The following is a 54691-nucleotide window of genomic DNA, read 5'->3' as shown; positions in this document are numbered from 1 at the left end:
ACGAAGAATCCAGAAGACCCGCCGCTCGACCCGGCCCTGCTGCCGATCGGCGATCCGGCCGGGGCGGCGTGACTCACGAGACGAATGAGGGCGGAGAGATTGGTGCGGGTTTTTGCCCCTCACCCTAACCCTCTCCCCGCTCGCGGGGAGAAGGTGTCGGCAGGCGGATGAGGGGCTCATCTCCACGCTTGACGCCACCACCCGAATGGCATTTCCTCAGTGCGATCATGCCAAGGAATAAATCGATGCGCATCCCCCTTCTCGTCGCCCTTCTCGCCACGATCGTCGGTCTCTCTGCCTGCCAGACGATGACGCCGGAAGAGCGGCGGGCGGCGGATGAGCGCCAGTGCCTCAGCTACGGCTTCCGCCGCGGCACGGATGGTTTTGCCAACTGCCTGCAGCGCATCGATCTCGACAGGCGGGCCGAATCGCGGGCGCAGAGCGCCGAGTTGATGCAGAGCATGGCCTGGGATCTGAACGGGCCGTATATCTACGGCGATCACTGGCGGCATCATCATTGACGGCCCGGGCGCCCGCCGTATCTCAGCGGTTTTCTGAAATGACCGCCTGTGCGGCCGCGAGCCTAGCGATCGGCACACGGAACGGCGAGCACGAGACGTAGTCGAGGCCGATCGTCTCGCAGAAGCGGATCGAGGCGGGGTCGCCGCCATGTTCACCGCAGATGCCGAGCTTCATGTCGTTGCGGGTGCGCCTGCCGCGTTCGGCGGCGATGCTGATCAGTTCCCCTACCCCGTCGAAATCCAGCGAGATGAACGGATCGTGCTCGATGATGCCCTTGCGCTGATAGGTGGGGATGAAGGCCGAGGCGTCGTCACGTGAGATGCCGAAAGTGGTCTGCGTCAGGTCGTTGGTGCCGAAGGAGAAGAATTCGGCGGCTTCGGCGATCACATGGGCGCGCAACGCCGCACGCGGCAGCTCGATCATCGTGCCGACGAGATAGTCGATCTTCATGCCGGCCTCGCTCATGACATTGCCGGCAACGGCATCGATGCGCGCCTTGACGTAATCGAGCTCTGAGCGCAGGCCGACGAGAGGAACCATGATCTCCGGCACGACGGCCGCCCCGGTTTCGTGCGCTGCGGCAACCGCCGCCTCGAAGATGGCGCGCGCCTGCATCTCGACGATCTCGGGATAGGAGATCGCCAGCCGACAGCCGCGGTGGCCGAGCATCGGGTTGAACTCGTGCAGCGCATCGACGCGCTGGCGCAGCGCGAGCGCCTCCATGCCCATGGCGAAGGCGACCTCCGCAACCTCGTCGTCGGTCTTCGGCAGGAATTCGTGCAACGGCGGGTCGAGCAGGCGGATCGTCACCGGCAGGCCGTGCATGACGGTGAAGAGGCCGGTAAAATCGGAGCGCTGCATCGGCAGAAGCTTGTCGAGCGCCAGCCGCCTGCCCTTCTCGTCCTCGGCCAGGATCATCTCGCGCATGACATGGATGCGCTCACCCTCGAAGAACATGTGCTCGGTGCGGCAAAGGCCGATGCCCTCGGCACCGAAGGAGCGGGCGGCGCGCGCATCGGCCGGCGTATCGGCATTGGTGCGCACTGTCATGCGCCTGGCGCGGTCGGCCCAACCCATGATCCGGCCGAAATCACCCGACAATTCCGGCTGGATCATCGGCACTTCGCCCTTCAGCACCTGGCCGGCCGAACCATCGATAGTGATGATATCGCCCTTCTTGAGCGTCACGCCGATGCCGAGCAGCCGCTCATTGCGTTGATCGATACGCATGGTGCCGGCACCGACGACGCAGGGGATGCCCATGCCGCGGGCGACGACCGCCGCATGGCTGGTCATTCCGCCACGGGTGGTGAGGATGCCTTCGGCGGCATGCATGCCGTGAATATCCTCCGGACTGGTCTCGACGCGAAGCAGGATGACCTTGCGGCCCTCCGCCTCAGCCTCGACGGCCTCCTCGGCGGTGAAGACGATGGCGCCGGTTGCAGCCCCCGGCGAAGCAGGAAGCCCGGTGCCGATCACCTGGCGGTTGACGCGCGGATCGATCGTCGGGTGCAAGAGCTGATCGAGGCTTGATGGTTCGATGCGCAGCACCGCCTCCTCCTCGGTGATCACGCCCTCATCGACCATATCGACGGCGATCTTCATCGCCGCGCGGGTCGAGCGTTTGCCGGAGCGGGTCTGCAGCATCCAGAGCTTGCCTCGCTCGATGGTGAATTCGATGTCCTGCATGTCGCGGTAATGGATTTCGAGCTCGCTGCAGATGCGGCAAAGCTCATGGAAAGCCTCCGGCATCAGCTTTTCCATCGAGGGTTTGTCGGAGCCAGAGGAAAGCCGCCCCTCCTCGGTGATGCTCTGCGGCGTGCGGATGCCGGCAACGACATCCTCTCCCTGGGCATTGACGAGGAATTCTCCGTAGAGCGCCTTCTCGCCGGTCGAGGGGTTGCGGGTGAAGGCGACGCCAGTGGCCGAGCTGTTGCCGAGATTGCCGAAAACCATGGCCTGGATGTTGACCGCCGTTCCCCAAGCTTCCGGAATATTGTGAAGCTGGCGGTAGGTGAGCGCACGCGCGCTCATCCAGCTGGAAAAGACTGCTCCGACCGCGCCCCAGAGCTGGACTTCGGGATCTTGCGGGAATTCCTGGCCCAGCTCCTCCTCGATCAGCCTTTTGTAGAGGAAGACGATATGCTGCCACTCGGCGGCGCTGAGTTCGGTATCGAATTCATGGCCGAGCTTGGCCTTCTCGTCTTCCAGTATTTCCTCGAAAGCATCGTTGCCAAGGCCCATGACGACATCGGCATACATCTGGATGAAACGGCGGTAGCTGTCCCAGGCAAAACGCGCGTCGCCGGCATCGTGGCCGAGCGCCTGCACCGTCTCGTCGTTGAGGCCGAGATTGAGCACCGTGTCCATCATGCCGGGCATGGAAACACGAGCGCCGGAGCGAACGGAGAGCAGCAACGGCTGGCTGACGGAACCGAAGTGGCGGCCGGTGATCGCCTCGATCGCCGAAATGCCGGCGCGCACCTGCGTCTTCAGCGCGTCGTCAATATGGCGGCCGTTCTTGTAATAGGTGTGGCAGGCATCGCTGACGATCGTCAGCCCCGGAGGCACCGGAAGCCCGAGGCTGCACATTTCAGCGAGATTGGCGCCCTTGCCGCCCAGAATCTCCTGATCGCGCGCCCGGCCTTCAGCCTGCCCGTCGCCGAACGTATAGACCCACTTGGTCATCTTCCCCCCAACACCAAACCTCAGATGGCCGACAATGCTTGCCAACTCCCTTTCGGCATGCCCGGGCTTGTGCCCCAAACATCCGCTACCGGTTCTACGCCGATAGAGAGCCAACATTGTCAGCAGTCTGAGCGATTAGCTTAATGCCTTGGTGTTGAAATGAAAATCGACAAATGCGGCAAAATGTTGCGTCGCACAATAAATCTTGCGAGCAACCGAGGGCGAAACGACTAAAACATCGTCTGGCGGGAAGAAGGCATAAAAAAAGCTTTGCGGGACTGCAACAATGTCCCGCAAAGCCTTGTTTCCGTCCGGCCAGGAAAACCGGACGGGGGGTCCCTCAACACTTCAGCATTCCAGCACTTGCCCTCTGCTGGGAATACCGCATCGCGAATTTCAATCCGCAACGATGACTGCCGCTTTTCAGCAAAGATATCAGGTTGCGTTGAAACAACTTCTAATGCAAGTCAGTGAAAAGAGCATCACCCAAATGGGGTACGGGCGGCTTGGGAGCCGACCTTTTTTGGTGTTTAACGCCAGTCTTTTGATTTTCCGCAATTTCCGGACGCAAGACCGGCCGCCAGCCCTGCTGGAATTGTGTCGGCAGTTGATTTTGCGTGATGCCCGGAAGGCCGCCGTGACCTTGTACTTTTTTCCAAGCGCAACCATAAGGCGCGGCTGTACGATATGCTCCCGCTGATACTTTATGCAATTTCGCGCAGGCGCTCGGCCGTCTGCAGGTCGACGGAGACGAGGGTGGAGACGCCCTGCTCGGCCATGGTGACTCCGAAGAGGCGGTTCATCCGGGCCATGGTGATGGGATTGTGGGTGATGATGACGAAGCGGGTTTCGGTGGAAGCCGCCATCTCGTCCATCAAATTGCAGTAGCGCTCGACATTGTGGTCGTCGAGCGGTGCGTCCACTTCGTCGAGCACGCAGATCGGCGCCGGATTGGTGAGGAAGACGGCGAAGATCAGCGCCATGGCCGTCAGCGCCTGCTCGCCACCCGAAAGCAGCGTCATGGTCTGCGGCTTCTTGCCGGGCGGGCGGGCGAGAATTTCAAGGCCGGCTTCCAGCGGATCGTCGGATTCGATCAGTTGCAGCTCGGCTGTGCCGCCGCCGAAGAGGTGAGTGAACAGACGCTGGAACTGGGCGTTGACGATATCAAAGGCCGCGACCAGGCGCTCGCGGCCCTCGCGGTTGAGGCTCTGGATCGCGCCGCGCAGTTTGCGGATCGCATCGATGACGTCGTCGCGCTCCTTGATCAGCGCTTCGAGCTTTTCGCTCAGTTCCTTCTGCTCCTCGTCGGCGCGCAGGTTCACGGCGCCGAGCCGCTCGCGCTCGATCCTCAGGCGTTCCAGCTCGCGCTCGACCTCGCGCGGATCGGGAAGAGCCTGCATGGTCGGGCGCCCGGTCAGTTGCAGCGCGTCATGCGGGGCGACGTTCAGGACTTCACGGATACGGCTTTCGCTTTCCTGCCGCTTCTCGCGGGCGGAGACCAGGCGCTCCTCGGCACGGCCGCGGCGTTCGCGGCATTCGGCAAGTTCGGAAAGCGCTGTCGCCGCGCTATGGTCGGCCTCGCGCTGGATTCGCTCGGCTTCGGCCAGAAGATCTCCTGCCTGGCGCCGCGCCTCCTCCGCCTTCTGTAATTCACTCAGCAGAGCGCGGCGCTTATCGTCGAATTCATCCGGCGCCATTTCCAGCTCGGCCGCCTCTTCGCGCGCTTCTTCTTCGCGCTCGCGCAGCGTCACGACATGATCTTCGCCGCTCGCCGCCCGCTGACGCCAGGTTTCGCGCTCCTGCCCGATCGCGACGATACGGCGCTGCCGGGCTTCGTTTTCTCTGGCAAGGCTCTCATGGCGGGCGCGGCTCTCGGCCAGCGCGCCGCGATCGGTTGCAACTTCCACCTGCTGGAAACGCAGCCGTTCGTCGATCTCGGTCAGATCGGGCGCGTCCTCCAGCTCGATGCGGGCATTTTCTTCCTGGACAGCGATTTCCTCCAGTTGCGCGCGTAGCTGGCTGGCCGCTTCGCTCACGACATCGCGGCGGCGGATCAGGTCACCGGAGGCGCGTTCGGCAGCGACAAGCGCCTCGCGCGCTTCAGCGAGATGACGCGCAGAGAGGCGGCTCATCTCGCGCGCCTCGGCAAGCCGGCGCTCTTGCTCGCGGATTGCCTCGGCGGCCGTCGCCTGCCGCTCCTCCGCTTCAACGAGAACGTCACGGGCAAGGACCGCTTCGCCTTCGAGTTCGGCCAGGCGGTTCTTCTGGGCAAGACGCAGTGCCGCAGCACTCGGGGCGTCGACGCCGGTGACATGGCCGTCCCAGCGATAAACGGCGCCCTCTTTCGTCACCAGCCGCTGGCCGGGCTTCAGCGCCGCCATCAAAGATTGCGCTTCCCCTTCCGCGACCAGGCCGATCTGGCGCAGGCGGCGGGTCAGCGCCGCAGGGGCGCGAACACAGTCGAGCAGCGGCGTTACGCCCGAAGGAAGCGCCGGGTCGCCGGCGCCGTCGCCATTGTCCGACCAATGAGCCGGCGCCTCGGCGTCGAGCGGCGATTCCAGATCGTCGCCGAGCGCGGCGCCAAGAGCGATTTCGAAGCCGCGATCGACCTTCAGCTCTTCGGCAACAGGCGGAAATTTTCCGGCCGCGGCACCGGCGGCGAGCATGCGGGAAATGGTCCGGGCTTCGGTCTCCAGCGCATTCAGCGCGGAACGCGCCTGATCGACTGGAGCGCGAGACAGTGCCTCGGTCTGGCGTGCTGTGGCCAGTGCCTGCTCGACCGCCTGGACCGCAGCCTCGGCGTCGGCGAGCGCGATCTCGCCGGCCTCGACATTCGCACGCTTCTCATCGGGATCGGCCAGACCGGCGATCTTCCCGCCAATCGCTGATAATTCCTGGTTTGCCTCATCCATCTGGCGCTCGAGGCGCATCCGGCGGTCGGCGAGATCGCGGATGGCGCGTTCCAGCTGGTTGCGGCCGGCTGCCGCCTCGGCACGCTCGGCGGTCAAGGCGGTGAAGATGCGCTCGCTGTCGGCAAGTTTGGCCGCCGCTCCATCGAAAGCCTCACGGGTCTCCTCGGCATGACGACCGGAATCGGCGAGGATTTCTGCGATCTCCGCCTCTTCGGCATCGAGCCTCGCCAGGATGACCGCGTTGTCGGCCACCAACCTCTCTTCACGGCGGATATCCTCGGCGAGCTGGGCGAGACGGCGCGTCAGCTCGTCGCGGCGGCGCAGGATGCGGCCGGCATCCTCTTCCAGTTGGCTTCTTGCGATCTGCAGGCGCTGCAGGGCGGCCGCCGCACGGGCCTCGCCTTCGCGCAGTTCCGGCAGCTTCAAGCTGGCGATACCTTGGTTCCTGGCTGCCTCCATCTGCAGCTGCGCCTTTTCGGCGACGATTGATGTCGCCTGGTTGAGCGCGCTGTCGGCTTCGGCTTCAGCCTCCTTGGCCTGCACCCAGCGGATATGCAGGAGCATCGCTTCGCGGGCGCGGATATCGGCAGACAGTGTCTTGAAGCGGTTTGCCTGCCGAGCCTGGCGTTTCAGGCTCTCGATCTGACTTTCGAGCTGCGAGGTGACGTCGTCGAGGCGCTCGAGATTGGTTTCGGCGGCGCGCAGGCGCAGTTCAGCCTCGTGGCGGCGCGAATGCAGGCCTGAAATGCCGGCCGCCTCTTCCAGCAGCTGGCGGCGGGCCTGCGGCTTGGCCTGGATCAGCTCACCGATGCGGCCCTGGCCAACCATCGAGGGCGAACGCGCGCCGGTGGAGGCGTCGGCAAAGAGCAGCTGCACATCCTTGGCGCGGCTTTCCTTGCCATTGATGCGATAGAGCGAGCCCTGCTCACGCTCGATGCGACGGGTGACCTGGATCTCGTCGCTGTCGTTGAAGGCGGCAGGCGCGGTGCGTTCGCCATTGTCGAGATAGAGCGCCACTTCGGCGGTGTTGCGCGCCGGGCGGTTTCCCGAACCGGAAAAGATCACGTCGTCCATGCCGGAGGCGCGCATGTTCTTGTAGGAATTCTCGCCCATCACCCAGCGCAGCGCCTCGACGAGGTTCGACTTGCCGCAGCCATTCGGCCCGACGACGCCGGTCAACCCCCGCTCGATGATGAATTCCGTCGGCTCGACGAAGGATTTGAAGCCGACCAGACGCAGCTTGTTGAACTTCATGCAGAAATATCCACGGCAGGAAGCCCCGTCATCCGCCTGCGCTTAAAACGAAAAACGGGCGCACGGCTTTCGCCGTCGCCCGTCATTTCGAAACGGTCCGGTTCAGAGCAGGCTGTCGATGAGCGCCGACATGGTTTCAACCGGCATGTCTCCAGAATAGCGCTTGCCATTGATGAGGAAAGTTGGCGTGGCGTTGACGCCGAAATCCTTGGAACCTCTTTCCCGTGTGGCGTTCACTTCATCCAGAAGCTTCTGGTTCGTCAAGCATTTCGTGAAACTATCCTCAGTAAATCCGGCAAGCTTCGACATCTGCAGCAGTGCGCTGCGGCCATCGTCGGCGGCGGCCCAGACCTGCTGCTGCTTGAAGAGCATGGAAACCATCGGGAAATACTGTTCCGGGGTGCTCAGCTGCTCCGGATTGGAGGCATTGCAGCGGGCGAGCATGAAGGCGGCGGCGGCACGCGGGTCGAAGGGGAACTCGCGGATGATGAACTGCACCTTGCCGCTGTCGACGTATTTCTGCTTGATGGCGTCGAATGTCGTATTGTGGAAATGGGCGCAATGCGGGCAGGTCATCGACATGTATTCGACGATCTTGACCGGTGCGTCAGCCTTCCCCAGCGCCATTTCCGGCAGCGCACCAGGGGTCAGCACCTGCGCCATGTCGACATCGCCGTCCGACTTCGGGATTTCGGTCGAAGACGTCGCTGCCGTCTGGATGGTGTCGACATCAGTGCCATCAGCCATGGTCTTGCCGGAGGACGAAGCATCGGCAGCGTCCTTGCTGTCGTTGCAGGCGACGAGCGCTGCGGCGGCTGCGGCGATGGCGATGCCACCCAAGAGGCGGCGTTTCGTCAGTTGCATTTCGGACATCTGCATGGATTCCCCATAAGTAATGAGAGTGACGGCATGACTGTGCGATATAACGGCTGGCGGCCGCTCACAAGGCACGGTTCACCAACTTCCTTCAAAGAATTGTGACCGTGATGGGACCGAAGCAGACGTTGCGTCCGAAATCAATGATTCTGCACGACAACCGAAAAGTCCGGCGCACTCGTCGCGCCGGACTTCGACGTTTATCACTTCACTTGCATTCAGGGTCGTCGCCGAACCCCTTGCAGAAGAACTCGGCGGCATTTTCCTTGGTGATCATTTTCGATGCGATCTCGATTTCCATCGAGCCGTCGTCTTTCTTCGTCAAGGTTCCGAGCTTTTCAAGCGCCGCCGTGTCGTTGGTGGCGAGCGCGTGCGCGGCGATAATGCCTTCAGGCGCGACGGTGGAATAGGTGAAGGTCGCGGTCAGGTCGCCCTTGGCGACGGCACGGATGGCGGCATTCTCGCCGTCGATGCCGATGATGAGGATGCCTTCCTTGTCACGGCCGGCGGCCTGGATGGCCCGCAGTGCACCAAACGCCATGTTATCGTTGTGGGCGTAAACGGCCTGGATTTGTCCGGCCGGGAAACGCTGGAGCGTATCTTCCATGAACTTCAGCGCTTTTTCCTGGTCCCAGTCGGCATGCGTTTCGGCAATCACCTTGATATCGGTGCCGGCAATGGCTTCGGCAAAGCCTTCATGGCGCTCAACCGCGGGAGCGACAGCCGGGTCACCCTTGATCTCCACGACATTGCCCTTACCCTTCAGCGCTTCAGCTATGTATTTGCCCGCAAGCGTACCGATGGGTTTGTTGTGCGGGCCGACGTGCAGCGTCACAGGAATATCGAGGCTGCGCTCGAGCGTGATGACCGGAATGCCGGCGGCCAGCACCTGCTTGACGGTCGGAGCGATCGCGGCGCCATCCTGAGCCGAGATCATCAGAACCTTCATGCCTTGCACCATCAGGCTTTCGACATCCGAAATCTGCTTTGCGGATTTGCCTTCCGCGTTGGTGACGATCAGATCAACGTCCTTGAAGTGCTCCGCGGCGTAGGCTTGGTTGCGTTTGGTCATCGTGTTGCGATGGGCCGAGTTCGAACTCGCCTGCGAGAAGCCGATGACGATCTTGTCGGCGCTGAAAGCGGGGGCGGCCGCCAGCACAGTGGCGAGCCCGGCGGAGATGATGAGCATGCGTCTGGTGATGTTAAGCATTTCAAGTCCTCCCTCTGTTGAACACGCTACCTGCGTGCCTTTCTTCCGGCTTCGAGCAGCACGGCAAGAACGATGATCGCACCCTTCACCACCTGTTGAGAGAATGGTGAAACGCCTGCGAGATTGAGAATGTTTGCGATAATGGCCAGAACCATGGCGCCGCCCATCGTGCCGAGAACCGTGCCTTCGCCGCCGAACAGCGAGGTGCCGCCGATCACCGCGATCGTGATCGCTTCCAATTCGAGGCCGAGGCCGGAATTCGGGTCGCCGACGGAAAGGCGGGACAGGAAAATCAGGCCGGAAAGCGCTGCCAGCACGCCACAGATGATGTAGACGCTGAAGATGACGAGCGGCACATTGATGCCGGAGAGCCTTGCCGCCTCTTCATTGCTGCCGACCGCATAGATGGCGCGGCCGAACGGCGTGAGGCTGAGCACGACGGCGGCGATGATACAGACAATCGCAAAGACGTAGATCGGTGTCGGCACGCCCAGAATGTAGCCCCCGCCGAGCACGAAAAAGCTGTCGGCGAGTTTGCCCGGATTGACGGTACCCCCGTCGGCGATCATCAGCGCGAAGCCGCGCACCATGACCATGCAGCCGAGGGTCATGATGAAGGCCGGAATGCGAAAAAAGGAAATGCCGAAGCCGTTGACGCAGCCGACAAGGGCACCGATGGCGATGCAGATCAGCACCATCAGGGGGATGGGCATGCCCTGCTCCATCAGGACCGCGCCGGTGACGCCGACCAGCGCGACGATCGAGCCAACCGAAAGATCGATCCCCTTGGTCAGGATCACGAATGTCATGCCGATGCCGAGGATGCCATAGAGCGCGACCTGCCTCAGGACATTCAGGATATTGATAGGATTGAGAAAATGAGGGGAGATCAGCGAGGCGGCTATGATCAGTACGATCAGTGCGCCGGCAAGCCCCGTTCCCCGCGGAAGTTTTTTCTTCATGGTAGACCCCTCATTAATGTAGCGCCGCGAAGTGCATGACGTCTTCTTCGGTTGCAGTGCGCGCGTCGAGTTCGGCCGTCACCTCGCCCTCTCTCAAAACGTAGAGCCGGTCGCATAGACCAAGGATTTCCGGCAGTTCGGAAGAAGCCATGACGATCGCCAGCCCGCGGGATTCCGCGAGTTCGACCAGCAGGTCGTAGATCTCGCGCTTGGCCCCGACATCGACACCGCGTGTGGGCTCGTCGGCCAGCAGGATTTCGCATCCGGCGCTGACGAGCCTCGCCAACACGCATTTCTGCTGATTGCCGCCGGAAAGGTTCTGCGTCGCCGCCGCGGCGTTCGGCGTCCTGATCCGCAGCCGATCGATGAGACCGCTGACTATTTTGCGCTCGCGGCCAAGGGACAGGAGTCCGAAACGGACGATCTGCGCGAGACTGGCCGACATGATGTTGAAGCCCACGCTCTGTATTAGGAACAGCCCCTCTGTCTTGCGGTCTTCCGGCACGAGGCCGAGCCCCTTGGTAATGCCGGCGCGCGGCGAACCGATGCTTGCCATCGCGCCGTTGATACTGACCTCGCCGGCATCACGCGGGTCAGCGCCGTAGATGGCGCGCAGAAGCTCCGTGCGACCGGCGCCCGCCAGGCCGAAGAGACCGACGATCTCGCCCTTTCGAACATGGATGCTGACGTTTTTGAGCAGCGCTGGCGTCGAAATACCCTTGGCGGACAGGGCTTCCCCGCCAATCCGGGGTGCGCGCTTGGGAAAGACGTCACCCACGTCCCGGCCCACCATGCTGCGAATAAGGTCGTTCGTCGTCAGGCCATTGGAGGGTCCGTTGTGAATGACGGTGCCGTCGCGCAGAACGGTGACCGTATCGCTCAGTTCGAAAACTTCGCGCAGGCGATGCGAGATATAAACGAAAGCAACCCCACTCTCGCGCGCCAGCTGCCGGACGACCCGGAACAGCTGATCGATCTCTGCCTGCGCCAGCACGGCCGACGGCTCGTCGAGAACAATGATTTTCGCATCGCGCGCCAGCGCCTTGGCAATCTCCACCATCTGGCGCTTGGCAACGGAGAGCGTTCCGATCCGAGCGGTCGGATCGACATCGAAACCGAGCCGGTCGACGACCTCGATGGTCCGGCGCTTTGCTTCGCCCCAGTCGATCAGGGCGCCCCTGCGCGGCAACCGCCCCATTAGAACGTTTTCGGCGACGGTCAGGTGCGGCGCCTGAGCCAGTTCCTGATAGATAACCGCAACACCGCGCGCGATCATTCCCGCCGGTGTCGGATCGAGGACCTCTTCGCCGAAAAGCTCGATGCGCCCCTCGTCGGCCGAATAAGCGCCGGAGAGGATCTTCATCAGCGTCGATTTTCCGGCTCCGTTCTCCCCCACCAACGCCCTGATTTCTCCGGGCTGCAGAGAAAACGACACGCCCTTCAGGGCGCGCACGCCCGGAAAGGATTTGGTGATCCCAGCAAGAGCCAGCGCCGACGTCATTTCAATGTCCTCCGCAGCCGCAGGAGCGGCGAATTGTCAGTTTTGCCGGCAGACGGACCTGTCGTACGCTTTCCGTGCTCGACTTGATCCGCCTGGCCAGCATTTCCGCCGCCTGCATGCCGATCATCTCGCTCGGCTGCGCCATGACAGTCAGCCGCGGCTCGAAACAGTCGGCCCAGTCGAAATCGTCGAAACCGATCAGCGCCAGATCCTCGGAGATGCGCAACCCGAGGTCGCGCACCGCGCGCATGATGCCGATCGTGGCAAGGTTGTTGCCCGAGGCGATCGCCGTCGGCCGGTGCGCCCTGCTCAAGATCTCAAGCGCCGATTGGCGGGCATCCGCGCTGTTCGCGTTGCCTTCGCTCATCAAACTGCTATCGATCTCGAGCCCGTGCTTACGCATGGCGCCGACATATCCGCGCACGCGCTCGACCGTGGAACGTAGCCCCGGCTCACCGGCGATGAGGCCGATGCGGCGATGGCCGTGACCCACCAGATGGTCGATCAGCGTTTCCATCGCTGCCTCGTTGTCCAGGCAAACCCCGTCCGCATCCTCAACCGTCAGACGATCGACAAGGACGAAGGGCATGTGAGCCGATCTGAGATAGTCGATGGCGCGGTTTTCCGGATCACTTGATGGAGCCAGGATCACCCCATCCACTCGCCGCTGGACCAGTTCGCGGACCAGCTTCAGCTCGGTCGCCGGATCGTTCTGCGTGTCGCAGAGAAAAACGAGCTGCCCGATGGCGGCGCAGGCCCGTTCGATAGAGGAGACGATGTCGTTGAAATAGTAGTTGGTGCTGATCGAAATCGCGATGCCCACGGCATCGGTCGAAGATCGCACCAGCGACCGGGCCACAGCGTTCGGCACGAATCCGAGGTTTTTTATCGCCTCTTTGACGAGCGCCGCCGTCGCCTCATTCACATGCCGCGTGCCGTTGATGACGTGCGAAACGGTAGAGACCGACACGCCGGCGGCGCGCGCGACGTCAGTGATTGTCGCCATGATTGCAGACCTCCCCCATCACGCCTGACGCAGCTCCAAACCGTCGCCGCGGCGTCCTCTCCCCAATAAATCGGAACATTCAACCGATGCCAAACAAGCAGCAGCCCGTGGGTCGCTTGCTGGCCGTTTCATCCTCCAATGAAACAGTGACAGTCAGCGTAGGATCATCGAAACGTTTGCGCAAGCGTTTTCTTCGTTGATTTATGATGCTATACGGATCCAAAGGGAGGAACGAACATGGCACTGAAAAACATTCCCGGGATTCTCTTGCCCAGATCTTTTGTGGATATTGAGCGCGATGGGCCACGGCGACGAGATCGCCATCGTCGACAAGAATTTCTCGGCCTGCCGCGTGTCGAAAAAGACCGTCAGCGGCAAACTCGTATCGATGAACGCGGCCAGCGCCACAGATGCCATAGAGGCGATCCTGGCGGTCATGCCGCTCGATCACTTCGTCGAGCAGCCGCTCATGCATATGGAGGATCCGGATCAGGCCGGGATATTACTGCCGGTTCACGCGGACGTGGAATTGCTCTGCTCCACAGCCGAACAGCGCGGCATCAGGAGCAAGCCCATCGAGCGCTTCGCCTACTATCCAATCGCAGAAGCCTGTTTCGCGGTGGTACAGACGGGCGAAATACGGCCCTATGGAAACTTCATCCTGAAGAAGGGCGTGATTTAGGGGCGACCTAAAACTCCTCTCCAGCGTCGAAGCAAGCGACAGCCGACAGAGTTTGATCTTGGGCGATCGTTTCCCAATCGCGGAAGCGCTCGAAGGCGCATCTATGTGCGATTGGCCCGCCTCGGATTTATTGTCAGCTAACCGCGCTGCCGGTCAAGCCGGGCGCTTGTCCATCGACATTCATCGCCCCCGCTTTCCCATCACTGCGGTCCCAAGGCGCTGGATCGCCTGGCGTAGCTTGTCGCCCTCGATACCCTCCATCATGCCCTCCAGCTTGCGGGCGGCCTCGCCCTTCAGCGGCGTTGGCGCGCGGGAGCGGCGCACGGCTTGGGAGACCGGCTTCTGGACGATACGGATCTGGTGGACGGCGGCGAAACCGAAGAAGCTGTTGATGCGCTGGATGAGTTCGCCCTGCGCATGGGTGAGGAACAGCGCACGCGCGCCTTCGCAGGCGATCGTCAACACACCGGGACGGAAGCCGCCGGCCTCATTGCCGCCGCGCGCCCAGGCGATCTTTTCCGGCCGGGTGCAATCGGCGAAATCCTCGCCGGCGATTTCGCTCCATGAGCCGAGCAGCGCCGTGTTGATGCCGGCGCGCCGCGCAAGGACGGGATCGATCAGCCCGTTCGCCAACTCGGAAATCTGTTTCACATCTTTGCGTGGATAACTCATCGAAACCTTTAAGCGCCGCCGCGAATTGGCGGGGCCGACTTGATCGCGCGGCATTGCTTCGCCAAGTATAGGGCCTTCCCCGCATCGCGGCAAATCATGACAATCACGACATTCGACAAGCCCTCGGCAAAGCCCCTCCTCGACTGGTACGACCGCCACCACCGCGACCTGCCCTGGCGTGTGTCACCCGGCATGGCGGCGCGCGGCGTCAAACCCGATCCCTATCACGTCTGGCTTTCCGAGGTGATGCTGCAGCAGACGACGGTGCAGGCGGTCAAACCTTATTTCGCAAAGTTTCTTGAGCGCTGGCCTGACGTCACCGATCTTGCGGCTGCTGATAGTGACGCTGTCATGGCCGCCTGGGCGGGGCTCGGCTATTATGCGCGGGCTCGCAACCTGAAGAAATGCGCCGAGGCAGTGGCGAGAGAGCATGGTGGCGTCTTTCCCGATACCGAAGAGGGACTGAAATCCCTGCCCGGCATCGGCGACTATACGGCCGCCGCCGTCGCCGCCATCGCCTTTGACCGGCAGGCGGCTGTCATGGACGGCAATGTCGAGCGGGTAATCTCCAGGCTTTATGCGATAACGACCCCGCTTCCGGCCGCCAAGCCGCTGATGAAGGAAAAGGTGGCGCTGATGACGCCCGCCGCGCGGCCCGGCGATTTCGCGCAGGCGATGATGGATCTCGGCGCGACGATCTGCACGCCGAAGCGGCCGGCCTGTTCGCTCTGTCCGTTCCGCGGATCGTGTGAGGCGCTGAGGCTTTCAGACCCCGAGCTCTTTCCCGTCAAGGCGGCGAAGAAGGAAAAGCCGGTACGATACGGCGCGGCCTTCATTGCGGTAACCGGCGATGGCGAGATACTCTTGCGACGGCGCGTCGCCAGCGGCCTGCTCGGCGGCATGACCGAGGTACCGACAACGGCGTGGACGGCGCGCATCGACGGCGAGACCTCGGCAGCGGCTGCGCCCTTCGCTGCGGCATGGCAGGCCTGCGGCACCGTCATCCACGTCTTTACCCATTTCGAGCTCAGGCTTTCGATCTGGCGTGCGGCGGTCAACGCTAAGACCAGCACGAATGACGGATGGTGGGAGCCGGTTACAAATCTTGAAGCCCAGGCCTTGCCGACCGTCATGAAAAAAGCGATCGCAGCAGCTATCCCACTCGCGTTCAAAACATCCAAAGGATGACCATGACCACCGGCATAAAGCATATCGTTTTCGACATCGGCAAAGTTCTCGTTCATTACGATCCGCATCTTCCCTTCAGCCGCCTCATTCCCGACGAGACGGAGCGCAACTGGTTTTTCGCCAATATCTGCACGCACGACTGGAACATCGAGCAGGACCGCGGCCGCACCTGGGCGGAGGCCGAAGCGCTGCTGATTGCGCAGCACCCAGCCCGCGAAGAGCATATCCGCGCCTTCCGCAAATACTGGCACGAGATGGTGCCGCACGCCTATGAAGACAGCGTCGCCATCATGGAAGGGCTGATCGCTGAAGGCCGCGACGTGACGATGCTGACCAACTTCGCCTCCGACACCTTCCGCGAGGCGCAGCAGCGCTTTCCCTTCCTAACGAAGCCGCGGGGCGTTACCGTTTCCGGCGATGTCGGCCTGATCAAACCGGATGTCGCTATCTACGAGACGCATACGAAAACGTTCGGCCTCGATCCCGCGGCAACGATCTTCATCGACGACGCCCCGGTCAATGTCGAAGGCGCCAGAGCCTTTGGCTGGAATGCGGTGCTGTTTACCGGTGCGGAGAAGCTGCGCAGCGATCTCGCCGCCTACGGCGTGAAGGTCTGAGACCATGGCTTTCGACCCGGCAGAGGAAATCGAACGCTTTCACGCCGCCATCAACGCGCTGGATTTTCCCACCATCGAGGGCTATTTCGCCGAGAATGCGGCCTATGTCTCAAACGGTGTCGGCAGCCTTGCCGGGCGACCCGAGATCATGGCCGCCTTCCGGCGCTATTTCGAGGATTATCCCGATCAGACGGCGGAAAATTCGCTTGTCGAAACGCTGACGCCGCTGTCCGGCCGGGCGATCTGGTCGCTCCGCGCCACCCACAGCCAGACCGGCAAGCCACTGGTCCGCGAAGGCGAGGAGACGATCACCTTCAATGAAGAAGGTCGTATTATCCGCGTCGACGTTACCGACTACAAGGAATTCTAAAATAGAAGACGCCCGAGGCTCGAACCCCGGGCGCCTTGGCCTTCTCCCGCAACTGGAGGGAAACCGGAAGAAGGTATTTCGATCCCGCGAAGGCGTTGCTCACTCCACCTTGGCCAGATCACTGCGGATGACGGACCTGAGATCGTCGATCGGGCGCAGGGACTGCCCGTCTTCGAAGTGCCAGAAGGTCCATCCGTTGCATGCATCGAGACCCTGCACCTTGGCGCCGAGACGATGAATAGAGCCGGCCTCGCCGCCTGATGCGACGGTGCCGTCGGCGCGCACGATCGCGCTGTAGCGGCGTTTGGCGTCGGTCAGCACCTGGCCGGGCTTGATCAGGCCGCTTTCAACAAGCACGTTGAAGGCGACGCGGACTTCGGCCTTCTTGCCGGTCATGACGGTGAGCTCCGCCTTGCCGAGCGGCTCGACGGCGGCGATGCGGGCCGAGGCGGCATCGATATAATCCTGTTCGCGCTCGATGCCGACGAAGTGGCGGCCGAGGCGCTTGGCCACCGCACCCGTCGTTCCCGAGCCGAAGAACGGATCGAGCACGATATCGCCGGGCTTGGTCGAGGCCATGATGACGCGGGCGAGCAATGCTTCCGGCTTCTGCGTCGGATGCACCTTCTTGCCGTCCTCGCCCTTCAGCCGCTCGCCGCCATTGCAGATCGGGAACAGCCAGTCGGAGCGCATCTGCACGTCGTCATTAGCGGCCTTCATCGCATCGTAATTGAAGGTATAGCCCTTGGCCTTGGCGTTCGGGCTTGCCCAAATCATCGTCTCATGGGCGTTCTGGAAGCGGCGGCCCTTGAAGTTCGGCATCGGATTGGTCTTGCGCCAGATGATGTCGTTGAGGATCCAGAAGTTCAGATCCTGCAGCGTCGCGCCGACGCGGAAGATATTGTGATAGGAGCCGATCACCCAGATCGAGCCGGTCGGCTTCAGCACTCGCCGGCAGGCCAACAGCCAGGCGCGGGTGAACGCGTCATAAGCTTCGAAGGAAGCGAACTGATCCCATTCGTCATCGACCGCATCGACCAGCGACTGGTCGGGACGGTGCAGCGTTCCGCCGAGCTGGAGATTGTACGGCGGATCGGCGAAGATCACATCGACGGAGTGGTTGGGCAACGCTTCAAGGGCGCTGACGCAGTCGCCCTTGATGATCGTGTCAACCCAAGATTCCGGCCGGGAATCCGACTTGACGGAAGCCTTGAGGTCGGCAAGCGGAAAAACTGATGCCATTCTGATACTCACTCATACGCTCTACGCTTAACTGTCCGTTATGGTTACGCAACTTAGTTACCAAAGCCTGAAGCGGTGGCCGATTTCGGGAATTTATTCAGTCGCCGCTGCCGGAAAATATCAGGCGGCGTCGTGAACGCTCCGGCTATCGGCCGGGGCTTCCTCGCGCTCGAACATGCCGTAATCGCGCAGCACGTGGGCGATCCGCAGGCGATAATCGGCAAAGATGCCGCCGCGACCGGCTTGCTGGGCGGCCCGATGAGCTTGCCGGTTGCGCCATTCCACTACGGCCTCCTCATCGCGGAAGAAGGAGAGCGACAGAAGCTTGCCGCGGTTCGTCAGGCTTTCGAAACGCTCGATCGAGATGAAGCCGTCGATCTTTTCGAGTTCAGCGCGCAACTCGCCCGCAAGATCCAGATATTTATGGCGTTCGCCCATAGAGGGCACGACTTCGAAGATGACGGCGATCATGGCAGCACCAACTTTGCGTGGGGGGCGGAGACGTTTTTGAGGAAGATGCGGTCCTCTTTGCGAATGAAGCCTTCGCGCCTGGCGAATTCGTAATTGTCGCGACCGAGCGGATCGGCGGTGAGCCTGGCGCGATAGGCTTCATAGGCGGCGAGGCTTTCGATGTTGTAAACGCCGTAGGCGGTCGTCGCCGATCCCTCGTGCGGGCCGAAATAGCCGATCAGGTCGGCGCCGCTGCGAGGGATTGCCTGGCCCCAGTTGCGGGCATACTCGGTGAAGGCCTCCTTCTTGAAGGGATCGATCTCATATCGGATGAAGCAGGTGATCATGGTTTTCTCCTTTGGTCTTCCCCGTTTTCGCACATTGCCCGACGGCGATGCTTCGGTTACGATCGAACTATGAAGGAAGGACCAGACATTGCCCAGATCGGCGCGCTGATCGGCGATCCCGCGCGCGCCAACATGCTGGCGGCGCTGACTGGCGGGCGGGCGCTAACGGCGACCGAGCTTGCCGGTATTGGCGGCATCACCGTGCAGACGGCAAGCACGCATCTCTCCAAGCTTGAAGCCGGCGGGCTGCTTGCCCAGCGCAAGCAGGGACGCCACCGCTATTTCACGCTGGCCGACGAAGCCGTCGCCCGGCTGATCGAAAGCATGATGGGCTTTGCCGCCGGGCGCGGGCATCTGCGCCACCGGCCGGGACCGAAGGAACCGGCGCTGCGTAAGGCGCGTATCTGCTACGATCATCTTGCCGGCGATTACGGCGTGCGCATGCTCGACAGTCTGATTGCGTCCGGATCGATCGACGCCGTCGGAGAAGGCCTGGCGTTGACCGAAAAGGGCGAAAGCGAGCTCAGATGCATCGGCATTGATGTCGGCGCGCTCAAATCGTCGCGCCGGCCGCTCTGCCGCTCCTGCCTCGACTGGAGCGAAAGGCGGGCGCATCTTGCCGGTAGCCTTGGCAAGGCCCTGCTGTCGAACTTCCTCGACAAAGGCTGGGCGCGGCGAACCGCCGAAAGCCGCTCCATCCTCTTCTCGCCGGAAGGCGACCGGCAGTTTTTGAGGCTTTTTCCGATCGACGCGTAGCTTATTGCGGGGATGTCGCGTCGTCGTGGGACGAAGGCGCATTTCTCCGTCTCGGCAACAGGCTCGCCTGCTTCCAGACCACGTTCTATCTGCGCTCGCGAGCTATCGGCGGCTTACATCTAGCAGCCTTTCTTCCTCATCTTCCTTTCGATCTTGGCTCTCTTGTCGGGTCCATTCCCGGCATGCTTTCCGCCGGTCAGCCCATGATCCATCATTGCCTGCAGCTGCGCACAGCTTCGGTGGTTGCCCTTGGCGATGACGTCGGTGGATGTGAAGGCAAACAACAGCACCACGGCTGCCGCCGGTCGGACAAAAGCTGAAAGCCCCATGGTCCCTCTCCTTGTGCACATGAATGCTACGCCCGAGACCGTGAAGCAGCAATTGGCCTCGACGACGCGCCGGCACTCGTCGCGCAAGTCGATCATTCTATCGGCATCGATGTCAGGGACTAAATCGTCGCACCGGCATCCGCGCGAGCCACAAAGAATTCAACCTTTAATCGAAAACGAAACATCCACTGCAACCTTTTGTCTTTGCACCACTAAGCGACATGGCACTGAGAAATAATTAAGCATGTTTCGATACTCTCAAGTTCTAAATTAACGCGAGAGTCCCGCTATGGCGTCGATCCAGCATAAAATCATCCTTGCAAGCATCGCGATTTTCGGCTTGGCCGGCGGCGCCACGGGCGTCGGTATCTGGTCCGCGTCCGCGCTCTCTGCAAATAGCGCCGATGTCGCCCAGTCGGCGCAAATTCTGCGCAACCACATGCAGGCAGACATGATGCATGACGCGCTGCGCGCCGACGTGCTCGCTTCAATGCTGTCGTCCAATCCGGCGGCAGGTATAGAAGCTGCAACGGTGAGGGCGGATCTGGTGGAGCATGAGGCGTCATTCCGGGAGATGATTGACGCCAACAAAGCCCTGGCCACCGACGAAAAGACCAAAGCGATCCTTGCCAATGTCGAACGTCCGCTCATTGTCTACATTGAAAGCGCCACGAAGATCGTCGATCTCGCCAGCAAGGACCCATCGGCGGCCTTGAAGGCGTTGCCCGAATTCATGCAGCAGTTCTCCGTCTTGGAAACGGCAATGGAAGAGGCCGGCGATCAGATCACGGCCGCGTCGGACGATATTTCCAAACACAGCGCTGAAATCAAAGCTTCGGTCGATATCACCCTGAAAGCACTTCTGGCCTTGGCCGCGATCTTCGCCATCGGCCTTTATTTCCTGACCCGCAAGACGGTGACCAAGCCAATTCTCGTGCTTTCCAACGACATGCAACGGCTTGCCGGCGGTGACACAGCGATTGCCTGCACCGGTATTGGCCGCATCGATGAAATCGGAACGATGGCATCGGCTGTCGAAGTCTTTCGCCAGGCGGCGATTGCCAACAAACAGCTTGAGCAGGACGCCGAAGCAGCCCGGTTGCAGGGCGAAACCGAGCGCGTCACGGCCCGCAAGCAGGCTGACGACGATGCCGCCGAACGGTTGCGAGTGGCGACATCAGGCCTCGCGGCAGGCCTGAAGCGGCTTGCATCAGGCGATCTCGCGTTCCAGATCGAAGAACCCTTCGCGCCCGATTTCGAGGGCCTCCGACATGATTTCAATATGTCGATCAGGCAGCTCGATCAGACGCTCGGCGCCATTGCCACCGCCATTACCGCAATCGACGAAGGCACCAGGGAAATCGTATCCGGGGCCGGCGATCTGTCGAAACGAACCGAACAGCAGGCAGCATCCCTCGAAGAAACCGCTGCAGCGCTCGATCAGATCACCGCCAATGTCTCGAACTCGAGCAAGCGCGCCGACGAGGCGCGCACTGAAGCGACCGATGCAAACCGCAATGCCGCAAAGTCTTCGGAGGTCGTGTCGCATGCAGAAGAAGCCATGCGCCGCATCGAGGCTTCGTCGCAGCAGATCACCAGCATCATCGGTGTAATCGACGAGATCGCCTTCCAGACCAATCTGCTGGCGCTGAACGCCGGCGTCGAAGCTGCGCGCGCCGGAGAGGCGGGCAAGGGCTTTGCGGTGGTCGCCCAGGAAGTCCGCGAGTTGGCCCAGAGATCGGCTCAGGCGGCAAAGGAAATCAAGGGCCACATCCAGAAATCGTCGTTGGAAGTGGAAAGCGGCGTCAAACTCGTTCTCGACACAAGCCAGGTTCTGAATGCGATCAGCGAACAGATTGCCCGCATCAACCAGCACATGGATGCCATCGCCGTCTCGGCGAGGGAGCAGTCGACCGGCCTTGCCGAAGTCAACACCGCCGTCAATTCCATGGATCAGGTGACCCAGCAGAACGCGGCGATGGTGGAACAATCGACCGCCGCATCCGGTCAGCTTGCGCAGGAAGCTGCCAAGCTGCGTGAACTCGTTTCCCGGTTCAAGCTTCGCGCGACAGGCTCGACGCACTCCGCAACCGGACGCCGGAGTGGGCAGCTGGCGGCTTGAGCGCTTCTATCAACTCGCCGTGCGATGCAAGCCCGGCGCATGCCGCATCGCAGCCATGCTTGAGATCAGGTTGAGCTTTGGGCGGCCATCGTGTAAAGCCGCAGCACTCCCGGACAAGGCCCAGACTCCCAGCAAGGCTTGAACATATGAACGGCTTCGACCTCATCATCTTCGACTGCGACGGCGTTCTCGTCGATTCCGAAATCATCGCCGCGGAAGTCGAGTCGACGCTTCTGACGGAAGCCGGATATCCGATTGGCGTCGAAGAAATGGGCGAGCGTTTTGCCGGCATGACATGGCAGAACATCCTGCTCCAGATCGAGCGCGAGGCCAGCATCCCGCTTTCGGCCTCGCTGCTGGAGAAGTCGGAAACGCTGCTCGACGCCAGGCTGGCAAGCGACGTCAAAGCCATACCAGGTGTCGAATTCGCAGTCTCCCGATTGCCGATGAAGCGCTGCATCTGCTCGAATTCGAGCACGAAGCGGCTGGACATGATGCTGAGCAAGGTGGCCCTGAAGCCGCTGTTTGCGCCCAACATCTTCTCCGCCAAGGATCTCGGCGCCGACCGCGCCAAGCCGAAACCCGACATCTTCCTGCATGGCGCAAGCCAGATGGGTGTGGCGCCCGGCAAGACTGTTGTGGTCGAGGATTCCGTACATGGCGTACATGCGGCGCGCGCCGCCGGCATGCGCGTGATCGGCTTCACCGGCGCGTCGCACAGCTACCCCGCCCATGCCGACAAACTGACGGATGCGGGCGCCGAAACAGTGATCTCCCGTATGAACGACCTTCCGCGTGTCGTTGCCGCGCTTGCGGAATGGGAAGGCGTTCTCTGACGAGCGCTGAGCCTGCCGTCGTCACTGCCGCAAATTACGAACATTAGGCCATCGAGGCCTTAACCCCGTAGTTTACACGCTTGGTCCGCGGAACGCAGCCTCACTCATCACCAGCACTTCCCCGTCGGCGGGTATCAGCAACCTGGAAGCGGGAATGCCGCGCGCCTTCGCCGCGCGACGCAACTCCTCACGGCCAATCGTTGCATGATCGAGCGCCTCCATGTGTGTGGCAATCACGAGGCTGGACGGAGCGATTTCGCAAACCGCAATCGTGTCCTCGGCATCCATGACGTTGAGGTCGCCGTTCCACAACGCAGCGCAGGAATGGGTAATGATGATATCAGGACTCGTCGCGCGGATGACATCGGCGACGGGCGGATAGAGCACGGTGTCGCCGGCCCAGTAGATCGAAGGTTCGCCCATTGCCTCGAGGCTGAAACCCATGACCGAGCCCATCTCCTCAAGAACCGGGCCAAGTCCGTGGCTGCCCTCGCGGCGTGTAAACGTAAGACCTTCCCAAGTCATTATATCCGTCAACGGCGAGACCGCTGTGAACCCCGTTTTGCGAATTTCCGCTTCGTCGCCAGGCTGACAGATAATCGGCACGTGCTTCGGCACGAACTCCATCGCTACCTCGTCGAAATGGTCCTCGTGCAGGTGCGATACGATCACCAGTTCGACGCCGGCGAGGATCTTATCGATGGCGAGAGGAAGCTCGACCAACGGGTTCTGCGAGCGACCGGCAAAAGAAGGCTGGCTGTGCTTCGAAGCGAAATAAGGATCGATCAGCACCGTGCGACCGGCATAGTCGAGTTTCAAGGTCGCATTTCGGATCAACTGGAGCTTCATCGTCACATTCTCCTACGGCAACTGTCCTGGAAGATCGTGGACGGGATCACGTCATCCAATTGCCCGGTCAAGAATCTGCCCGGTGCGATCGAATGTTTCGACTATCCGAAGCCGCGTTGCTCTAGCTGCTTTTCTTGGATTTTGCCGGCTGAGTGTCGAAGCCGATATTGACACGCACCAATGAGCCGGAGCCGACGGGCATCTTGATGCCGTCCTTGCGGAAGATGACCTGCGTGCCCGGCGCACCCGGCGGGATCTCGGTCGGGAACTTGGTGACCTCGGAATAAAGCACGGTGTCGCCGTCGACGACGGAGATGCGGATCGGCAGGGTCACAGAACCTGGCGCCCCGGCCGGGCCGGCGACGAGGCGCAGTTGGGCAACGACGGTCATCGTCAGGTTCGTGTCATTCAGCGTGCACTGACGGGTGTAATCGCCGAAGGAGGCCTGGAAGACGATCTGCTGGGGATCGTCCTTCTTGCCCTTGGCGTAGGTGCGGAAGATCGCATCCTGGTCGCGCATGAAGATTTGCGGGCAAGCGCCCTGGACGACCGGGGCGACGGTGCCCTGCGCGGTCTTGGCCGTGCCGATCGAAGGATTGTTCGAGGACGGGTTGGCGGGTGCGAGCGGCATGATCTGGGCCGTGCCGTTCGGCTGCGTCGGCGCCGCCGACTTGCTGTCGCCGCCGATACCGAGCGAATTGCAACTAGAGAGCAGGGCAAGAAAAGATGCGGAGACGATGAGACGCGAGACCTTGCCGAGCACCATATTCCATCCCTTGTACAAGCGTTTCTTGGAGGCCCCATGTCTTTTTCGCAGGGCCTTTCATGACGGTTTGCGATGGTCTATATCAGCGGCGCAAAGAAAAATCGATTGGGTAAGCACCGTTTTGATGCACTTTTCGAAGCCGGACGCAGGCAACTTCAACAGGATACCTGCGATGCTCGCCTCCAAGACGGCACCTTCCCGATTTCCGGCGGACCGCGGCTGCGCTCACGCCGCCCCGAATTTCCTCCAGCGATAGATCAAGGATGACGAACGTGGACTATATCTCGACCCGCGGCGAGGCCCCTTCCCTCGGCTTTTGCGACGCCCTGCTGACGGGGCTTGCGCGCGACGGCGGGCTCTACGTTCCGAGAAAATGGCCGAGTTTTTCCAAGAAGGAAATCCGCAGCCTGCGGGGCAAGACCTATCAGGAGATCGCCTTCACCATCCTGTCGCCCTTTACAAACGGCGAAATCCCCGACGACACCTTCCGGGCGATGATCGACGAAGCCTATGGCACTTTCCGCCATCCGGCGATCGCGCCGCTCGTCCAGACCGGGCCGAACAGCTTCGTCATGGAGCTCTTCCACGGCACGACGCTCGCCTTCAAGGACGTGGCGATGCAGCTGCTCGCACGGCTGATGGATTATGCTCTGGAAAAGCGCGGCGAGCGGGCGACGATCGTCGGAGCAACCTCGGGCGACACCGGGGGCGCAGCCATCGACGCATTCGCCGGCCGCGAGCGCACCGACATCTTCATCCTCTTCCCGCACGGCAAGGTTTCGCCGGTGCAGCAGCGGCAGATGACGACCTCGACCGCGTCGAATGTGCATGCGCTTGCCGTCGAGGGCAATTTCGACGATTGCCAGAACTTGGTGAAGGCGATGTTCAATGACGTGGCCTTTCGCGACAAGGTTCGTCTATCCGGCGTCAACTCGATCAACTGGGCGCGCATCATGGCCCAGATCGTCTACTATTTCACGGCGTCGATCGCGCTCGGCGGACCGGACCGGAAGGTCTCGTTCACGGTGCCCACCGGCAATTTCGGCGACATCTTCGCCGGCTACTGCGCCAAGCGCATGGGCCTGCCGATCGACCGGCTTGTCATCGCCACCAACGAGAACGACATCCTGACGCGGACGCTGAAGACCGGCCGCTACGACATGAAGGCAGTCAAGGCGACGAGTTCGCCTTCGATGGACATCCAGATCTCGTCGAACTTCGAACGCCTGCTTTTCGAAGCCTATGACCGTGACGCCTCCAAGGTGCGCGCGGCGATGGACAGCCTCAAGCAATCGGGCGGTTTCGAGATCGCTCCTGAAGCGCTGAAGACGATCCGCCGCGACTTCCGTGCCGGGCGCGCCAGCGAAAAGCAGGTCTCCGAAACGATCCGAAAGACCCATGCCGAGACCGGCTATCTCCTCGATCCGCATTCTGCGATCGGCGTCTTCGTCGCAGCCAAGAAGGAGAAGCCGAATACGCCGATGGTGACGCTTTCGACCGCACATCCGGCGAAATTCCCCGCCGCCGTAAAATCCGCCTCCGGTATTGACCCGGCGCTTCCGACGTGGCTTGCTGATCTCATGCACAGGGAGGAGCGCTTCCAGATCATCAAACCGGAGCTCAAGGCCGTAGAAACCTTTATCGGCAAGCACGCCCGCGGCGAAACGACGGCAGGCGCAGAAAGATAGCCAATGACAGTTGAGTGCACCCGGCTCAAATCCGGGCTGACAGTAGTCACCGAGACCATGCCGCACCTTGAAAGCGTCGCGCTCGGAGTCTGGATCAAATCAGGATCGCGTAACGAAACGGAAGACGAGCACGGCATCGCGCACCTGCTCGAACACATGGCCTTCAAGGGTACGGCGCGCCGCTCGGCCCGCCAGATCGCCGAGGAGATCGAGGATGTCGGCGGCGAAGTCAATGCCGCGACCTCGACCGAGACGACGTCCTATTACGCCCGCGTGCTCAAGGACCACGTTCCCCTTGCTGTCGACATTCTCGCCGACATCCTGACGGAATCCGCCTTCGAGGAGGAGGAGCTGGAGCGCGAGAAGCAGGTGATCCTGCAGGAGATCAACGCCGCCAACGATACGCCCGACGACGTGGTGTTCGACCGGTTCTCGGAGGCTGCCTATCGCGACCAGACGCTCGGACGGCCGATCCTCGGCACGCCGGAAACCGTCGTCTCCTTCACGCCGCAGCAGATCCGCACCTATCTCGGCCGCAACTACACGACCGACCGCATGTTCGTGGTCGCGACCGGCGCCGTCGAGCACGAGGGATTCGTGCGCATGGTCGAGGATCGCTTCGCGAGCCTGCCAACCCAGCCTTCTGCCCCGCCGGTCATGGAAGCGGCGCGTTACATCGGCGGAAGTGTGCGCGAACCGCGCGACCTGATGGATGCGCAGATCCTGCTCGGTTTCGAGGGGAAGCCTTACCATGCCCGCGATTTCTACTGCTCGCAGATTCTCGCCAATATCCTCGGCGGCGGCATGTCCTCCCGGCTCTTCCAGGAAGTGCGCGAGTTCCGCGGCCTCTGTTATTCCGTCTATGCCTTCCATTGGGGTTTTTCCGACACCGGCATCTTCGGCATTCATGCCGCGACCGGCGGCGAGAACCTGCCGGAGCTGGTGCCTGTCATCATCGACGAGCTGCACAAATCCGCCGATCAGATCCATCAGAAGGAAATCGAGCGCGCCCGCGCCCAGATCCGCGCCCAGCTGCTGATGGGCCAGGAGAGTCCCGCCGCCCGGGCTGGGCAGATCGCCCGGCAGATGATGCTCTACGGCCGGCCGATCTCCAATCCTGAAATGATGGAACGGCTGGAAGGCATTACCATCGAACGGCTGACCGACCTTGCCGGCCGGCTGTTCTACGACACGGTGCCGACGCTTTCGGCGATCGGGCCGCTGGAGCAGCTCGCGCCGATGGAAGACATCAAGGCCTCGCTTTCGGTCCCGGCACCGAAGACGATGCAGGCAAGCCTCTGAGCCGCCGTCCGTCCTGCCGGGAGTGATCGATGCCAAAATCGGTTTTTCGCTTCCTGTCGCGGCAGCCGGAAGCGGTGGAGCTGGAGAATGACCGGTATCTGCTGCGCCTGCCGCGCTACCAGGATTTCAATCAGTGGCACCGGCTGCGCGCCGAAAGCCGCAAATTCCTCGAACCCTGGGAGCCGACCTGGCGGCGAGACGAGTTGACGGAAGGTGCCTATCGCGCCCGCGTCATCCGTGGAAAGCAGGAATATGCATCGGGCCAGGCGATTCCGCTGTTCATCTTCCTCAAGGACAATATGACGCTCGTCGGCGGCGTCACCATCGGCTACATCAGGCGTGGCGCGGCGCAAAGCTGCATGATCGGCTACTGGATGGGCGAACGCCATGCCGGCCAGGGGCATATGTTCGCCGCCCTGCAAATGGTTATTCCTTACATCTTCTCCGGGCTTGAGTTGCACCGTATCGAAGCAGCCTGTATTCCAGATAACGCGCGCAGCATCCGCCTGCTTGAAAAGGCCGGGTTTCAGCGGGAAGGCTATTTGCGCGGATATTTGAAGATCAACGGTCAGTGGCACGATCATGTGATGTTTTCACGTCTTGTCACCGATACGGATAAAGGCAGGAAAACCGACAGCCGATGACCAGAGACCGCATGCTGCCCAAGTCACCGTCCGGACGAGTGATCGCGGTGATCGCAGCCTTTTTCCTGGCAGCTTTCACCTTTATGGCGAGCGTTGCCCAAGCGGCCGAACCGGTGAAGATTTCCCGTGACGACACCGCACTCGATCTGACCGCGACAACCGAAATCTATGCCAACCAGGGCGAGGCCTTCCAGGTTTCGACAGCCGCTGGCGCCGACGGCATCCGCCGCCGCATCGAGGTTCGGGCAAGCTCGGAGAACCATCAGGGCGATTGGGCAGTCTTTGCGCTCGCCAACGTTTCGGAAGAACAGCTCGAGCGCGTGATCGTCGCGCCGCATTTCCGCCTCGTCAATTCCAAGCTTTTCTGGCCGGATCTCGGCTCGCAGCGCATCATCGCGATCACACCGAGCGAAGGCTTCGCGCTGGATCGGCAGCCGAGTGACGAAGCCGACGTCTTCCGCATCACGCTGAACCCCGGCGCGGTCATCACCTTTGTTGCCGAACTGTCGACGCCGGAGCTGCCGCAGATCTATCTCTGGGAACCCGACGCCTACAAGGACACGATCAACGCCTTCACGCTCTATCGCGGCATCGTGCTCGGTATCGCCGGCCTGCTTGCGGTGTTCCTGACCATCCTCTTCGTCGTCAAGGGCACCTCGATGCTGCCGGCGACTGCAGCGCTTGCCTGGGCGGTGCTCGGCTATATCTGCGTCGACTTCGGATTTCTCGGCAAGCTCATCAGCGTCGCCTCGGCGGACCAGCGAATTTGGCGCGCCTGCGCGGAGGTAGCGCTGGCGTCGAGTTTCGTCATCTTCCTCTTCACCTATCTGAACCTCAACCGCTGGCATGCGCATCTCGGCTACGCCACGCTCGCCTGGGTGCTCGGCCTTGCCCTGCTCTTCGGCGTGGCGATCTACGATCCGTCGATCGCGGCCGGCATCGCCAGGCTTTCCTTCGCGCTGACAGCGGCGACCGGCCTGCTGCTCATCATCTATCTCGGCTTCAATCGCTATGACCGCGCCATTCTGCTTGTGCCCGCATGGGCGCTGACGCTCGTCTGGCTGTTCGGCGCGTGGCTGACGGTCACCGGCCGGCTCGACAACGACATCATCCAGCCGGCCCTTGGCGGCGGCCTCGTGCTGATCGTGCTTTTGATCGGCTTCACCGTCATGCAGCACGCCTTTGCCGGCGGCGCCTTCCAGCAGGGACTGTTTTCCGATCTCGAACGGCAGTCGCTGGCGCTCACCGGCTCCGGCGACATGGTCTGGGACTGGGACGTGGCGCGCGACCGCGTCGTCACCATTCCCGACGTCTCGATCAAGCTCGGCCTATCGCCTGGCACTATGCATGGCGCGGCGCGCAACTGGCTGCCGCGACTGCACCCCGACGATCGCGACCGGTTCCGGGCCACACTCGACGTGCTGCTTGAGCATCGCCGCGGGCGGCTGAACCATGAGTTCCGCATCCGCGCCGAGGACGGGCATTTCCACTGGCTGCTGATCCGCGCCCGGCCGGTGCTCGGCTCGAACGGCGAGATCATCCGCTGCGTCGGCACGATCGTCGACGTGACCGAGCAGAAGAATTCCGTCGAGCGGTTGTTACACGATGCGTTGCATGACAACCTGACGGGTCTTCCGAACCGGCAGGTCTTCCTCGACCGCCTGCAGGCGGTGCTGGCGCTGGCGCCGGGCGGGGAAACGCTGCGGCCGACCGTGATGGTGATCGATATCGATCGCTACAAGCTGGTCAACGATGCGCTCGGCGTGGCGGCTGGCGACAACATCCTGATTGCGCTGACGCGGCGCCTGCGTCGGCTGCTGAAACCGCAGGACACGCTGGCGCGCCTTGCCGGCGACCAGTTCGGCCTCATCCTCGTTTCCGAGCACAATCCGACCAAGGTCGCGGATTTCGCCGATGCGATCAGCAAGGCGATCATGGTGCCGATCAATTTCTCCAATCGTGAGATCATCCTGACGGCCTCGATCGGGCTCGCCTCCTGGGTGGACCGGCAAGAGAGCGCCAGCGGCCTGCTCAGCGATGCCGAGCTTGCGATGTACCGGGCAAAACGGGCCGGCGGCAACCGCGTCGAGCCGTTCCAGCCGGCCTTCCGCGATTTCGGCACCGACCGCCTGCAGCTCGAAACGGATCTGCGGCGCGCCATCGAGCGGAGGGAATTGTCGATGGTCTACCAGCCGATCGCGCGGCTGGAGGATGTCGAGATCGCCGGTTTCGAGGCACTGATGCGCTGGGAGCATCCCAAGCGAGGGAATATCCCGCCGTCCGAATTCATTCCGATCGCGGAGGCTTCCGATATCATCGGTCCGCTCGGCATGTTCGCACTGGAACAGGCGACCAACGATCTGATGAGCTGGCAGAGCCAGACAGGCGAACTGCCGATCTTCGTTTCGATCAACCTGTCCAGCGTGCAGTTGCTCAACAACGAACTCTACGACGACGTGCGCTCGGTCCTCGCCAAGACGCATTGCGAGCCCTCGCGCCTCAAGCTCGAGCTGACGGAATCCATGGTGATGGAAAATCCGGAACAGGCCCGCCTGGTGCTGCAGAAACTGAAAGAAGCCGGCATTGGGCTGGCGCTCGACGATTTCGGCACCGGTTATTCGTCGCTTGCCTATCTCACGCGCTTCCCCTTCGACACCATCAAACTCGACAAGGCGCTAGTGCGCGGCAGCAGCGACAAGAAGGCGACCGTCCTCAAATCCGTAATATCGATGGCGCGCGAGTTGGAGATGAAGGTGGTGGCGGAGGGAATCGAATCCAACGAGGATGCGATCGAACTCGCCAAGATGGGCTGCAACTACGGGCAGAGCTATCATTTCGGACCGCCGATGCCTTCCGAATCGATCCTGCGCCTGCTTCGGGATCGGTTTCCGCTGACCAAACGCGCCTGAGGAACTCGGCCGGTCCCATCGGCTTCCAGCGCGCCGCGGCGGCGCGCCCCTTCCCTTTTGTCGAAGGCCATTGACCGATGGCCCGCGATGTGCGCCTCTTCTCCCTTGATAAGGAGAATTTAATGCTCAAGTTTCTGCTCGCCCTTGCGATCGGCATTTTCTGCGTCTCGCCGCTTCAGGCCGGTGACGTCGCTTCCGTCACCAAAAGCTGCCCATCGGGGGAAAAACAGGCGACCTGCGAGCGTTGGGTCAAGGATTTCAAGACTGCCGTCGAGCTGGCGTATAAAGGCAATCACGGCGCGCAGGCGACCGTCGCATTCTGCCTATCGACAGGTTGCCATGGCGCTGTGATCAAAGACCGGGTCGCATCATGCAGCTGGCATCTCGTCATCGCCAATTCCGGTTCTACGACGGTGCTCGACCGCTCCAACACCAGGAACACCTGCCGGCCAATGACGGCAAGCCAGAAGGACGAAGCACGCGCGCTGGCGAGCGATCTCGTTCAGAAGATCTACAAGCGCCCGCTCGCCAAGACCGACCAGATGTAATCCGGCCGATCCAGGCCCGCTCCCGGCGACGCAACATTTGCGCGAAATAAACTCATTGCCCTTGCAGCTTTCGCCGCTATTCTGCCCGCAAAGACATCGGGAGGACCATGATGATCCTGCATTGCGTATTCCTGCGACTGAAGACGGCAATGACAAGCGATGACAAGCAATCGCTGTTCGACGCGATCGTCGCCTTGAAACAGGTCATTCCCGGCATATTGGACATCAAATACGGGCCGAACGTCTCACCCGAAGGGCTGCATGCGGGCTTCGTCGACGGTTTTGCTGTGACCTTTGAAAGCCCCGAGGTGCGGGATGCCTATCTGATCCATCCCCAGCATGTATCCGTCGGCGAGCGCATCGTCTCGTCGACGGATGGAGGCCTTGCGGGCATCCTGGTCTTCGACCTCAATATTTAATCCCCGATCGTCAGCTTGATTTCGCCATAGCGGCGGCGAGCTGGTCGACATTGTGTCGGAACATCTTTTCATAGGTCGGCGCCGGACCCTTGGCGTCGGACAGGGATTCGACATAGAGTTCGCCGCCGGGCTCCGCACCGGTTGCCTTTGCGACCTGCTTGACGAGGCGTGGATCGTTGGAATTCTCGAAGAAATAGGCTTTCACGCGCTCGCTCTTGATCTGTTCAATCAGCTTGGCGACATCGGCTGCCGATGCTTCGCTTTCGGTCGACAGACCAAGGGGCGCGAGAAAGCTGACATTGTATTCGCGGCCGAAATAACCGAAGGCATCGTGGCTCGTCAGCACCTTGCGGCGGTCGTCCGCTATCTTGTCGAATTTCGAATGGGCATAGGCGTTCAGTTCATCCAGCGTCTTCGTGTACTTCTCAGCATTGGCCTTGAAGGCGGCGGCATCGGCCGGGTCGGCAGCTGACAGCGCCTTTTCGATGTTGGCGACCCAGACCTTGACGTTGACGGGGCTGTTCCAGACATGCGGGTCGGTGATCGTCTCGCCGTCCTCTTCCATGGTGCGGGTGTCGATGCCTTCGGAGACGGTGACCGGCGTGCCCTTATAGCCCGAGGCGGCAATCAGCCTGTCCATCCAGCCTTCCAGCCCTTCGCCGCTGACGAAAGTAAGCTGCGCCGCGTTCAAATTCTTCGCATCGGCTGGCGACGGCTCGAATTCGTGGGGATCGCCGTTCGGGCCGACGAGGCTCGTCACCCTTACATGCTCGCCGCCGACCTGTTTGACGACATCGGCGAGCACGGTGAACGAAGCGACCACCTTCACCGTTTCGGCAGAGGCAGGCACGGCCGACATAGCCATCAAAACGGGAATTGCTGCGGAGAAAAACAGTCTGTGTGGGTTCATCGAAGTCTCCTTGGGATCAGCCCTTCAGATGCGGGCGGGGAAAGAAACGCCTGGCAAGGCCGGAGGGCGCGAAAAGAATAGAAAAGGCGTAAATCACAGCCGCGGTCATGATGATCGTCGGGCCAGAGGCGAGTTCGAAATGGTAGGAGGCGATCAGGCCGAGATAGCCGGATGCGGCGGCGCTGACGGCCGCAATTGCCATCATGACGGCCAGTCTGCGCGACCAGAGCTGAGCGACGGCCGCCGGCAGCATCATCAGGCCGACCGCCATCAGCGTGCCGAGCGCCTGGAAGCTGGCGACAAGGTTCAGCACCACGAGCAGCAGGAAGAGCACATGATAGACGGGTCCGCGCCCGCCGACGGCGCGAAGAAACCCCGGATCAAAGCATTCCGCCACCAGTGGCCGATAGATGAAGGCAAGGATGACGAGCGTCAGTGAGGTGATTGCGCCGATCAGATAAAGGGCTGGTGCATCGATCGCCAGGATGGTGCCGAAGAGCACATGCAGCAGGTCGATATTCGAGCCGCGCAGTGAGACGATCAGCACCCCGAGCGCCAGCGACGCCAGATAGAAGCTGGCAAAGCTTGCATCTTCCTGCAGCACGGTCATCCGGCTGACGGCGCCGGAAAGCAGCGCCACCGACAGGCCGGCGACAAGGCCTCCGAGGCCCATTGCCGTCAGCGACAGCGAGCCGGCGACGAGGTAACCGATCGCAGCGCCCGGCAGCACGGCGTGGCTCATGGCATCTCCCATCAGGCTCATGCGCCTCAGCATCAGGAAGACGCCGATCGGTCCTGAACCGAGTCCGAGGCAAAGGCAGGCGACGAGCGCGCGGCGCATGAAGCCGAAATCGGAAAATGGTGCGAGGAAGAGATCATAAGCCGTCATGCCGCCGGCGCCTCTTCAGGTCGGCAGGTCGCGGCATCCTCGTCCCAGCGCTCGGCCATGGCGCGCGCCCTCCCGAGATTGGCCGCCGACATGACGTCGGCGGTCGGACCCCAGCCGACAAGTTCACGGGCAAGCAGCAGGGTTTGCGGAAAATGCGCGCGAACCAGCTCGAAATCATGCAGAACGGCGATAACCGTGCGGCCCTCGCCGTGCCAGCGGATGACGATATCGAGCAAATCCTTCGTCGTGCGGGCGTCGATCGCCGTAAACGGCTCGTCAAGCAGGATGATGCTGGCATCCTGCAGCAACAGGCGGGCAAAGAGCACGCGCTGGAACTGGCCGACCGAGAGCGATCCGACATGGCGCCAGCCGAAGCCTTCGAGGCCGACGGCGGCAAGCGCCTCGCCTGCCCTTTTCGCCTCGCTGGGCGCGATGCGGCCGAAGGCCCCTGTTTTCTTCCATGCCCCGAGCATGACTGTGTCGATGACCGAAATCGGAAAGCGGCGGTCAATCTCGGCCGCTTGCGGGAGATAGCCGAACTCCGCCCGATCAAGCCGGTGCTCGACTCTGCCTTCGGCGGGACGAAGCTCGCCCATGATCGCCTTCAGCAGCGTCGACTTCCCCGCCCCGTTCGGTCCGGCGATCGCTGTCAGGCTGCCCGATGTAAAGGAGCCGGAGACATGATGGATGGCCGGATGCCTGTGATAGGCGACCGTCAGATTATCCAGACGGATCAGCGGCGTCATGGCAAGAGAACCGCCCAGTGGATCGCCAGCCAGAGGATGGCGATGATCAGCGCGATGCCGATCGCCCTTGAGAAAGCCGATTGTCCCAGCAGGCTGACGAAGGGGCGGTATGGGTTGGAGGGCATGATTAATCCTACAATGTAATAACATTACGGTTATGTTATAACGATTGCGGCGAGATTTAGGCGATCATAGACTAAAGGGCAACCGAAGAACCGCGCGAACATCGACGCCGCCTGCGATCGGCGGCGAAGGCGACCTTTGTCTGACCCTTGATGCGCAATCACCCGAAGGGATGCAGCCCCATCCTAGCCAATACTAGTTATTGCTAATATATGAATGCCCGCTATGATTTTCATCGTCATTTTTTGCAACCGTTGCCGAGGGGGACGCGATGGAAGGGGTGATCACCAAAAGAGAGGTGCTGCAGATCGGCGGTATCAGCGCGGCGATGCTGCTGCTTGCTCGTCAAACGCAGGCGCAAGAGGGGCAAATACAAGCGACGATCCAGCTGACGCCGGAACAAGCCGGCGCCCTCCACAGCCGATATGTCACGGCGCAACGACAAGCCACGCCGGATCGGCAGCCTTTCAACATGGACAATCTCATCCGCCTCATCGATCAGTTGATGGAAAGAGGCGTGATCAATCAAGACCAGCGCAAGCTTCTCGTTCAGCTCATCGAGATGGCGTTCTCCGCGAAATCGAGAGCCGAGTTGCAGGAGCGTGTCGAAGAGGTGATCGGCTCGGCTCAAGGACTGTTGACGGAGGTGACCGCCTATATCGTCGAAATCTACCGCAGCAGCATTAGAACTGCGGCTGAACTTCTTGCCGACGTCGATTGGCCGACAGTTCAAAAGGTCATCGTTCAGGACTTCGCTGGCGCTTCCGCCGGAGCAGGAATCGGTGGCGCGTTTGGCACGCAGGGGGCGATCATCGGCATCATTTTCTGTGGCGCGGTTCAGTCTGGGTTCGCATTTGCCTCGGCGGGTACTGCCTGAACGTGAAGCATCATGCTCATACAAAAAGGGCGACCCAACGGTCGCCCTTCGTCCGTGAGGAACCGAAGATCAGAGCTGTTCCAGCATCGCGGCAGCGCCCGAGACCGTCGCCTGGCCGGGGCTTTCCTCGACATTGAGGGCTTTCACGACACCGTCTTCCACCAGCATCGAATAGCGCTTGGAGCGGAGGCCGAGGCCGCCGGCGGAGAGGTCGGCATCGAGCCCGGCAGCTTTGGTGAAGCCGGCATCCCAATCGGCGAGAAAATGGATCTTGCCGAGCCCGCCAGAAGACTGTGCCCAGGCGCCCATGACGTGCCAGTCGTTGACCGCGATTACGGCGATGTCGTCGACGCCCTTGCCGAGGATGGTGTCGCGATTTTCGAGATAACCCGGCAGATGGTTCAGCGAGCAGGTGGGCGTGAACGCGCCCGGCACGGCAAAGAGCACGACGCGCTTGCCTGCAAAAAGCTGATCCGTGGTGATTTCAACCGGGCCGTCAGCCGTCTTTTCCTTGAAGGTGGCAGCGGGAAGCTTGTCGCCGATCGCGATGGTCATAGTTCTCTCCTTGGCTTCTGGTTGCGGCTCGCGCCGCTAAGGGCTGGCTTGGCGGCGGTGGACGCCGCAGGGATCGAGGCGACTATAAGACGCGGTCATTCAAAGACAAGAGTGGTCTCCATCGCCCTATTGCCATCGATGACGAGCACGCCCCAGCGCTTGCCTGATATATCGTAATTTTGAGGCAGTTTGCCGATTGCTATCTCGGTCTTGAAGGTGGCGCCGTCGCGCCTGCCGCCGATCTGCTTGGTGAAGGCATGGCCGCTCGGGCCGGTGACGATGATATCGGGAGCATCCGTTCCATCACCCGGCAAAGCGAGCGTCAGCGACAGCAGCTTCATATCGGGCGACATGGCATGCGCGGTGACGCCGAAATTCGCCGATGGCGGCTTCGGCAACCTCGCATCGGCGGCCTGAAGGATCGCGTCTTCTTCCGGGCGCGACTGCATGGCAGCACCAAGCTTCAGCGAGAAATTCGCCTGGAAGGGAATGCAGATATCCTTGCAGATCCCGATGAAGGCGGCAGCGTTAATGTCGACCGGGCCTTTGCCCGCCGCCCTCAGCGAAAGCGGCAGGGTCACCGGCGCGTCGTAGGCGATATCCTCGATCGAGCCGTTGAAGAAGTGCTTGGGAACGGGATAGGCCATGGCCTCGAGCGTGACGCCGCTCTCCGGCGCGATCGTGACTTCAGGCGGAATGCCGCTGTTGCCGGGCTCTCGCCAATAGGTGATCCAGCCAGGTTTAGGCTCGATCTGAAGGGCGGCGCGGATTTTGCCGCTGGCATCAGCCGGCAAGGCCACAAGCCGCATGCGGCCGCCCTCGTTTTCCGCCCAGGCGCTCATTTCCGCATGGGCCTGGTGAAAGGGAACAACTGCGGTGACCGCCGAAATGGCCGCGATTAAAAAGCGGCGCGAAGCTGCAGAAATAATCATCATGGAACAACGGTTTACCGAAAGTGATGTTCAGCCGCCAGAAGCTGCGGCGACTAAAATCTTCATTTTCAGTTGATTGATGTGTGACATTGGCCCATGTTTCATTTGTCGACGCCTTGGTGCGGTCTGGCAGCAGGAGGAACGATGTCCTTATCGACGCTGAAGAACAGACGGGAACGTGGCTTCTTCGATGGCCAGTTTCTCATCGCCATGCCCGGTATGGAAGACCGTAACTTTGCGCGCACGGTCATCTACATCTGCGCGCATTCGGATGCGGGCGCCATGGGCTTCGTCATCAACCGGCCGCAGAGCCTCACCTTCACCGACGTGCTGCTGCATCTCGACATGATCAAGCAGGAAGATTCCATCGTGCTGCCGAAACGTGCGCGCGATTTCCCGATCCAGACCGGCGGTCCTGTCGAAAGCGGCCGCGGCTTCGTGCTGCATTCGGACGATTATGCCAGCGATTCCAGCATTCCCGTCAGCGACGACATCTGCCTGACGGCAACGCTCGACATCGTGCGCGCCATTTCCAAGGGCGACGGCCCGACGCGCGCAACGATGCTGCTCGGCTATTCCTCCTGGGCGGCCGGCCAGCTTGAAAACGAGGTCGCCAACAATGGCTGGCTCACCTGCCCGGCGAACGAGGAACTGATCTTCGACCGCAGCCTCGACGACAAATACGAGCGGGCACTCGCCGGCATGGGCGTCACCGCCGCCATGCTTTCGGCAGAGGCTGGCCACGCCTGAGGGCGGCTGGAACGAATAGTCTCGACTGACGTTTTCTTTCGGCAAACGGGCACAAGGTCCCGCGCCGACGAAGGAGACATCAGACATGGGTAGCACCAGCGACAAGATATCCGGCAAGGCAAACGAGATTGCCGGCAAGACCAGGCAGGCAGTTGGCAAGGCCGCCAACGATCGTGACATGCAGGCCAAGGGCGCTGTCCAGGAAGCCAAAGGCAAGGGACAGGTCGCAACCGGCAAGGCCAAGGACAAGCTCAAGGGCGCTATCGACCGGATGTGAGAGAAGCGTATTCTTGATGAACCTATGCCTGCTGCGCCTTGCGTGGCGGGCATTTTTAATCCGCCGCCCTCATGCTTGGCAGAAGGCCAACACGATGAAGCTTTTCGCCTGCGACAATTGCGATCAGGTGGTCCACTTCGACAACCGGCAATGTGTGCGCTGCAATCATCGTCTGGGCTTCCTGCCCGGCGACCTCGCCATGCATGCGCTGGAGCCGCGCGACGAGACGATCTGGCAGCTCGTTTCCGATCCGGACCGCGAGGTGCGTTTCTGCGCCAATGCCGGCCTCGACATCTGCAATTGGCTGGTGGACGGCGAGAATGGGGCCGATTTCTGCGTGGCATGCCGTCATAACCGGCTCGTTCCGAACACCGGCACCCAAGACGGCGTCGACCGCTGGCGGCGCATCAGCCAGGCGCAGCGGCATCTCTTCTATTCGCTCTTACGCTGGAAGTTACCTCATCCGGATCGGGCGCAAGACCCGCAGGGCGGCCTCGTCTTCGATTTCCTTGAGGATTCGATAGAGAGCAGCGGCTATATCGTTCCTGCCATGACCGGTCACGAGGAGGGCCTGATCACCATTCGCGCCGCCGAGGCCGACGATGTAACCCGGGAGCAGGCGCGTACCTTGATGAACGAGCCCTATCGCACGCTGCTCGGCCATTTCCGCCATGAAACCGGTCACTTCATCTGGAACAAGCTGGTGCGCGATCGCGACGGCTTCGCCGATTTCCGCATCGTCTTCGGCGACGAACGGCAGGATTATGCGGCAGCACTGGAAAAGCACTATGTCAGCGGCGCGCCTCTGGGATGGCAGGACAATTTCATCAGCGCCTATGCGGCGTCCCACCCCTGGGAAGATTTCGCCGAATGCTTCGCCCACTACCTGCATATCGTCGATACGCTCGAAACCGCCCGAGCCTTCGGCATAGCCATCGACCCACGCGGCCATGAAGAAATCGCCGGCGAAGTGGATTTCATCCCCTATAGGGCAACGAGCGCCGAACAGCTGGTCAACGCCTGGGTGCCGCTCAGCCTGGCAATCAACGCCATCCAGCGCAGCATGGGCCAGCCCGACTCCTATCCCTTCGTGCTGTCGTCACCCGTCGTGGCCAAGCTCGAATACATGCACCGGCTGATACAGGCAGTTGCGGTGCGGCAATAGGAAGGATCGGCTGGCGTCGACGGCACGCAATCGCGTTTTCAACTTGATTTAGTCAACGAACCGTTTGTCCGGCACAATGGGAAGCTGAAGATATGCGACCATGACCGAGGATAAAGTCCACAGGACGCCTGCCATGGTGGAGAAGAATGAAAGGTCGTGAACGCCGGCGGCAAAGTTCGGCTTCATGTCGACAAGCGCGACGAGCCGCGGACAAAGCGCGCCCACGAAGGGAATGGCGACCCAGGAAAACCAACGGAAGCCCAATCTTGCCGAAAGATATTCGAGAGGCGCAAAGACCAGAAGCGACAGGCCGAGTGCCGGTATCGTCAGAAAGAAGGCGACGATCCAGTACAAGCCTCCCCCGGCAAAAAGGACAAGCACGAAGCCAAAGAACATTTGAAGGGCAATGCGCCCGAAGAGGCCGCCAAGCGTCATCCGCAAATCTCCGTATCTGAGCGCAATATATCCGACGGAAATTTCGGCGCGCTTTCGAACTCAGATAAAATGCGAACTGATTAAAACGAAACCGCTTTGCCCTTTTTGAAAGGCTCCATTCCCCTGCGGGCGAGTTCGTCGGCGCGTTCGTTTTCCGGATGGCCGGCGTGGCCCTTGACCCAGTGCAGCGTCACCTTGTGGCGGTTGCGGGCTTCCTCAAGCGCCTGCCAGAGCTCGGCATTCTTGACCGGCTTCTTGTCGGCGGTTTTCCAGCCGTTTTTCTTCCAGCCGAAAATCCACTTGGAGATGCCGTCCTTGACATAGGCGCTGTCGGTATAAAGGTCGACCTCGCAGGGGCTCTTCAACGCCGACAGGGCAGAGATTGCCGCCAGCAGCTCCATGCGATTGTTTGTCGTATCCGGCTCGCCGCCGAAAAGCTCTTTTTCGACATCGCCATAACGCAGCACGGCCCCCCAGCCGCCAGGGCCGGGATTGCCGGAGCATGCGCCGTCAGTGAAGATATCGACATGCTTCATAGGCTCAATCCGTATTCCGCCGGCGAGTTGATCTGGCGGTGGAACCGCAGCTTGCGGAGATATTCGAGCGGGTCCTTCTTGGTGACCATGGCGCCTTCCGGCGTCGTCAGCCAATCGTAGAGCCGCGTCAGGAAGAAACGCAGCGCCGAACCGCGAGACAGTATTGGCAATGCAGCGATTTCGCCATCGCTCAACGGTCGGACACTCTGGTAACCCTCGAGCATCGCCGTGCCCTTGGTAATGTTGTAAGCGCCATCCTTCTCGAAGCACCAGGCATTCAGGCAAATCGAAACGTCATAGGCGAGAAGGTCGTTGCAGGCGAAATAGAAATCGATCAAGCCCGAGAGCTGGTCACCCAAGAAGAAAACATTGTCGGGAAAGAGATCGGCGTGGATGACGCCGGCCGGCAGGCTTGCCGGCCAGGCGCCGGAGAGGAAATCGAGTTCGCTTCGGATCTCATCCCGCAGGCCGGGCTCGACTTCGCCGGCGCGATCCTCGGATTTTTCCCAGAGCGCCCGCCAGCCATCGATCGAAAGCGCATTCGGACGCTTCAACTCGAAGCCTTCACCGGCCACGTGCATCTGGGCGAGCGCCTTGCCGACCTCACGGCAATGCTTCGCCTCGGGCTTTCTCAGCCACATGCCTTCGAGAAAGGAGATCAGAGCGGCGGGACGACCGGAGAGCGAGCCCAGCAGCGCGCCGTCCCGGCGCGGCAGCGGCAACGGGCAGGAAAGGCCGCGGGCGGAAAGATGCTGCATCAGACCAAGGAAGAACGGCAGGTCACTCTTTTCCACACGCTTCTCGTAGAGCGTCAGGATCAGCGGATCCTTGGAAGTATGAAGCAGGAAATTGGAGTTTTCGACGCCCTCGGCAATGCCCTTATAGGAAAGCAGGCTTCCCGCATCGTACTCCGTCAGGAACCACTTCAGATCGTCTTCGGCGATATCGGTATAGACTGCCAAGTGAGGTCTCGTCTTTGCATTGTTGATATTGGATTGCCCGGTTCAATGGCCGGGCTGCGTTGCGGTTCGACCTAACCGTTGACGAAGGCCATGTCGGCGGTCGTCAGCTCGATGTTGCGCAGTTCGCGGTTGACGAGGAAATGTTCGTTTTCCTGTACCGTCTCGGCCAGTTCGACGCGGGCGTCGAAGCGGGCGCGGAAAGCCTCGATGATCTCGTTGACGATGACTTCGGGCGCCGAGGCGCCGGCGGAAAGGCCAAGCGTCGAAATCGCTCCGATCTCGTCCCAGTCGAGCTCGGCGGCGCGCTGCACGAGAATCGATTTCTTCGCCCCTGCCCTGAGCGCCACTTCGACCAGGCGCTTGGAATTGGAAGAATTGGGGGCGCCGACGATGATGAAGAGATCGCAGCCGGGGGCTGCCTGCTTCACCACTTCCTGGCGGTTGGTCGTCGCATAACAGATCGAATCGGCCGCCGGCGCCGTCAGGTTCGGGAAGCGCTCGTTCAGGCGGGCGATGACGCCGGCCGTATCGTCGACCGAAAGCGTCGTCTGCGTGACGTAACCGAGATTGTCGGGATCGTCGGGCTGGTATGCGTCGGCATCCTCAATCGTTTCTATCAGCGAAACGGACCCCTCCGGCAGCTGCCCCATCGTGCCGATCACTTCCGGATGGCCGGCATGGCCGATGAGGACGACATGGCGGCCGAGGCGATTGTGGCGCATCGCCTGCTTGTGGACCTTGGAGACCAGCGGGCAGGTGGCGTCGAGATAGAAGAGGTTACGGCTCACCGCATCTTCCGGCACGGATTTCGGCACGCCATGGGCGGAGAAAACGACCGGCTGGGCGCGATGTTCGGCCGGGATCTCGTCCAGTTCCTCGACAAAGACGGCGCCCTTGGCCTCCAGCCCCTCGACGACATAACGATTGTGGACGATCTCGTGGCGCACATAAACAGGCGCGCCATAGGATTTCAACGCCAGCACGACGATCTGGATGGCGCGATCGACGCCGGCGCAAAAGCCGCGAGGACCGCAGAGCCTGATCGTCAAGGGAGGTTTCGCCGCAATGTTCATGTCTTTTCCGGGTTGAGAGATTAGGGACCTCTAGCCCAATATGGTCGAGAATTGAAGCGATACTATTGCGCAGCTGCCTTGCCGGTCTTGCGGAACCAGGAGATCGCGACCACGACAACCAGCACCGCAGCAAGCCCGTACCAGGTAAAGGCATATTGCAAATGGTCGTTCGGCAGATCCACCTGGGTGACGCCGCCGATCGGCAGTCCCGCCGGATTGGGAGTGGCATCGGCGTCGACGAAAAACGGAATGACGCGCGCCTTGTCCAGCCCGACGCTCTCGGCCATGACGTCGAGATCCTTCCAGTAGAAGATGTTCTTGGCGACGTCGTTGTCGGGCACCACCCAGGAAGGCTTGCCGGCTAATTTTGAGCGCGCGAGACCCGTGACCGTCTGCTGATCGGTCAACTGGCCCTGCATGCGCATTTCCGGCTCCTTGTTCTCGTAGGGAACGAAGCCGCGATTGACGAAGAGATAGCGCCCGTCGGCAAGCTCGAGCGGAGTATAGACGTAAAAGCCGGTCTGGCCGCGCCATGTGGCGAAGAAGTGCCGCTCCTTGTTGTTGACGTAGCGGCCGGTGGCGGTGACCTTGCGGTATTCAATATCGCCGCTTGCAGCCGCCATTGCCTCGATATCGGCAAGCGGCACAGGCGCTGCAACCTGGCGCGCGGCGATATCGGCGAGCAGGCCTTCCTTCCAATAGAGGCGCTGCACCTGCCAGGTTCCGAGCGAAAGCAGAATGGCGAGCGCGATCAGCACCAGAATTCCGGTTGCGACAGGCAGCCGGCGGCGTGGTGCGGCGTGGTCGATATCAGTCACTCAAACGTCCTTCGCGGGCATTATGGCGGTATTGCATGGCAATCAGGATGCCCTTGAACCAGCGCAGCGTCAGCAGAGACAGGATGATCGTCAGCGGACCGAAGAGCAGGATGTGCACCCAGATCGGCGGCCCGTAGTTCACCTGCAGCCACAGCACCATCCCGATAATGATGAAGCCGACGATGAGGATGACGAAGACGGCCGGACCGTCGCCGGAATCGGCGAAGGAATAATCGAGTCCGCAGGAGGCGCAGCGTGGCTTCACGCCGAGCAGACCATCGAACAGCTTGCCATGGCCGCAGCGGGGGCAGCACCCCTTGATGCCGGTCTTTACCGGATCGACCGGCGGAAATTGCGCGCTGTCTTCACTCATGCCCATCTCCATGCGGACGGCTTTTCGTCGTCTGCCTTAACTCTCCCATAAAGTATTCGCATCCCGAATGGAAATGCCTGCGCGGTTTCGCCTCACCGATTCGCGCCAAACAGAAGAAGAAGACTGATGACCAATGACAGCCATGCCGGACAGATCATTATCCTGAACGGCGCGCCGCGAAGCGGCAAATCCAGCATTGCACACGCGATCCAGGACGAATTCGAGGGGCCGTGGATCAACCTCGGCGTCGATGCCTACAATGCCATGACGCCGAAGCGCTACCTGCCCGGCCTCGGCCTGAGGCCCGGCGGCGAGCGGCCGGATCTCGAGGAACTCGTGCCGTTTTTCTACGCGGCACTCTATGAATCGATCGCCATTCACGCCGGCTTGGGGTTCAATGTGGTGGCCGATCTCGGCCATCATGACAGCTATTCGCAGCCGCTCGGCATTCTCGGCGATTGCGCCCGGCGCCTTGAAGGCTTCTCCGTGCTGTTCGTCGGCGTGCGCTGTCCAATCGAGACGATCATGCAGCGGCGGGAGATTAAGCAAGAGGGGCGCGAGACGCTTTACCTCGGCGCCACCGAAGACGTGCCGGTTCCCGAACCGGTACAGCGCTGGCAGGACGAGGTGCACCGCCCGGGCATCTACGACATGGAGGTCGATACCTCAGTGCTGACCGCGCTCGAATGTGCCGAGGCCATCCGCCACCAGCTTGATCTCGGCATTCCCACGCCTTCGGCCTTCGAACGGATCGCCGGCGGCCGCTGAAATCGGGTAGGAGGGAGCCTTGCGGCACCCTCCTCCCACACCACCGTGCGAACGGTTCCGTACACGGCGGTTCATCGAGTGTGGTTTAGGCGTCGGAGTTCCTGTTGGAGTGAGACTAGCCCCAGCTGTTCGAAGAAGGCTTTTCGGAAGGCGTCGTTCATGTGGCTGGCCCCGGCATTCCACCAAGGGCCGTGGCCGTTCCCCGCCGAGTCACGGGCACGCTGTTCCGTCAGTCCTCGTTGCCTCAACCGCATAGCGCGCGTGGCCGGTTTCTTCCATTGCCGCCACAGGATGCAGCGCAACCTGCGCCGCAGCCAGCCATCAAGGTCCTCGAGAATCCCCTTACTGTCGGTCAGCCGGAAGTAAGCAATCCAGCCATGCAGGATCGGGGTAAGGTCTTTGATGGTGGCGCCAAGGGCGCGACCGCGCCCGGCACGGAAGGCAGCCTTCAGCTTGCCCCTGAACCGCGCCACGCTCGACGCCGCGATCCGCAGACGCGGCGCCTTGTGGGCGGTCATGGTGTAGCCGAGGAAGGTACGCTTCCATGGACGGTCCACGGCACTCTTCGCGCCATTGACCGTGAGCTTCAGCCGTTCGGTAAGGAAGCAGGTGAGCGAGGCCATGACCCGCTCGCCGGCATGCTGCGAACGTACATAGACGTTGCAGTCGTCGGCGTAGCGGCAGAAGGCATGACCGCGCCGCTCCAATTCCTTGTCGAGATCGTCGAGCAGGATATTTGACAGCAGCGGCGAGAGTGGACCGCCTTGCGGCGTGCCTTCGCTGCGTGCCGTTACGATCCCGCCCGTCATCAGCCCAGCCTGCAGGTAACGGCGGATCAACCGCAGCACCTGCGTGTCTCCGATTTTGCGTGCCACGCGTGCCATCAAGACATCGTGGTTCACTCGGTCGAAGAACTTCTCCAAATCAAGATCGACCACAAAGCGACGGCCGCCGGCCACATAAGACCGGGCGGCAAGAACCGCGTCGTGGGCGCTCCGCCCCGGCCGGAAGCCGTAGGAGGAAGCAGAGAAGTCCGGGTCGAAGATCGGCATCAGCACCTGATGCATCGCCTGCTGGATGAGTCGGTCCAGGACCGTCGGGATGCCCAATTGCCGCATCCCTTTGCCGCCAGGCTTGGGGATTTCCACCCCACGCACCGGCGTCGGTCTGTAGCGGTCCGCCAGCAGGTCTTCTCTGATGCGCGGCCAATGCTCCGCAAGGTATGGCTTCAATTGCTCGACAGACATCTTATCGATACCCGGCGCACCCTTGTTCGCCACCACCCGGCGGTAAGCCGCCATCATGTTCTCGCGGCTGAGGATCGCCTCCATCAGTCGCTCATTCGCCTCCGGTCGAGAGGATCCCGGCCCTGCCGTGGTGTCTGATGCACCCAATGCCTGCCCTCGCGGCTTCCGGCCGCTGCTCTCAGCATGGGCACGGGGCGTCTCAGCCCCGTCTTCTGCGTCTGTCCTCACCATCGAAAGACCGGCCTCCGTCCGGCACTCAATGTTCGGCCCTTCACCGCTTGGTCGGCTAATACGGCTTCTGCTGACCCCTGCCGCCCCATCCCGACGCCTCGCGACGCCGGTAGCACACCTGAAACCAGGGGCAGGTCGGCAGGTCTCCCAGGGTAAGACGCGTGACCTTCGTGCCATATACCTGTCGCATCTACGGCCGCATCCTCCGGGTGATATTGGACTTCAGGCATTTGTGCACCTTCGTCCGGATGCGGTCGCCTCATATGCGTTTCCTGTTCGTCAGGCCGGCACTTTGCTTACAACTTCCTTCAGACCTCGCCTTGCAACGACGCCCTTGTTGTTCGGCTAGCAGTTCCCATCACCAGGGCCTGCAGAGGACTTTCACCTCCAAGTCATCAACCGGATACCATCCCGGTCAAACGGTGCTCTCGCACCACGCGCCATGCCTGGCGCACACAAAAAAGGCGGGCACCAGGCCCGCCTTTCGCTTGAATATCGTTCCGATCAGCCTGCAGCCACCGGAGCACCCCAGCCGCCCCAGACGTAGATGCAGAAGAACAGGAACAGCCAGACGACGTCGACGAAGTGCCAGTACCAGGCGGCCGCCTCGAAGCCGAAATGCTGCTTCGGGGTGAAGTCGCCGCGCAGAGCGCGGAGCAGGCAGACCAGCAGGAAGATCGTGCCGACCAGGACGTGGAAGCCGTGGAAGCCGGTCGCCATGAAGAAGGTCGCGCCGTAGATCGAATTCTTGAAGGCGAACGGGGCGTGGGCATATTCGTAGGCCTGCACGCAGGAAAACAGGATGCCGAGCAGCACCGTCAGCGTCAGGCCCTGGATGAGGCCCTTGCGGTCGTTGTGCAGCAGCGCATGGTGCGCCCAGGTGACCGTCGTGCCGGAGAGGAGCAGGATGACGGTGTTGTAGATCGGCAGATGCCAGGGATCGAGGACTTCGATGCCCTTCGGCGGCCAGGTGCCACCCGTGTAGAGCATGCGGGCAGCCTGAATCGCTTCGTTCGGATAGAGGCTGGCGTCGAAATAGGCCCAGAACCAGGCAACGAAGAACATCACTTCCGAAGCGATGAACATGATCATGCCGTAGCGCAGGTGCAGCGACACGACGCGGGTGTGGGAGCCCTCATGGGCTTCCTTTACCGTATCAGCCCACCAGCCGTACATGACGTAGAGAACCAGCGCCAGGCCGATATAGAAGAGCCAGGGATTGGCAAGTTCCATTCCGGCGACCTTGAAGGAACCGGCGCTCAGGTAGCGCATGTAGCAGACGCCGCCGATCGCCATGATGAAGGCGCCAAGCGAGGCGAGAATCGGCCACGGGCTCGGATCGATAATGTGGTAGTCGTGGTTCTTCTGATGAGCATCGGCCATGTAGCTATCCCCGGATATCTTCCTTCACTCCGCTCCCGGCTTAACCGGAAACGAGCCTTGATCAAAGTTTCTTTTCAATCTTCACCGCTCCACCCTCATTCGAAGCCAAAGGCTTCGGTCCCTCTTTCGGGTAGAACGTATATGACAGCGTGACCGTATGGATATCCTTGGATTCCACGGCCTTGACGATCTCCGGATCAATGTAGAACACCACCGGCATTTCCAGCTTCTCGCCTGGCTTCAGGTCCGTTTCCGTAAAGCAGAAACATTGCACCTTGTTGAAATAAGCGCCCGCTTCGCCCGGCGTGACGTTAAAAACCGCCTGGCCGCGCTGGGTCTCGTTCGAGCGATTCTCGGCGATGAATTTGACCTGGATGGTTTCGCCGATCTTCGGATTGACCTCGCGCTCGACCGGCTTGAAATTCCATTGCAGGCCGGGAGCAACATTGGCGTCGAAGGTAACGCGCATCTTGCGGTCGAGAACGACGCTCGACATCTGCTCGACGCGCTGCGTGGTGCCGTTATAGCCCGTCACCTGACAGAAGATGCGGTAGAGCGGCACGGCGGCATAGCTCATCGCCCCCATGCCGAAGACGAAACTCAGGCACATCATGACAACGGCGCCGTTGTTGCGGCCCTGTTTCTTCGGCGCGCCGGCGTTTTCGCTCATCCGGCCATTCCCCCGCTGAACTTCACGATGGTGATCGCGTAGAAGAGGATGACGAGGCCGGCAAGCGCCAACCCGAGAGCAACGTTACGGTTGCGGCGCGATTTGCGCTGCGATTCTGTGAGCTTGACCAGTTCCATCAGAACCAACCTCCGGCGTGTGAGGCGAGCACCGAGGCCAGCCGGTCGAACATCAAGGCGGAGAACACGGCGAAGAGATAAAAGATCGAGAAGCCGAAGAGCTTCTTCGCCGGGATCATCTTCAGATCGCCGTCGGGCATGCGCCAGACGGCGATGGAACAGTAAATGAAGACCGCGCCGAGGGCGGCGGCGACGAGGCCATAGCCAAAGCTCGCAAAACCGAGGAAGGACGGCAACACCCCGCAGATCGCGGTCAGCACCGCATAGGCGACGATCTGATGCTTGGTTACGCGCTCGCCGGCGACGTTCGGCAGCATCGGCACGCCGACGGCCTCGTAGTCGCGCATCTTGAAGAGCGCGAGCGCCCAAAAGTGCGCCGGGGTCCACAGGAAGATGATGAAGAAAAGAACGATGCTCTCGATCGTCACCGAGTTCGTGACACAGGCCCAGCCGATCATCGGCGGGAAGGCGCCGGCGGCGCCGCCGATGACAATATTCTGCGGCGTCGAGCGCTTCAGCCACATAGTGTAGACGACGGCATAGAAGAAGATCGTGAAGGCGAGGATCGCCGCGGAGAGCCAATTGACGGCAAGGCCGAGGATCACGACCGAAAAGCCTGAAAGCACCAGGCCAAACGCAAGTGCTTCGGACGGCGCGATGCGACCGGCCGGAATCGGACGCTTGGCGGTGCGGCTCATGACCGCGTCGATATCGGCATCGTACCACATGTTCAGCGCGCCGGAGGCGCCTGCGCCGACGGCAATGCAGAGGATGGCGATCAGGCCAAGGACCGGATTGATGTGGCCCGGCGCCAGCACGAGGCCGGCAAAGGCGGTGAAGACCACGAGCGACATCACTCGTGGCTTCAAGAGCTCGAAATAATCGCGCGCACTTGCTTCCGACATTTCGCCGTCCTCCGCAAGCGCCTCGTGATTGTCGATAACCGTCATCATTCCGTCCTGAATGTCTCAATATCAGGACGCCGTATCGAATGCGGCGTCCTGATGCCTGCGCAATTTACTTGATGCGCGGAAGCTGTTCCCACTGGTGGTAGGGTGGCGGCGAAGGCAGCTGCCATTCGAGCGTCGTCGCGCCCTCACCCCACGGATTTTCGCCGGCGAGACGCTTCTTGGCGAAGGCCTCGAAGACGCAGAAGAGGAACACCAGTACACCGAAGGCCGAGATGTAGGAGCCGACGGAGGAAACATAATTCCAGCCGGCAAAGGCATCCGGATAATCGATATAGCGGCGCGGCATGCCGGCGAGACCGAGGAAGTGCTGCGGGAAGAACACCAGGTTGACGCCGATGAACATGATCCAGAAATGCAGCTTGCCGAGGAACTCGTTGTACATGTAGCCGGTCATCTTCGGGAACCAGTAGTACCAGCCCGCAAAGATCGCGAAGACGGCGCCGAGCGACAGAACGTAGTGGAAGTGGGCCACGACGTAATAGGTGTCATGCAGCGAACGGTCGAGACCGGCATTGGCGAGCTGGACGCCGGTGACGCCGCCGACCGTGAACAGGAAGATGAAGCCAATCGCCCAGATCATCGGCGTGCGGAACGAGATCGAGCCGCCCCACATCGTCGCGATCCAGGAGAAGATCTTCACGCCCGTCGGAACGGCGATGACCATCGTCGCGAAGACGAAGTAGCGCTGCGCGTCAAGCGACAGGCCGACCGTGTACATGTGGTGCGCCCAAACGACGAAGCCGACGGCGCCGATCGCGACCATGGCGTAGGCCATGCCGAGGTAGCCGAAGATCGGCTTCTTCGAGAAGGTCGAGATGATGTGGCTGATCATGCCGAAGCCCGGCAGGATGAGAATGTAAACCTCGGGGTGACCGAAGAACCAGAACAGGTGCTGGTAGAGGATCGGGTCGCCGCCGCCTTCCGGAGAGAAGAAGGAGGTGCCGAAGTTACGGTCGGTCAGCAGCATGGTGATGCCGCCCGCCAGAACCGGCAGCGACAGCAAGAGCAGGAAGGCCGTGATCAGCACGGACCAGGCAAACAGCGGCATCTTGTGCAGCGTCATGCCGGGCGCGCGCATGTTCAGGATCGTGGTGATGAAGTTGATCGCACCGAGGATCGACGAGGCGCCGGCAATGTGGAGTGCGAAGATCGCAAGGTCGACCGCCGGACCCGGCGTGCCGCTCGTTGCAAGCGGCGGATACATCGTCCAGCCGCCGCCCGTGCCGTAGGCGCCTGCCGGGCCCTCGACGAACATCGACAGCAGCAGGAGAGCGAAGGCGGGAACGATCAGCCAGAAAGAGATGTTGTTCAGGCGCGGGAAAGCCATGTCGGGCGCGCCGATCATGATCGGCACCATCCAGTTGGCGAAACCACCGATCATCGCCGGCATGACCATGAAGAAGATCATGATCAGCGCATGCGCTGTCGTGAACATGTTGAACATCTGCTTGGCGCCGTCGATCGCGGCATCGCCCTCATAGCCGTAGACCATAGAGGCGAGGCCGTGGAAGATCTGGATGCCCGGTTCCTGCAGCTCCATGCGCATGGCGACGGAAAGCGCGCCACCGATGATGCCGGCGATGATCGCGAAGATCAGGTAGAGCGTGCCGATGTCCTTGTGGTTCGTCGAGAACAGCCAGCGATTGACAAAGCTTGGCTTGTGCGAGTGATCATGGTGATCATCATGCGCATGATCGTGATGAGCATGATCATGAGAATGATTGTCGTGAGCGGAAGGTCCAGCCATTGTCCCGATCCCCTTTAATTACTGTGCTTCGGCGACGTCGACGGTCTTTGCGGGACCATCGGTTGCGGCCATGAGTGTCTTGTAGGCGCCGGGCAGGTCGCTGGCGGCCGTGGTCAGCCACTGCTTGTACTTGTCCTCGGAGACGACGCGGATGGCGATCGGCATGAACGCATGGTCCTTGCCGCAGAGCTCGGAACACTGGCCATAGAACAGGCCTTCGCGCTCGGCCCTGAACCAGGTTTCGTTCAGGCGGCCCGGCACGGCATCGATCTTGACGCCGAAGGACGGCATGGCGAAGGCGTGGATGACGTCGGTCGGCGCAGAGGTCACGAGAACGCGCACCGTCTTGTTAACAGGCAAAACCAGTTCGTTGTCGACGGCGAGAAGGCGCGGGTAGACCGACTTGTCTTCCTTGCCGGCGGCTGCGCGGTCCTGATCCTTCAGCAGATAGGAATCGAAGGCGAGCGGCGTTTCGCCCGAACCCTCGTACTCATAGTTCCACTGCCATTGGGTGGCGGTCGCCTTGATCGTCACATCGGGGTTTTCGGGCAGCGTCAGCTGCGCCGTCAGAAGGTTGAACGAGGGAATGGCGAGGAGAAGCAGCACCAGGACCGGCCCCACGGTCCAGATGACCTCGATCAGCGTGTTGTGGCTCGTCCTCGAAGGAACCGGGTTCGCGCTGGCGCGGAACTTGAAGCAGACAACAATGAGCAGGATCAGAACGAAGAGCGTGATCGGAACGATAAACCACAGGGTATATTGTTCGAACCAATGAATTTCCCGCATGATCGGCGTCGCCGCCGGCTGCAACGTCGCCTGCCACGGCATCGGCTGGTCGGCATATGTGCCGGAAGCAAAAAGCAGACAGACCAGCGCGGTCAGAGCTGCATAAGCCTTCTTCATCACCTTATTATCTCCCTCGAGCGCTTGACCTGCAAAATCGAACGCAGAATCCTTGCCATCTTCAGCGCTTCAAACCACAGTTTGGCATTTGCCGCAACAGGCCAGAGCAATTGTCTATGCGGCATTTTTGCTCAAAGCATAGGCAGCCCGAACGGCAAAACATCCCAAATTTTTCATCAGCATATGAAAAATCGCCTTTCCGGCCAATCCGACCGCCGAACATTATTGCCCAAAGGTCCAATTTCTGCCGCAGTCCCCCGGTTTTCACGGGGTGGGGCTTTTCATTTCCGGTGGGCAGCTTCAACAATAGCCGCAATGATTCGATATCCAGAGGTTTCCATGGGTTTCCGTTCCCTCGCGCAGTCGCTCGTCGTGACTGCCAGCATCGCGGCCGCGGCGACGATGCCCGCTTTCGCACAGCAGCAACCCACTCCTTCGCAGGCCAAGCCTCCCGCATCCACGCCCGCTCCGGCTCCGGCCCAACAGCATCCGACACCGGCCAGCCCCAATATCGAACAGGTGACGCCCGGCCAGACACAGCCGCAGGCCCCCGGCACGGTAAAATCCAACCACGGAGCATGGTCAGTTGTCTGTGACAAGCCGGCAGGCGCCTCGACCGAACAATGCGCGCTGATGCAGAATGTCATCGCCGAGGATCGGCCGGAGGTCGGACTTTCCGTCGTCGTCTTGAAGACGGCCGACCGCAAGTCGAAGATTCTCCGCGTGCTGGCACCCCTCGGCGTGCTCCTGCCGAACGGGCTCGGGCTCAATGTCGACGGCAAGGATATCGGCCGCGCTTATTTCGTCCGTTGTTTCGCCGATGGCTGCTATGCCGAGGTCGTGCTTGAGGACGAACTGCTCAAGACCTTCCGCAGCGGCGCGCAGGCGACCTTCATCGTCTTCCAGACGCCGGAGGAAGGCATCGGCATTCCGGTCGACCTCAAAGGTTTCGCCGAGGGCTTCGACGCCCTGCCGTGAGGCCATCGACTCGATCAGCGAGTTCCGAGTTCAATCATATTCGGAAAAGCTGCAAACATACTCAGAGTGATCGCTTGCGTCGACAATGTAACCGGGCATCTCATCCGCACTGCCGTCACGGGGACGGGTGGGTGAGTATATTTCCAGCTTCTTTCCCGTGCGCCTTTCAATCTCGTCCCTGAGCGCCGCAGCCGGCTTCGAGAACACGAGGTTGTAGGATGATGCCGTAAAGCATCCGTCATTCGACTGTCCTGAACCCGGAATTTCGAATGTAGAATACTGATTTCCAAAGAACTCGCCCGGCTTGTTTACCGACGGCGAAGCAATCCCGGCGCCACCCTTGCATTCCTCGCGGGCGATCACATCCCGGGCGGTGATATGCTTTTGAACTTTAGCCTTTTGATACCCCCTAACCACCAACTCTTTATCGTCAAAATTGAAGTAGATCATTCCGTCTAGCTCAAGGCATTGCTCCGGATCGGGAAAGACCTTCTCCAGCCAGTTGTCGGCCCCCAGACATGTCATAGGAAAAAGAAGAGCGAAAACGACTCCGCTCGCACCGCGTCTCATCATTTCGAACAAATTGCCCCTCAAACTGATTATTCAACAAGGTTCTGTCGCCGTCCGGCGCAAAGCGATAAACTCTTACAGTGCTTTGGAGGGGCCTTCTATCTCCGAGATCGTCCTGCCCGGCAAAGAATAATTCGGGGCGGGGCTTCACTCGGCATCAGGTTGAGCCCTATCTAGGGAAGTAAGCGCTTTCCTGAACGCATGCCCATTGGAGCCCTATTATGACCACCGATCTCCTGACGCTTTTCGATGCCGACGAAGCCGTGATGCGCAAGCATGTGGCCGAGGCGCTTGCTGGCGCCGATGACGGAGAGCTCTTTATCGAACATGCGCAGGCGGAATCGCTGACCTTCGACAATGGTCGCCTCAAGGGCGGCAGCTTCAACACCGAACAGGGTTTCGGCTTGCGTGCGGTTGCCGGCGAAGCTGTCGGTTATGCGCATGCGGGCGATCTTTCCGTTTCGGCGCTGAAGCGGGCAGCCGATGCGGTCGGCGCCGTAACGCGCGGCTATTCCGGCTCTTACGCGGCAGCGCCCCAGGGTACGAACCGCAAGCTCTATACCGACGACAATCCGATCGGCTCGCCGACCTTCGAGGAGAAGGTAAAGGTGCTGACAGAGATCGACGCCTATCTCAGGAACAAGAACGACAAGGTGAGACAGGTCACCGCGTCGGTTGCGGCAAGCTGGCAGGTGGTCGACATCCTGCGCGCCGATGGCCATCGCGTGAAGGACATCCGGCCGATGACGCGCATCAATGTCTCCGTCGTGGTCGGCGAAGGCGAGCGGCAGGAAAGCGGCTCCTACGGCCAGGGCGGCCGCATCGGTTTCGGCGATTTCATTGCGACGGGAAGCTGGAAGCTGGGTGCGGACGAGGCATTGCGCCAGGCGCTCGTCAATCTCGAAGCCATCGACGCGCCGGCGGGCACGATGGACGTCGTTCTCGGCTCCGGCTGGCCGGGCGTCATGCTGCACGAGGCCGTCGGCCACGGGCTGGAAGGCGATTTCAATCGCAAGAAAACGTCGGCCTTTGCCGGCCTCCTCGGCCAGATGGTGGCGGCTCCCGGCGTGACCGTCGTCGACGACGGCACGATCGACAGCCGCCGCGGCTCGATCACCATTGACGACGAAGGCACGCCGTCCGCCTATAATGTGCTGATCGAGAACGGCAAGCTCGTCGGCTATATGCAGGACCGGCAAAATGCCCGGCTGATGGGCATGGAGCCCACCGGCAACGGTCGCCGCCAGGGCTACGCGCATGTGCCGATGCCGCGCATGACCAACACCTATATGCTCGGCGGGGATAAAACGCCGGACGAGATCATCGCCTCGGTGAAAAAGGGCATCTATGCCGTCTCCTTCGGTGGCGGCCAGGTGGACATCACCTCCGGCAAGTTCGTCTTCGGTTGCACCGAGGCTTACCTGATCGAGAACGGCAAGATCGGTGCGCCGATCAAGGGCGCGATGCTGATCGGCAACGGGCCGGATGCGATGAAGCGGGTATCGATGATCGGCAACGACATGAAGCTCGACACCGGCATCGGCAATTGCGGTAAGGCCGGCCAATGGGTTCCCGTCGGCGTCGGCCAGCCGCATCTGCGCATGGATCAGATCACGGTCGGCGGCACGCAGGCCTGAGGCGGGAGGCGCTGATGTCGGACATCGAAATCAGACCCTTTGCCGCCGATGATGCGGATGCCGTGCTATCGGTCATCCTGCCGATCCAGCGCGAGGAATTCGGTATCGACATTACCGCCGATGCTCAACCGGATCTCAGGGTCATCCCGGATTTCTATCAATGCGGCAAAGGACAGTTCTGGGTCGCCGTCAAGAATGGCGCCATCGTCGGCACGGTCGGGCTCAAGGATATCGGCAACGACCATGCGGCGCTGCGCAAGATGTTCGTCGCCGCTGAGGTTCGCGGCCGCGAGCACGGCGTGGCGGCGCTGCTTCTCGATCGCCTGTTCGCCCATGCCAGGGATGCCGGCCTCACCGACAT

At 61.4% G+C, this 54691-nt stretch carries 59 protein-coding genes (2 of these 59 only partly in view); 25 read left to right on the top strand and 34 right to left on the bottom strand.

Annotated elements, in window-relative coordinates; translation table 11 throughout:
* Window positions 1-72, top strand: the end of a protein-coding gene (locus NE852_RS05730) for a hypothetical protein (protein ID WP_037172207.1). 120 nt of this gene lie to the left of the window's left edge; only the last 72 of its 192 coding nucleotides appear in the window; the start codon falls outside the window, past its left edge; the stop codon is at window positions 70-72.
* Between the two features lie 173 nt (window positions 73-245).
* A complete protein-coding gene (locus NE852_RS05725; protein ID WP_008529152.1) occupies window positions 246-521 on the top strand; it encodes a hypothetical protein in 276 nt (91 codons plus the stop codon).
* Window positions 522-543: 22 nt separating this feature from the next.
* On the opposite strand, the gene ppdK is transcribed toward NE852_RS05725, so the two are convergent.
* The 7 genes from ppdK to NE852_RS05690 form a co-directional block, all read right to left on the bottom strand.
* The gene (gene ppdK, locus NE852_RS05720; protein WP_008529153.1) at window positions 544-3210 is read right to left on the bottom strand and encodes a pyruvate, phosphate dikinase; all 2667 of its coding nucleotides are present in this window, start codon (window positions 3208-3210) and stop codon (window positions 544-546) included.
* Between the two features lie 704 nt (window positions 3211-3914).
* Window positions 3915-7376: a chromosome segregation SMC family protein gene (locus NE852_RS05715; protein WP_258156278.1), complete on the bottom strand. Its 3462-nt coding sequence runs from the start codon at window positions 7374-7376 to the stop codon at window positions 3915-3917.
* A 102-nt stretch (window positions 7377-7478) separates the two neighbouring features.
* The gene (locus NE852_RS05710) at window positions 7479-8249 is read right to left on the bottom strand and encodes a DsbA family protein (protein ID WP_374992000.1); all 771 of its coding nucleotides are present in this window, start codon (window positions 8247-8249) and stop codon (window positions 7479-7481) included.
* 211 nt (window positions 8250-8460) lie between these two features.
* The gene (locus tag NE852_RS05705; protein ID WP_008529168.1) at window positions 8461-9462 is read right to left on the bottom strand and encodes a substrate-binding domain-containing protein; all 1002 of its coding nucleotides are present in this window, start codon (window positions 9460-9462) and stop codon (window positions 8461-8463) included.
* Window positions 9463-9488: 26 nt separating this feature from the next.
* Window positions 9489-10424, bottom strand: a complete 936-nt coding sequence (locus NE852_RS05700; RefSeq protein WP_008529169.1) for an ABC transporter permease — start codon at window positions 10422-10424, stop codon at window positions 9489-9491.
* 13 nt (window positions 10425-10437) lie between these two features.
* On the bottom strand, window positions 10438-11925 hold the full coding sequence (locus NE852_RS05695) for a sugar ABC transporter ATP-binding protein (RefSeq protein ID WP_008529170.1): 1488 nt from the start codon (window positions 11923-11925) through the stop codon (window positions 10438-10440).
* Window position 11926: 1 nt separating this feature from the next.
* Window positions 11927-12931 carry a LacI family DNA-binding transcriptional regulator gene (locus tag NE852_RS05690; RefSeq protein ID WP_008529171.1) on the bottom strand — a complete coding sequence of 335 codons (1005 nt, stop codon included), beginning with the start codon at window positions 12929-12931 and terminating at the stop codon, window positions 11927-11929.
* Between the two features lie 298 nt (window positions 12932-13229).
* Between NE852_RS05690 and NE852_RS05685 the strand changes: the two genes are divergently transcribed.
* The gene (locus tag NE852_RS05685) at window positions 13230-13613 is read left to right on the top strand and encodes an RbsD/FucU family protein (protein ID WP_008529174.1); all 384 of its coding nucleotides are present in this window, start codon (window positions 13230-13232) and stop codon (window positions 13611-13613) included.
* Window positions 13614-13793: 180 nt separating this feature from the next.
* Here the strand turns inward: NE852_RS05685 and NE852_RS05680 are convergent, their stop codons facing one another.
* Complete coding sequence (locus NE852_RS05680; RefSeq protein WP_008529175.1) at window positions 13794-14285, bottom strand: DUF721 domain-containing protein; 492 nt, start codon at window positions 14283-14285, stop codon at window positions 13794-13796.
* Between the two features lie 96 nt (window positions 14286-14381).
* Here NE852_RS05680 and mutY point away from each other — a divergent pair, with 96 nt between their 5' ends.
* Genes mutY through NE852_RS05665 form a run of 3 tightly spaced genes read left to right on the top strand, consistent with a single transcriptional unit; the run spans window position 14382 to window position 16460 of the window.
* A complete protein-coding gene (gene mutY / locus NE852_RS05675) occupies window positions 14382-15473 on the top strand; it encodes an A/G-specific adenine glycosylase (protein ID WP_008529178.1) in 1092 nt (363 codons plus the stop codon).
* A 2-nt stretch (window positions 15474-15475) separates the two neighbouring features.
* On the top strand, window positions 15476-16090 hold the full coding sequence (locus NE852_RS05670; RefSeq protein WP_008529179.1) for an HAD family phosphatase: 615 nt from the start codon (window positions 15476-15478) through the stop codon (window positions 16088-16090).
* Window positions 16091-16094: 4 nt separating this feature from the next.
* Window positions 16095-16460, top strand: a complete 366-nt coding sequence (locus tag NE852_RS05665) for a nuclear transport factor 2 family protein (RefSeq protein WP_008529180.1) — start codon at window positions 16095-16097, stop codon at window positions 16458-16460.
* Between the two features lie 99 nt (window positions 16461-16559).
* Here the strand turns inward: NE852_RS05665 and NE852_RS05660 are convergent, their stop codons facing one another.
* The 3 genes from NE852_RS05660 to NE852_RS05650 form a co-directional block, all read right to left on the bottom strand.
* The gene (locus NE852_RS05660) at window positions 16560-17702 is read right to left on the bottom strand and encodes a site-specific DNA-methyltransferase (RefSeq protein ID WP_008529181.1); all 1143 of its coding nucleotides are present in this window, start codon (window positions 17700-17702) and stop codon (window positions 16560-16562) included.
* A 120-nt stretch (window positions 17703-17822) separates the two neighbouring features.
* Window positions 17823-18173: an antibiotic biosynthesis monooxygenase gene (locus NE852_RS05655; protein ID WP_008529182.1), complete on the bottom strand. Its 351-nt coding sequence runs from the start codon at window positions 18171-18173 to the stop codon at window positions 17823-17825.
* Window positions 18170-18499, bottom strand: coding sequence for an NIPSNAP family protein (locus NE852_RS05650; RefSeq protein ID WP_008529183.1), 330 nt, complete (start codon window positions 18497-18499; stop codon window positions 18170-18172). The genes NE852_RS05655 and NE852_RS05650 overlap by 4 nt, the downstream gene beginning before the upstream one ends.
* 69 nt (window positions 18500-18568) lie before the next feature.
* Between NE852_RS05650 and NE852_RS05645 the strand changes: the two genes are divergently transcribed.
* On the top strand, window positions 18569-19255 hold the full coding sequence (locus NE852_RS05645; RefSeq protein WP_008529184.1) for a helix-turn-helix transcriptional regulator: 687 nt from the start codon (window positions 18569-18571) through the stop codon (window positions 19253-19255).
* Between the two features lie 119 nt (window positions 19256-19374).
* Here NE852_RS05645 and NE852_RS05640 read toward each other — a convergent pair whose 3' ends face one another.
* Window positions 19375-19584 carry a hypothetical protein gene (locus NE852_RS05640; protein ID WP_008529185.1) on the bottom strand — a complete coding sequence of 70 codons (210 nt, stop codon included), beginning with the start codon at window positions 19582-19584 and terminating at the stop codon, window positions 19375-19377.
* Between the two features lie 289 nt (window positions 19585-19873).
* On the opposite strand from NE852_RS05640, the gene NE852_RS05635 reads away from it, so the two are divergent.
* Both NE852_RS05635 and NE852_RS05630 read left to right on the top strand, forming a co-directional pair.
* Entirely contained in the window at window positions 19874-21706 is a 1833-nt protein-coding gene (locus tag NE852_RS05635; RefSeq protein WP_008529188.1) for a methyl-accepting chemotaxis protein, read from the top strand.
* Between the two features lie 146 nt (window positions 21707-21852).
* Entirely contained in the window at window positions 21853-22542 is a 690-nt protein-coding gene (locus NE852_RS05630) for an HAD family hydrolase (RefSeq protein WP_008529190.1), read from the top strand.
* A gap of 72 nt (window positions 22543-22614) precedes the next feature.
* Here the strand turns inward: NE852_RS05630 and NE852_RS05625 are convergent, their stop codons facing one another.
* Together NE852_RS05625 and NE852_RS05620 are read right to left on the bottom strand one after the other, a co-directional pair.
* Entirely contained in the window at window positions 22615-23391 is a 777-nt protein-coding gene (locus NE852_RS05625) for an MBL fold metallo-hydrolase (protein ID WP_008529193.1), read from the bottom strand.
* Window positions 23392-23512: 121 nt separating this feature from the next.
* Window positions 23513-24157 (bottom strand): hypothetical protein, encoded by a 645-nt coding sequence (locus NE852_RS05620; protein WP_258156277.1) that lies wholly within the window; start codon window positions 24155-24157, stop codon window positions 23513-23515.
* Between the two features lie 72 nt (window positions 24158-24229).
* Here NE852_RS05620 and NE852_RS05615 point away from each other — a divergent pair, with 72 nt between their 5' ends.
* From NE852_RS05615 to NE852_RS05585, 7 genes are all read left to right on the top strand, one after another.
* A complete protein-coding gene (locus tag NE852_RS05615; RefSeq protein ID WP_128623562.1) occupies window positions 24230-24424 on the top strand; it encodes a hypothetical protein in 195 nt (64 codons plus the stop codon).
* Entirely contained in the window at window positions 24421-25845 is a 1425-nt protein-coding gene (gene thrC, locus NE852_RS05610) for a threonine synthase (protein ID WP_008529202.1), read from the top strand. The genes NE852_RS05615 and thrC overlap by 4 nt, the downstream gene beginning before the upstream one ends.
* Window positions 25846-25848: 3 nt before the next feature.
* Entirely contained in the window at window positions 25849-27147 is a 1299-nt protein-coding gene (locus NE852_RS05605) for a pitrilysin family protein (protein WP_008529204.1), read from the top strand.
* A 29-nt stretch (window positions 27148-27176) separates the two neighbouring features.
* Window positions 27177-27791, top strand: a complete 615-nt coding sequence (locus NE852_RS05600; RefSeq protein WP_008529205.1) for a GNAT family N-acetyltransferase — start codon at window positions 27177-27179, stop codon at window positions 27789-27791.
* Window positions 27788-30700, top strand: a complete 2913-nt coding sequence (locus tag NE852_RS05595) for a sensor domain-containing phosphodiesterase (RefSeq protein WP_008529206.1) — start codon at window positions 27788-27790, stop codon at window positions 30698-30700. The genes NE852_RS05600 and NE852_RS05595 overlap by 4 nt, the downstream gene beginning before the upstream one ends.
* Before the next feature lie 122 nt (window positions 30701-30822).
* Entirely contained in the window at window positions 30823-31248 is a 426-nt protein-coding gene (locus tag NE852_RS05590; protein WP_037172224.1) for a hypothetical protein, read from the top strand.
* 110 nt (window positions 31249-31358) lie between these two features.
* On the top strand, window positions 31359-31667 hold the full coding sequence (locus NE852_RS05585) for a Dabb family protein (RefSeq protein ID WP_008529212.1): 309 nt from the start codon (window positions 31359-31361) through the stop codon (window positions 31665-31667).
* 10 nt (window positions 31668-31677) lie between these two features.
* On the opposite strand, the gene NE852_RS05580 is transcribed toward NE852_RS05585, so the two are convergent.
* The 4 genes from NE852_RS05580 to NE852_RS05565 are packed head-to-tail and all read right to left on the bottom strand — an operon-like array spanning window position 31678 to window position 34337.
* Window positions 31678-32577: a metal ABC transporter solute-binding protein, Zn/Mn family gene (locus NE852_RS05580; protein ID WP_008529214.1), complete on the bottom strand. Its 900-nt coding sequence runs from the start codon at window positions 32575-32577 to the stop codon at window positions 31678-31680.
* Window positions 32578-32593: 16 nt separating this feature from the next.
* The gene (locus tag NE852_RS05575; RefSeq protein ID WP_008529216.1) at window positions 32594-33466 is read right to left on the bottom strand and encodes a metal ABC transporter permease; all 873 of its coding nucleotides are present in this window, start codon (window positions 33464-33466) and stop codon (window positions 32594-32596) included.
* Window positions 33463-34212 (bottom strand): metal ABC transporter ATP-binding protein, encoded by a 750-nt coding sequence (locus NE852_RS05570; protein ID WP_008529217.1) that lies wholly within the window; start codon window positions 34210-34212, stop codon window positions 33463-33465. Before NE852_RS05570 ends, NE852_RS05575 begins: the two co-directional genes overlap by 4 nt.
* Window positions 34209-34337: a hypothetical protein gene (locus tag NE852_RS05565; RefSeq protein WP_008529218.1), complete on the bottom strand. Its 129-nt coding sequence runs from the start codon at window positions 34335-34337 to the stop codon at window positions 34209-34211. The genes NE852_RS05570 and NE852_RS05565 overlap by 4 nt, the downstream gene beginning before the upstream one ends.
* A gap of 269 nt (window positions 34338-34606) precedes the next feature.
* On the opposite strand from NE852_RS05565, the gene NE852_RS05560 reads away from it, so the two are divergent.
* A complete protein-coding gene (locus tag NE852_RS05560) occupies window positions 34607-35212 on the top strand; it encodes a hypothetical protein (RefSeq protein WP_008529219.1) in 606 nt (201 codons plus the stop codon).
* 69 nt (window positions 35213-35281) lie between these two features.
* Here NE852_RS05560 and NE852_RS05555 read toward each other — a convergent pair whose 3' ends face one another.
* Complete coding sequence (locus tag NE852_RS05555; RefSeq protein WP_008529220.1) at window positions 35282-35767, bottom strand: peroxiredoxin; 486 nt, start codon at window positions 35765-35767, stop codon at window positions 35282-35284.
* A gap of 95 nt (window positions 35768-35862) precedes the next feature.
* A complete protein-coding gene (locus tag NE852_RS05550; protein WP_008529221.1) occupies window positions 35863-36702 on the bottom strand; it encodes a protein-disulfide reductase DsbD domain-containing protein in 840 nt (279 codons plus the stop codon).
* Between NE852_RS05550 and NE852_RS05545 the strand changes: the two genes are divergently transcribed.
* The 4 genes from NE852_RS05545 (at window position 36644) to NE852_RS05530 (ending at window position 38891) form a co-directional block, all read left to right on the top strand.
* On the top strand, window positions 36644-36775 hold the full coding sequence (locus tag NE852_RS05545; RefSeq protein ID WP_258156728.1) for a hypothetical protein: 132 nt from the start codon (window positions 36644-36646) through the stop codon (window positions 36773-36775). The genes NE852_RS05550 and NE852_RS05545 overlap by 59 nt on opposite strands.
* Window positions 36776-36843: 68 nt before the next feature.
* Window positions 36844-37449 (top strand): YqgE/AlgH family protein, encoded by a 606-nt coding sequence (locus NE852_RS05540; RefSeq protein ID WP_008529222.1) that lies wholly within the window; start codon window positions 36844-36846, stop codon window positions 37447-37449.
* 85 nt (window positions 37450-37534) lie between these two features.
* Complete coding sequence (locus NE852_RS05535; protein WP_008529223.1) at window positions 37535-37726, top strand: CsbD family protein; 192 nt, start codon at window positions 37535-37537, stop codon at window positions 37724-37726.
* Between the two features lie 94 nt (window positions 37727-37820).
* Window positions 37821-38891 carry a putative zinc-binding metallopeptidase gene (locus tag NE852_RS05530; RefSeq protein ID WP_037172221.1) on the top strand — a complete coding sequence of 357 codons (1071 nt, stop codon included), beginning with the start codon at window positions 37821-37823 and terminating at the stop codon, window positions 38889-38891.
* 48 nt (window positions 38892-38939) lie between these two features.
* Here NE852_RS05530 and NE852_RS05525 read toward each other — a convergent pair whose 3' ends face one another.
* The 6 genes from NE852_RS05525 to NE852_RS05500 form a co-directional block, all read right to left on the bottom strand.
* Window positions 38940-39326 (bottom strand): hypothetical protein, encoded by a 387-nt coding sequence (locus NE852_RS05525; RefSeq protein ID WP_008529227.1) that lies wholly within the window; start codon window positions 39324-39326, stop codon window positions 38940-38942.
* Window positions 39327-39406: 80 nt separating this feature from the next.
* Complete coding sequence (rnhA, locus tag NE852_RS05520; RefSeq protein ID WP_008529228.1) at window positions 39407-39862, bottom strand: ribonuclease HI; 456 nt, start codon at window positions 39860-39862, stop codon at window positions 39407-39409.
* A complete protein-coding gene (locus NE852_RS05515; protein WP_008529229.1) occupies window positions 39859-40824 on the bottom strand; it encodes a homoserine kinase in 966 nt (321 codons plus the stop codon). The genes rnhA and NE852_RS05515 overlap by 4 nt, the downstream gene beginning before the upstream one ends.
* Before the next feature lie 71 nt (window positions 40825-40895).
* Window positions 40896-41897, bottom strand: a complete 1002-nt coding sequence (gene ispH, locus NE852_RS05510; RefSeq protein WP_008529230.1) for a 4-hydroxy-3-methylbut-2-enyl diphosphate reductase — start codon at window positions 41895-41897, stop codon at window positions 40896-40898.
* A gap of 62 nt (window positions 41898-41959) precedes the next feature.
* The gene (locus NE852_RS05505; RefSeq protein ID WP_008529231.1) at window positions 41960-42715 is read right to left on the bottom strand and encodes an SURF1 family protein; all 756 of its coding nucleotides are present in this window, start codon (window positions 42713-42715) and stop codon (window positions 41960-41962) included.
* The gene (locus NE852_RS05500) at window positions 42708-43088 is read right to left on the bottom strand and encodes a DUF983 domain-containing protein (protein WP_258156276.1); all 381 of its coding nucleotides are present in this window, start codon (window positions 43086-43088) and stop codon (window positions 42708-42710) included. Before NE852_RS05500 ends, NE852_RS05505 begins: the two co-directional genes overlap by 8 nt.
* Before the next feature lie 126 nt (window positions 43089-43214).
* Here NE852_RS05500 and NE852_RS05495 point away from each other — a divergent pair, with 126 nt between their 5' ends.
* A complete protein-coding gene (locus tag NE852_RS05495; protein ID WP_008529233.1) occupies window positions 43215-43856 on the top strand; it encodes a chloramphenicol phosphotransferase CPT family protein in 642 nt (213 codons plus the stop codon).
* 71 nt (window positions 43857-43927) lie between these two features.
* On the opposite strand, the gene ltrA is transcribed toward NE852_RS05495, so the two are convergent.
* The 7 genes from ltrA to coxB form a co-directional block, all read right to left on the bottom strand.
* Window positions 43928-45187, bottom strand: a complete 1260-nt coding sequence (gene ltrA, locus NE852_RS05490) for a group II intron reverse transcriptase/maturase (RefSeq protein WP_245270929.1) — start codon at window positions 45185-45187, stop codon at window positions 43928-43930.
* Between the two features lie 651 nt (window positions 45188-45838).
* Entirely contained in the window at window positions 45839-46717 is an 879-nt protein-coding gene (locus NE852_RS05485) for a cytochrome c oxidase subunit 3 (protein ID WP_008529237.1), read from the bottom strand.
* Window positions 46718-46778: 61 nt separating this feature from the next.
* Window positions 46779-47387 carry a cytochrome c oxidase assembly protein gene (locus tag NE852_RS05480; RefSeq protein ID WP_008529238.1) on the bottom strand — a complete coding sequence of 203 codons (609 nt, stop codon included), beginning with the start codon at window positions 47385-47387 and terminating at the stop codon, window positions 46779-46781.
* Complete coding sequence (locus NE852_RS05475; protein WP_008529239.1) at window positions 47384-47524, bottom strand: hypothetical protein; 141 nt, start codon at window positions 47522-47524, stop codon at window positions 47384-47386. Before NE852_RS05475 ends, NE852_RS05480 begins: the two co-directional genes overlap by 4 nt.
* Complete coding sequence (locus tag NE852_RS05470; protein ID WP_008529240.1) at window positions 47524-48474, bottom strand: heme o synthase; 951 nt, start codon at window positions 48472-48474, stop codon at window positions 47524-47526. The genes NE852_RS05475 and NE852_RS05470 overlap by 1 nt, the downstream gene beginning before the upstream one ends.
* 67 nt (window positions 48475-48541) lie before the next feature.
* Window positions 48542-50242, bottom strand: coding sequence for a cytochrome c oxidase subunit I (ctaD, locus tag NE852_RS05465; RefSeq protein ID WP_008529241.1), 1701 nt, complete (start codon window positions 50240-50242; stop codon window positions 48542-48544).
* 18 nt (window positions 50243-50260) lie between these two features.
* The gene (coxB, locus tag NE852_RS05460) at window positions 50261-51145 is read right to left on the bottom strand and encodes a cytochrome c oxidase subunit II (protein WP_008529242.1); all 885 of its coding nucleotides are present in this window, start codon (window positions 51143-51145) and stop codon (window positions 50261-50263) included.
* 315 nt (window positions 51146-51460) lie between these two features.
* Between coxB and NE852_RS05455 the strand changes: the two genes are divergently transcribed.
* Window positions 51461-52123: an invasion associated locus B family protein gene (locus NE852_RS05455; RefSeq protein ID WP_205621955.1), complete on the top strand. Its 663-nt coding sequence runs from the start codon at window positions 51461-51463 to the stop codon at window positions 52121-52123.
* 30 nt (window positions 52124-52153) lie between these two features.
* Here NE852_RS05455 and NE852_RS05450 read toward each other — a convergent pair whose 3' ends face one another.
* Window positions 52154-52696 (bottom strand): hypothetical protein, encoded by a 543-nt coding sequence (locus NE852_RS05450; protein ID WP_245270586.1) that lies wholly within the window; start codon window positions 52694-52696, stop codon window positions 52154-52156.
* A 218-nt stretch (window positions 52697-52914) separates the two neighbouring features.
* On the opposite strand from NE852_RS05450, the gene tldD reads away from it, so the two are divergent.
* Together tldD and NE852_RS05440 are read left to right on the top strand one after the other, a co-directional pair.
* Window positions 52915-54330, top strand: coding sequence for a metalloprotease TldD (tldD, locus tag NE852_RS05445; RefSeq protein ID WP_008529248.1), 1416 nt, complete (start codon window positions 52915-52917; stop codon window positions 54328-54330).
* Between the two features lie 14 nt (window positions 54331-54344).
* On the top strand, window positions 54345-54691 hold the 5' portion of the coding sequence (locus tag NE852_RS05440) for a GNAT family N-acetyltransferase (RefSeq protein WP_008529249.1). 145 nt of this gene lie beyond the right edge of the window; only the first 347 of its 492 coding nucleotides appear in the window; it begins with the start codon at window positions 54345-54347; its stop codon lies off the right edge, out of view.

This window comes from Rhizobium sp. Pop5 (assembly GCF_024721175.1).
GTDB lineage: Bacteria > Pseudomonadota > Alphaproteobacteria > Rhizobiales > Rhizobiaceae > Rhizobium.
Note: the sequence above shows the minus strand (reverse complement) of the source record. Positions and strands in the feature narration are given on the sequence as shown.

Bases quoted from the DNA above. Each gene is read 5' to 3' on its own strand.
- NE852_RS05725 (WP_008529152.1), top strand. From the start codon at position 246: ATGCGCATCCCCCTTCTCGTCGCCCTTCTCGCCACGATCGTCGGTCTC.
- ppdK (WP_008529153.1), bottom strand. From the start codon at position 3,210: ATGACCAAGTGGGTCTATACGTTCGGCGACGGGCAGGCTGAAGGCCGG.
- NE852_RS05715 (WP_258156278.1), bottom strand. From the start codon at position 7,376: ATGAAGTTCAACAAGCTGCGTCTGGTCGGCTTCAAATCCTTCGTCGAG.
- NE852_RS05710 (WP_374992000.1), bottom strand. From the start codon at position 8,249: ATGTCCGAAATGCAACTGACGAAACGCCGCCTCTTGGGTGGCATCGCC.
- NE852_RS05705 (WP_008529168.1), bottom strand. From the start codon at position 9,462: ATGCTTAACATCACCAGACGCATGCTCATCATCTCCGCCGGGCTCGCC.
- NE852_RS05700 (WP_008529169.1), bottom strand. From the start codon at position 10,424: ATGAAGAAAAAACTTCCGCGGGGAACGGGGCTTGCCGGCGCACTGATC.
- NE852_RS05695 (WP_008529170.1), bottom strand. From the start codon at position 11,925: ATGACGTCGGCGCTGGCTCTTGCTGGGATCACCAAATCCTTTCCGGGC.
- NE852_RS05690 (WP_008529171.1), bottom strand. From the start codon at position 12,931: ATGGCGACAATCACTGACGTCGCGCGCGCCGCCGGCGTGTCGGTCTCT.
- NE852_RS05685 (WP_008529174.1), top strand. From the start codon at position 13,230: ATGGGCCACGGCGACGAGATCGCCATCGTCGACAAGAATTTCTCGGCC.
- NE852_RS05680 (WP_008529175.1), bottom strand. From the start codon at position 14,285: ATGAGTTATCCACGCAAAGATGTGAAACAGATTTCCGAGTTGGCGAAC.
- mutY (WP_008529178.1), top strand. From the start codon at position 14,382: ATGACAATCACGACATTCGACAAGCCCTCGGCAAAGCCCCTCCTCGAC.
- NE852_RS05670 (WP_008529179.1), top strand. From the start codon at position 15,476: ATGACCACCGGCATAAAGCATATCGTTTTCGACATCGGCAAAGTTCTC.
- NE852_RS05665 (WP_008529180.1), top strand. From the start codon at position 16,095: ATGGCTTTCGACCCGGCAGAGGAAATCGAACGCTTTCACGCCGCCATC.
- NE852_RS05660 (WP_008529181.1), bottom strand. From the start codon at position 17,702: ATGGCATCAGTTTTTCCGCTTGCCGACCTCAAGGCTTCCGTCAAGTCG.
- NE852_RS05655 (WP_008529182.1), bottom strand. From the start codon at position 18,173: ATGATCGCCGTCATCTTCGAAGTCGTGCCCTCTATGGGCGAACGCCAT.
- NE852_RS05650 (WP_008529183.1), bottom strand. From the start codon at position 18,499: ATGATCACCTGCTTCATCCGATATGAGATCGATCCCTTCAAGAAGGAG.
- NE852_RS05645 (WP_008529184.1), top strand. From the start codon at position 18,569: ATGAAGGAAGGACCAGACATTGCCCAGATCGGCGCGCTGATCGGCGAT.
- NE852_RS05640 (WP_008529185.1), bottom strand. From the start codon at position 19,584: ATGGGGCTTTCAGCTTTTGTCCGACCGGCGGCAGCCGTGGTGCTGTTG.
- NE852_RS05635 (WP_008529188.1), top strand. From the start codon at position 19,874: ATGGCGTCGATCCAGCATAAAATCATCCTTGCAAGCATCGCGATTTTC.
- NE852_RS05630 (WP_008529190.1), top strand. From the start codon at position 21,853: ATGAACGGCTTCGACCTCATCATCTTCGACTGCGACGGCGTTCTCGTC.
- NE852_RS05625 (WP_008529193.1), bottom strand. From the start codon at position 23,391: ATGAAGCTCCAGTTGATCCGAAATGCGACCTTGAAACTCGACTATGCC.
- NE852_RS05620 (WP_258156277.1), bottom strand. From the start codon at position 24,157: ATGGTGCTCGGCAAGGTCTCGCGTCTCATCGTCTCCGCATCTTTTCTT.
- NE852_RS05615 (WP_128623562.1), top strand. From the start codon at position 24,230: ATGGTCTATATCAGCGGCGCAAAGAAAAATCGATTGGGTAAGCACCGT.
- thrC (WP_008529202.1), top strand. From the start codon at position 24,421: ATGACGAACGTGGACTATATCTCGACCCGCGGCGAGGCCCCTTCCCTC.
- NE852_RS05605 (WP_008529204.1), top strand. From the start codon at position 25,849: ATGACAGTTGAGTGCACCCGGCTCAAATCCGGGCTGACAGTAGTCACC.
- NE852_RS05600 (WP_008529205.1), top strand. From the start codon at position 27,177: ATGCCAAAATCGGTTTTTCGCTTCCTGTCGCGGCAGCCGGAAGCGGTG.
- NE852_RS05595 (WP_008529206.1), top strand. From the start codon at position 27,788: ATGACCAGAGACCGCATGCTGCCCAAGTCACCGTCCGGACGAGTGATC.
- NE852_RS05590 (WP_037172224.1), top strand. From the start codon at position 30,823: ATGCTCAAGTTTCTGCTCGCCCTTGCGATCGGCATTTTCTGCGTCTCG.
- NE852_RS05585 (WP_008529212.1), top strand. From the start codon at position 31,359: ATGATCCTGCATTGCGTATTCCTGCGACTGAAGACGGCAATGACAAGC.
- NE852_RS05580 (WP_008529214.1), bottom strand. From the start codon at position 32,577: ATGAACCCACACAGACTGTTTTTCTCCGCAGCAATTCCCGTTTTGATG.
- NE852_RS05575 (WP_008529216.1), bottom strand. From the start codon at position 33,466: ATGACGGCTTATGATCTCTTCCTCGCACCATTTTCCGATTTCGGCTTC.
- NE852_RS05570 (WP_008529217.1), bottom strand. From the start codon at position 34,212: ATGACGCCGCTGATCCGTCTGGATAATCTGACGGTCGCCTATCACAGG.
- NE852_RS05565 (WP_008529218.1), bottom strand. From the start codon at position 34,337: ATGCCCTCCAACCCATACCGCCCCTTCGTCAGCCTGCTGGGACAATCG.
- NE852_RS05560 (WP_008529219.1), top strand. From the start codon at position 34,607: ATGGAAGGGGTGATCACCAAAAGAGAGGTGCTGCAGATCGGCGGTATC.
- NE852_RS05555 (WP_008529220.1), bottom strand. From the start codon at position 35,767: ATGACCATCGCGATCGGCGACAAGCTTCCCGCTGCCACCTTCAAGGAA.
- NE852_RS05550 (WP_008529221.1), bottom strand. From the start codon at position 36,702: ATGATGATTATTTCTGCAGCTTCGCGCCGCTTTTTAATCGCGGCCATT.
- NE852_RS05540 (WP_008529222.1), top strand. From the start codon at position 36,844: ATGTCCTTATCGACGCTGAAGAACAGACGGGAACGTGGCTTCTTCGAT.
- NE852_RS05535 (WP_008529223.1), top strand. From the start codon at position 37,535: ATGGGTAGCACCAGCGACAAGATATCCGGCAAGGCAAACGAGATTGCC.
- NE852_RS05530 (WP_037172221.1), top strand. From the start codon at position 37,821: ATGAAGCTTTTCGCCTGCGACAATTGCGATCAGGTGGTCCACTTCGAC.
- NE852_RS05525 (WP_008529227.1), bottom strand. From the start codon at position 39,326: ATGACGCTTGGCGGCCTCTTCGGGCGCATTGCCCTTCAAATGTTCTTT.
- rnhA (WP_008529228.1), bottom strand. From the start codon at position 39,862: ATGAAGCATGTCGATATCTTCACTGACGGCGCATGCTCCGGCAATCCC.
- ispH (WP_008529230.1), bottom strand. From the start codon at position 41,897: ATGAACATTGCGGCGAAACCTCCCTTGACGATCAGGCTCTGCGGTCCT.
- NE852_RS05500 (WP_258156276.1), bottom strand. From the start codon at position 43,088: ATGAGTGAAGACAGCGCGCAATTTCCGCCGGTCGATCCGGTAAAGACC.
- NE852_RS05495 (WP_008529233.1), top strand. From the start codon at position 43,215: ATGACCAATGACAGCCATGCCGGACAGATCATTATCCTGAACGGCGCG.
- ltrA (WP_245270929.1), bottom strand. From the start codon at position 45,187: ATGGAGGCGATCCTCAGCCGCGAGAACATGATGGCGGCTTACCGCCGG.
- NE852_RS05485 (WP_008529237.1), bottom strand. From the start codon at position 46,717: ATGGCCGATGCTCATCAGAAGAACCACGACTACCACATTATCGATCCG.
- NE852_RS05480 (WP_008529238.1), bottom strand. From the start codon at position 47,387: ATGAGCGAAAACGCCGGCGCGCCGAAGAAACAGGGCCGCAACAACGGC.
- NE852_RS05475 (WP_008529239.1), bottom strand. From the start codon at position 47,524: ATGGAACTGGTCAAGCTCACAGAATCGCAGCGCAAATCGCGCCGCAAC.
- NE852_RS05470 (WP_008529240.1), bottom strand. From the start codon at position 48,474: ATGACGGTTATCGACAATCACGAGGCGCTTGCGGAGGACGGCGAAATG.
- ctaD (WP_008529241.1), bottom strand. From the start codon at position 50,242: ATGGCTGGACCTTCCGCTCACGACAATCATTCTCATGATCATGCTCAT.
- coxB (WP_008529242.1), bottom strand. From the start codon at position 51,145: ATGAAGAAGGCTTATGCAGCTCTGACCGCGCTGGTCTGTCTGCTTTTT.
- NE852_RS05455 (WP_205621955.1), top strand. From the start codon at position 51,461: ATGATTCGATATCCAGAGGTTTCCATGGGTTTCCGTTCCCTCGCGCAG.
- NE852_RS05450 (WP_245270586.1), bottom strand. From the start codon at position 52,696: ATGATGAGACGCGGTGCGAGCGGAGTCGTTTTCGCTCTTCTTTTTCCT.
- tldD (WP_008529248.1), top strand. From the start codon at position 52,915: ATGACCACCGATCTCCTGACGCTTTTCGATGCCGACGAAGCCGTGATG.